59 protein-coding genes and 2 tRNA genes (1 of these 61 running past the window's edge) are annotated in these 57671 nt (G+C 43.1%); 42 read left to right on the top strand and 19 right to left on the bottom strand.

What is annotated here, in order from left to right; translation table 11 throughout:
• The 4 genes in view from DS742_RS00330 to DS742_RS00315 are tightly spaced (at most 27 nt apart) and all read left to right on the top strand, a layout consistent with a single transcriptional unit that may run on beyond the window.
• Positions 1-459 carry the end of a glycoside hydrolase family 5 protein gene (locus tag DS742_RS00330; protein ID WP_117415044.1) on the top strand. It extends 711 nt beyond the left edge of the window, so the window shows 459 of its 1170 coding nt (coding positions 712-1170); its start codon lies beyond the left edge, outside the window; it ends in the stop codon at positions 457-459.
• 27 nt (positions 460-486) lie between these two features.
• A complete protein-coding gene (locus tag DS742_RS00325; protein ID WP_117415043.1) occupies positions 487-1872 on the top strand; it encodes an MFS transporter in 1386 nt (461 codons plus the stop codon).
• Complete coding sequence (locus DS742_RS00320; RefSeq protein WP_117415042.1) at positions 1872-3896, top strand: beta-galactosidase; 2025 nt, start codon at positions 1872-1874, stop codon at positions 3894-3896. Before DS742_RS00325 ends, DS742_RS00320 begins: the two co-directional genes overlap by 1 nt.
• Positions 3893-5557 (top strand): glycoside hydrolase family 43 protein, encoded by a 1665-nt coding sequence (locus DS742_RS00315; RefSeq protein ID WP_341457579.1) that lies wholly within the window; start codon positions 3893-3895, stop codon positions 5555-5557. The genes DS742_RS00320 and DS742_RS00315 overlap by 4 nt, the downstream gene beginning before the upstream one ends.
• Here DS742_RS00315 and DS742_RS00310 read toward each other — a convergent pair.
• Positions 5554-5718: a DUF6132 family protein gene (locus DS742_RS00310; protein ID WP_242996343.1), complete on the bottom strand. Its 165-nt coding sequence runs from the start codon at positions 5716-5718 to the stop codon at positions 5554-5556. The genes DS742_RS00315 and DS742_RS00310 overlap by 4 nt on opposite strands.
• A 203-nt stretch (positions 5719-5921) precedes the next feature.
• Here DS742_RS00310 and DS742_RS00305 point away from each other — a divergent pair, with 203 nt between their 5' ends.
• The 6 genes from DS742_RS00305 to DS742_RS00280 all read left to right on the top strand — a co-directional run bounded on the left by DS742_RS00305 (position 5922) and on the right by DS742_RS00280 (position 12415).
• Complete coding sequence (locus DS742_RS00305) at positions 5922-7292, top strand: MFS transporter (RefSeq protein ID WP_117415041.1); 1371 nt, start codon at positions 5922-5924, stop codon at positions 7290-7292.
• Complete coding sequence (locus DS742_RS00300) at positions 7264-8193, top strand: alpha/beta hydrolase (protein WP_341457578.1); 930 nt, start codon at positions 7264-7266, stop codon at positions 8191-8193. Before DS742_RS00305 ends, DS742_RS00300 begins: the two co-directional genes overlap by 29 nt.
• Positions 8194-8195: 2 nt before the next feature.
• A complete protein-coding gene (locus tag DS742_RS00295; RefSeq protein ID WP_117415040.1) occupies positions 8196-9086 on the top strand; it encodes a helix-turn-helix transcriptional regulator in 891 nt (296 codons plus the stop codon).
• Positions 9087-9121: 35 nt separating this feature from the next.
• Positions 9122-9685, top strand: a complete 564-nt coding sequence (locus DS742_RS00290) for a TetR/AcrR family transcriptional regulator (RefSeq protein WP_117415039.1) — start codon at positions 9122-9124, stop codon at positions 9683-9685.
• Positions 9686-9793: 108 nt separating this feature from the next.
• Positions 9794-12211: an endopeptidase La gene (gene lon / locus DS742_RS00285; RefSeq protein WP_117415038.1), complete on the top strand. Its 2418-nt coding sequence runs from the start codon at positions 9794-9796 to the stop codon at positions 12209-12211.
• Positions 12212-12415: a DUF1858 domain-containing protein gene (locus DS742_RS00280; RefSeq protein ID WP_117415037.1), complete on the top strand. Its 204-nt coding sequence runs from the start codon at positions 12212-12214 to the stop codon at positions 12413-12415.
• A 63-nt stretch (positions 12416-12478) separates the two neighbouring features.
• Here DS742_RS00280 and DS742_RS00275 read toward each other — a convergent pair whose 3' ends face one another.
• Positions 12479-12868 carry a DUF6483 family protein gene (locus DS742_RS00275; protein WP_117415036.1) on the bottom strand — a complete coding sequence of 130 codons (390 nt, stop codon included), beginning with the start codon at positions 12866-12868 and terminating at the stop codon, positions 12479-12481.
• 175 nt (positions 12869-13043) lie between these two features.
• Between DS742_RS00275 and DS742_RS00270 the strand changes: the two genes are divergently transcribed.
• The 3 genes from DS742_RS00270 to DS742_RS00260 all read left to right on the top strand — a co-directional run bounded on the left by DS742_RS00270 (position 13044) and on the right by DS742_RS00260 (position 16862).
• Complete coding sequence (locus tag DS742_RS00270; RefSeq protein ID WP_117415035.1) at positions 13044-14168, top strand: CdaR family transcriptional regulator; 1125 nt, start codon at positions 13044-13046, stop codon at positions 14166-14168.
• Between the two features lie 129 nt (positions 14169-14297).
• Complete coding sequence (locus tag DS742_RS00265) at positions 14298-15689, top strand: GntP family permease (protein ID WP_117415034.1); 1392 nt, start codon at positions 14298-14300, stop codon at positions 15687-15689.
• Between the two features lie 36 nt (positions 15690-15725).
• Positions 15726-16862: a glycerate kinase family protein gene (locus DS742_RS00260; RefSeq protein ID WP_117415033.1), complete on the top strand. Its 1137-nt coding sequence runs from the start codon at positions 15726-15728 to the stop codon at positions 16860-16862.
• Positions 16863-16949: 87 nt separating this feature from the next.
• Here DS742_RS00260 and DS742_RS00255 read toward each other — a convergent pair whose 3' ends face one another.
• The 4 genes from DS742_RS00255 to DS742_RS00240 all read right to left on the bottom strand — a co-directional run bounded on the left by DS742_RS00255 (position 16950) and on the right by DS742_RS00240 (position 21168).
• On the bottom strand, positions 16950-19181 hold the full coding sequence (locus tag DS742_RS00255) for a methyl-accepting chemotaxis protein (protein ID WP_117415032.1): 2232 nt from the start codon (positions 19179-19181) through the stop codon (positions 16950-16952).
• Positions 19182-19510: 329 nt separating this feature from the next.
• Entirely contained in the window at positions 19511-20083 is a 573-nt protein-coding gene (locus tag DS742_RS00250; RefSeq protein WP_117415031.1) for a chromate transporter, read from the bottom strand.
• A gap of 2 nt (positions 20084-20085) precedes the next feature.
• The gene (locus tag DS742_RS00245) at positions 20086-20646 is read right to left on the bottom strand and encodes a chromate transporter (protein ID WP_117415030.1); all 561 of its coding nucleotides are present in this window, start codon (positions 20644-20646) and stop codon (positions 20086-20088) included.
• An 18-nt stretch (positions 20647-20664) separates the two neighbouring features.
• On the bottom strand, positions 20665-21168 hold the full coding sequence (locus DS742_RS00240; RefSeq protein WP_117415029.1) for a hypothetical protein: 504 nt from the start codon (positions 21166-21168) through the stop codon (positions 20665-20667).
• 146 nt (positions 21169-21314) lie between these two features.
• On the opposite strand from DS742_RS00240, the gene DS742_RS00235 reads away from it, so the two are divergent.
• The 4 genes from DS742_RS00235 to DS742_RS00220 all read left to right on the top strand — a co-directional run bounded on the left by DS742_RS00235 (position 21315) and on the right by DS742_RS00220 (position 25973).
• Positions 21315-22226: a LysR family transcriptional regulator gene (locus DS742_RS00235; RefSeq protein ID WP_170313315.1), complete on the top strand. Its 912-nt coding sequence runs from the start codon at positions 21315-21317 to the stop codon at positions 22224-22226.
• Between the two features lie 218 nt (positions 22227-22444).
• Positions 22445-23395: a dihydrodipicolinate synthase family protein gene (locus DS742_RS00230; RefSeq protein ID WP_117415028.1), complete on the top strand. Its 951-nt coding sequence runs from the start codon at positions 22445-22447 to the stop codon at positions 23393-23395.
• A 119-nt stretch (positions 23396-23514) separates the two neighbouring features.
• Positions 23515-24822, top strand: a complete 1308-nt coding sequence (locus tag DS742_RS00225; protein WP_117415027.1) for an Nramp family divalent metal transporter — start codon at positions 23515-23517, stop codon at positions 24820-24822.
• A gap of 152 nt (positions 24823-24974) precedes the next feature.
• Positions 24975-25973 carry a LacI family DNA-binding transcriptional regulator gene (locus DS742_RS00220; RefSeq protein WP_117415026.1) on the top strand — a complete coding sequence of 333 codons (999 nt, stop codon included), beginning with the start codon at positions 24975-24977 and terminating at the stop codon, positions 25971-25973.
• 26 nt (positions 25974-25999) lie between these two features.
• Here DS742_RS00220 and DS742_RS00215 read toward each other — a convergent pair whose 3' ends face one another.
• Complete coding sequence (locus tag DS742_RS00215) at positions 26000-26761, bottom strand: prolipoprotein diacylglyceryl transferase (RefSeq protein ID WP_117415025.1); 762 nt, start codon at positions 26759-26761, stop codon at positions 26000-26002.
• A gap of 95 nt (positions 26762-26856) precedes the next feature.
• On the bottom strand, positions 26857-27852 hold the full coding sequence (locus DS742_RS00210) for an SPL family radical SAM protein (protein WP_117415024.1): 996 nt from the start codon (positions 27850-27852) through the stop codon (positions 26857-26859).
• A 235-nt stretch (positions 27853-28087) separates the two neighbouring features.
• Here DS742_RS00210 and ulaG point away from each other — a divergent pair, with 235 nt between their 5' ends.
• The 10 genes from ulaG (at position 28088) to DS742_RS28670 (ending at position 37388) form a co-directional block, all read left to right on the top strand.
• Positions 28088-29191, top strand: coding sequence for an L-ascorbate 6-phosphate lactonase (gene ulaG, locus DS742_RS00205; protein WP_117415023.1), 1104 nt, complete (start codon positions 28088-28090; stop codon positions 29189-29191).
• Positions 29192-29211: 20 nt separating this feature from the next.
• Positions 29212-29670 carry a PTS sugar transporter subunit IIA gene (locus DS742_RS00200; RefSeq protein WP_242996342.1) on the top strand — a complete coding sequence of 153 codons (459 nt, stop codon included), beginning with the start codon at positions 29212-29214 and terminating at the stop codon, positions 29668-29670.
• 18 nt (positions 29671-29688) lie between these two features.
• A complete protein-coding gene (gene ulaA, locus DS742_RS00195) occupies positions 29689-31167 on the top strand; it encodes a PTS ascorbate transporter subunit IIC (RefSeq protein ID WP_117415022.1) in 1479 nt (492 codons plus the stop codon).
• A gap of 17 nt (positions 31168-31184) precedes the next feature.
• Positions 31185-31487 carry a PTS sugar transporter subunit IIB gene (locus DS742_RS00190; RefSeq protein WP_117415021.1) on the top strand — a complete coding sequence of 101 codons (303 nt, stop codon included), beginning with the start codon at positions 31185-31187 and terminating at the stop codon, positions 31485-31487.
• A gap of 97 nt (positions 31488-31584) precedes the next feature.
• Positions 31585-32346: a DeoR/GlpR family DNA-binding transcription regulator gene (locus DS742_RS00185; protein ID WP_117415020.1), complete on the top strand. Its 762-nt coding sequence runs from the start codon at positions 31585-31587 to the stop codon at positions 32344-32346.
• Positions 32347-32409: 63 nt separating this feature from the next.
• Positions 32410-33273, top strand: coding sequence for an L-ribulose-5-phosphate 3-epimerase (locus tag DS742_RS00180; protein ID WP_117415019.1), 864 nt, complete (start codon positions 32410-32412; stop codon positions 33271-33273).
• Positions 33270-34319, top strand: coding sequence for a hypothetical protein (locus DS742_RS00175; protein ID WP_117415018.1), 1050 nt, complete (start codon positions 33270-33272; stop codon positions 34317-34319). The genes DS742_RS00180 and DS742_RS00175 overlap by 4 nt, the downstream gene beginning before the upstream one ends.
• A 12-nt stretch (positions 34320-34331) precedes the next feature.
• The gene (locus DS742_RS00170; RefSeq protein ID WP_117415017.1) at positions 34332-35030 is read left to right on the top strand and encodes an L-ribulose-5-phosphate 4-epimerase; all 699 of its coding nucleotides are present in this window, start codon (positions 34332-34334) and stop codon (positions 35028-35030) included.
• Positions 35031-35182: 152 nt separating this feature from the next.
• A complete protein-coding gene (locus DS742_RS00165; protein WP_117415016.1) occupies positions 35183-37150 on the top strand; it encodes a methyl-accepting chemotaxis protein in 1968 nt (655 codons plus the stop codon).
• Positions 37151-37244: 94 nt separating this feature from the next.
• Positions 37245-37388, top strand: coding sequence for a hypothetical protein (locus tag DS742_RS28670; protein ID WP_170313314.1), 144 nt, complete (start codon positions 37245-37247; stop codon positions 37386-37388).
• 74 nt (positions 37389-37462) lie between these two features.
• Here the strand turns inward: DS742_RS28670 and DS742_RS00160 are convergent, their stop codons facing one another.
• The 10 genes from DS742_RS00160 to DS742_RS29715 all read right to left on the bottom strand — a co-directional run bounded on the left by DS742_RS00160 (position 37463) and on the right by DS742_RS29715 (position 47034).
• Positions 37463-39136, bottom strand: a complete 1674-nt coding sequence (locus tag DS742_RS00160; RefSeq protein WP_170313313.1) for a S8 family peptidase — start codon at positions 39134-39136, stop codon at positions 37463-37465.
• A 34-nt stretch (positions 39137-39170) separates the two neighbouring features.
• Positions 39171-40841, bottom strand: a complete 1671-nt coding sequence (locus DS742_RS00155; protein WP_170313312.1) for a S8 family peptidase — start codon at positions 40839-40841, stop codon at positions 39171-39173.
• Between the two features lie 26 nt (positions 40842-40867).
• A complete protein-coding gene (locus tag DS742_RS28665; protein WP_170313311.1) occupies positions 40868-41038 on the bottom strand; it encodes a hypothetical protein in 171 nt (56 codons plus the stop codon).
• A gap of 244 nt (positions 41039-41282) precedes the next feature.
• Positions 41283-42566 carry a LysM peptidoglycan-binding domain-containing protein gene (locus DS742_RS00150; RefSeq protein ID WP_117415015.1) on the bottom strand — a complete coding sequence of 428 codons (1284 nt, stop codon included), beginning with the start codon at positions 42564-42566 and terminating at the stop codon, positions 41283-41285.
• Positions 42567-42710: 144 nt separating this feature from the next.
• Positions 42711-42784: transfer RNA gene (locus tag DS742_RS00145), tRNA-Val, on the bottom strand.
• 6 nt (positions 42785-42790) lie between these two features.
• Positions 42791-42863: transfer RNA gene (locus DS742_RS00140), tRNA-Ala, on the bottom strand.
• Positions 42864-43019: 156 nt separating this feature from the next.
• Entirely contained in the window at positions 43020-43967 is a 948-nt protein-coding gene (locus DS742_RS00135) for an NAD(P)-dependent oxidoreductase (protein ID WP_117415014.1), read from the bottom strand.
• 97 nt (positions 43968-44064) lie between these two features.
• Positions 44065-45750, bottom strand: a complete 1686-nt coding sequence (locus DS742_RS00130; protein ID WP_117415013.1) for a flavin monoamine oxidase family protein — start codon at positions 45748-45750, stop codon at positions 44065-44067.
• A gap of 69 nt (positions 45751-45819) precedes the next feature.
• Positions 45820-46827 (bottom strand): ABC transporter substrate-binding protein, encoded by a 1008-nt coding sequence (locus DS742_RS00125; RefSeq protein WP_117415012.1) that lies wholly within the window; start codon positions 46825-46827, stop codon positions 45820-45822.
• Positions 46828-46902: 75 nt separating this feature from the next.
• Positions 46903-47034 carry a hypothetical protein gene (locus tag DS742_RS29715; protein ID WP_278335903.1) on the bottom strand — a complete coding sequence of 44 codons (132 nt, stop codon included), beginning with the start codon at positions 47032-47034 and terminating at the stop codon, positions 46903-46905.
• 153 nt (positions 47035-47187) lie between these two features.
• Between DS742_RS29715 and DS742_RS00120 the strand changes: the two genes are divergently transcribed.
• Together DS742_RS00120 and DS742_RS00115 are read left to right on the top strand one after the other, a co-directional pair.
• Entirely contained in the window at positions 47188-47997 is an 810-nt protein-coding gene (locus tag DS742_RS00120; RefSeq protein ID WP_117415011.1) for a Cof-type HAD-IIB family hydrolase, read from the top strand.
• Between the two features lie 81 nt (positions 47998-48078).
• The gene (locus DS742_RS00115) at positions 48079-48378 is read left to right on the top strand and encodes a YerC/YecD family TrpR-related protein (RefSeq protein ID WP_097005014.1); all 300 of its coding nucleotides are present in this window, start codon (positions 48079-48081) and stop codon (positions 48376-48378) included.
• Positions 48379-48424: 46 nt separating this feature from the next.
• On the opposite strand, the gene DS742_RS00110 is transcribed toward DS742_RS00115, so the two are convergent.
• A complete protein-coding gene (locus DS742_RS00110) occupies positions 48425-49039 on the bottom strand; it encodes a DUF1836 domain-containing protein (RefSeq protein WP_117415010.1) in 615 nt (204 codons plus the stop codon).
• A 205-nt stretch (positions 49040-49244) separates the two neighbouring features.
• On the opposite strand from DS742_RS00110, the gene DS742_RS00105 reads away from it, so the two are divergent.
• The 13 genes from DS742_RS00105 to spoVAE all read left to right on the top strand — a co-directional run bounded on the left by DS742_RS00105 (position 49245) and on the right by spoVAE (position 57447).
• Positions 49245-49628 carry a RidA family protein gene (locus DS742_RS00105; RefSeq protein WP_117415009.1) on the top strand — a complete coding sequence of 128 codons (384 nt, stop codon included), beginning with the start codon at positions 49245-49247 and terminating at the stop codon, positions 49626-49628.
• 215 nt (positions 49629-49843) lie between these two features.
• On the top strand, positions 49844-51169 hold the full coding sequence (locus DS742_RS00100; RefSeq protein WP_117415008.1) for a bifunctional folylpolyglutamate synthase/dihydrofolate synthase: 1326 nt from the start codon (positions 49844-49846) through the stop codon (positions 51167-51169).
• Positions 51162-51302: a hypothetical protein gene (locus DS742_RS28660; RefSeq protein ID WP_170072532.1), complete on the top strand. Its 141-nt coding sequence runs from the start codon at positions 51162-51164 to the stop codon at positions 51300-51302. Before DS742_RS00100 ends, DS742_RS28660 begins: the two co-directional genes overlap by 8 nt.
• Before the next feature lie 11 nt (positions 51303-51313).
• Entirely contained in the window at positions 51314-52630 is a 1317-nt protein-coding gene (locus tag DS742_RS00095; protein ID WP_117415007.1) for a tetratricopeptide repeat protein, read from the top strand.
• A gap of 141 nt (positions 52631-52771) precedes the next feature.
• On the top strand, positions 52772-53113 hold the full coding sequence (locus DS742_RS00090) for an STAS domain-containing protein (protein WP_117415006.1): 342 nt from the start codon (positions 52772-52774) through the stop codon (positions 53111-53113).
• Between the two features lie 10 nt (positions 53114-53123).
• On the top strand, positions 53124-53558 hold the full coding sequence (spoIIAB, locus tag DS742_RS00085; RefSeq protein WP_117415005.1) for an anti-sigma F factor: 435 nt from the start codon (positions 53124-53126) through the stop codon (positions 53556-53558).
• A gap of 5 nt (positions 53559-53563) precedes the next feature.
• Positions 53564-54277, top strand: a complete 714-nt coding sequence (gene sigF, locus DS742_RS00080; protein ID WP_117415004.1) for an RNA polymerase sporulation sigma factor SigF — start codon at positions 53564-53566, stop codon at positions 54275-54277.
• Positions 54278-54340: 63 nt separating this feature from the next.
• A complete protein-coding gene (locus DS742_RS28655; RefSeq protein ID WP_170313310.1) occupies positions 54341-54502 on the top strand; it encodes a hypothetical protein in 162 nt (53 codons plus the stop codon).
• Complete coding sequence (locus DS742_RS00075; RefSeq protein ID WP_117415099.1) at positions 54499-55125, top strand: stage V sporulation protein AA; 627 nt, start codon at positions 54499-54501, stop codon at positions 55123-55125. The genes DS742_RS28655 and DS742_RS00075 overlap by 4 nt, the downstream gene beginning before the upstream one ends.
• Positions 55112-55540 (top strand): stage V sporulation protein AB, encoded by a 429-nt coding sequence (locus tag DS742_RS00070; RefSeq protein WP_170313309.1) that lies wholly within the window; start codon positions 55112-55114, stop codon positions 55538-55540. The genes DS742_RS00075 and DS742_RS00070 overlap by 14 nt, the downstream gene beginning before the upstream one ends.
• Before the next feature lie 30 nt (positions 55541-55570).
• On the top strand, positions 55571-56023 hold the full coding sequence (locus tag DS742_RS00065; protein WP_117415002.1) for a SpoVA/SpoVAEb family sporulation membrane protein: 453 nt from the start codon (positions 55571-55573) through the stop codon (positions 56021-56023).
• Positions 56024-56055: 32 nt separating this feature from the next.
• Complete coding sequence (spoVAD, locus tag DS742_RS00060; protein WP_117415001.1) at positions 56056-57072, top strand: stage V sporulation protein AD; 1017 nt, start codon at positions 56056-56058, stop codon at positions 57070-57072.
• A gap of 18 nt (positions 57073-57090) precedes the next feature.
• On the top strand, positions 57091-57447 hold the full coding sequence (spoVAE, locus tag DS742_RS00055) for a stage V sporulation protein AE (protein WP_117415000.1): 357 nt from the start codon (positions 57091-57093) through the stop codon (positions 57445-57447).
• The last annotated feature ends 224 nt before the right edge of the window (positions 57448-57671 follow it).

Here is a 57671-nt window from a genome sequence, read left to right as displayed (position 1 = left end):
TTCGAAAAAGAAAAGTTTCAAAACATTGTTCTGGACACTCACCAGTATCTGATGATGGCAGAAATGATGGGGTGCGGTCAGAATCGAAAGGATTACTTAGATTACATTCAGACCCATTTTGCAAAAGAGATAGAGGAAGCACAGGCATATGTCCCTGTGGTGTGCGGCGAATGGTGTCTCTTTAATTCCCTGGCATGCGGCCGGGATACAAAAGGGGGACAAACGGTACTAAACGGTTTAGACGGTTCTGTTAAGGAACTGAAATCTGCAGAAGAGAAAAAAGAAATATATCAGGCCGTGGCAAAGGCTCAGCTGGAAGCCTGGAATAAGGGCTCCGGCCATTTTTACTGGAGCTATAAGCTATTAACGGATACGGTCAATACCAGCGGATGGAGCGGCTGGGACAGCTGGGATCTGGGAAGATGTGTGGATTTTGGCTGGTTTCCTGTAGAAAAGTAAAATATAATTCAGAAAAGAGGAGAAGATATGAAACAGACAAATGGGAATGGAAGGCTTTCTTTCGTCGAGCGTTTTGGATACGGTATGGGCGATTACGCAGGAAATCTGGTATATTCTGCAATCAGCGCATTTTTGCTGGTTTACTATACCAATGTAGTAGGGGCAAGTCCGGCTGCGGCAGCAGGAATTATTGCTGTATCCAAGTTTTTTGATGGGATTTCAGATCTGGTTATGGGATACATTGTAGACCATACCAGCAGCAAGTGGGGAAAGGCCCGTCCGTGGCTTGCCAGACTGTGCGTGCCTCTTGCAGTCTGCACAGTGCTGATGTTTACAGTGCCTCAAAGTATGGAGGGAAAGGCTCAGCTGGTATACATGTTCCTGACTTACAATCTGGTTTCTACCATTTTTTATACAGGAATCAATATCCCGTATGCGACTATGCACGGCCTGATGACAACCAATCAGTATGAGAGAGGACTACTGGGAAATTTCCGAAATCTTCTGGCAACTGCGGGTACGATGACCATTAATACAGTAGTCTTAAAAATGACCGGATACTTTGGCGGAGGCGACAAGTACAGCCAGAGAGGCTGGACTATCACCATGATCATTCTGATGATCGTATTTATTATTATCAATCTTTTTACATTTGCAGTATGCAAAGAACGTGTGGTGGATGAAAAATCAGAAGGAAATAAAGAACTTAAAGTATCCTTTGCTAAGGGCATAAGAGGATTATTGGTGAATAAATACTGGATTCTGCTTGTAATTGCAATCTTTTCCCTGTATTTTATGATGTCCTGTTTCTTCGGATCTGCGGTCTACTTTGCACAGTACCGATTGGGAGATGCCAACTATTTCACTCCAGTTTCCAATTTCCTGTCCATTTCTCAGATCATAACCTTATTCATTACGCCATTTCTAATGAAGAAGTTTACAAAGAAACAGCTGATGCTTACAGGTCTTACGGTTGCTGCACTTGGATTTGCTCTTACCGGAGTGTCCTATAACCTTACCTTTATCAGTGCCATGTCAGTGATCAAAGGAATCGGTTTTGGTTTATCCGGAGCGTGTATGTTCGGGCTTTTACAGGATGCCATTACATACGGGGAGTGGTATAACGGATATGGCACTGCAGGCATGGGAAATGCGGCATCTTCCTTCTGTATGAAAGTTGGTTCCGGGATCGGAACAGCAGCACTTGGCTGGATACTGGCAGCAGGCGGTTTTCATGCAGACAAGGCAGTGCAGAGTGCCTCATCTTTGGCGGCAATTGATTGGGCATTTATCTGGATTCCGGCTCTTACCATGGGAATTGGAGTTGCCTGTCTTTTATTATTTGATCTGGATAAAAAATATGATAAGATACTTTCAGATTTGTCAACAGGAAAACACAGATTGGAGAACTAATGAAAGATAACACTGGATATCAAAGAAAAAATCTTTTGTTTGGTACTGCGTATTATCCCGAATATATGCCTTATGACAGGGTGGAAACAGACTTGTCCATGATGTGTGAGGCAGGGATGAACGTGGTCCGGATTGCGGAATCCACATGGAGTACTCTGGAGCCTTCCGACGGATTTTATGATTTCAGCTTCATTGACCAGGTCCTTGAAGAGGCTGGGAAGAGGGGGATGGAGGTAATAATCGGTACGCCCACATACGCCATTCCCAGCTGGCTGGAAAAAAAAGATAAGAATATAATGGTAAAGACGAAAGCCGGGCAGGCTGTCTATGGACGAAGGCAGATCATGGATCTTATGAATCCTGCCTACCGCTTTTACGGAGAACGGGTGATCCGCAGACTGTTAGAACATACCGCGGGGCATCCATGCGTCACCGGCTTTCAGATTGACAACGAAACAAAGCATTACGGTACCTCTTCAGAGCTGGTGCAAAAGCTGTTTGTGGAATATCTGCAGCAGAAATTTGTAACAACTGACCGGTTAAATGAAACCTTCGGCCTTGCCTACTGGAGTAATTCCATTCATGACTGGAGCGATTTTCCGGATATGAATGGCTGTATCAATGCAGGTCTCTCCTGTGAGTTTGAACGTTTTCAGAGAAGCATTGCAGCTGAATTTCTCTTATGGCAGTCAGAAATAGTAAGGGAATATAAAAGAGAAGATCAGTTCATTACCCACAATTTTGATTTCCAGTGGAAAAAATTCGGTGCAGATATTGCCCAGGATGGATATTCCTATGGCGTTCAGCCGGATATCGACCACTACGAAGCTGCAAAAGCAGTGACGATAGCAGGTACCGATATTTATCATCACACGCAGGATCAGCTTACCGGAGCGGAGATCGCTTTTTGCGGAGATTCCATACGCTCTTTAAAAGAAAGAAACTATCTGGTACTGGAATGTCAGGCCCAGGCATTTAAATACTGGACACCTTATCCCGGACAGTTAAAGCTCCATGCTTACAGCCATCTGGCAAGCGGAGCAGACGGAATCATGTATTGGAACTGGCATTCCATTCACAATGGATACGAAACCTACTGGAAAGGACTTCTAAGCCATGATCTGTCAGTGAATCCGGCATATGAAGAAGCCTGTCAGATCGGAGACCAGTGGCAAAAGACGGGTAAAAATCTTCTGAATCTGAGAAAAGACAATAAGATTGCGCTGGTAGTTGACAATCAGTCCCTTCATGCACTGGAGTGGTTCCCCATAGACCGGGATTTAAGCTATAATGACGTAGTGAGATGGATGTATGACAGTCTCTATGAGTTAAATATGGAATGTGATGTAGTGGATATTAATGGTCTGGATCCGTTTAAATACCAGATGATTGTGACTCCTGCTCTGTACAGCATTACGGAAGATAAATTAAAGCAGTTAAAAGCATTTGTTTCAAATGGAGGAGTTTTGGTAAGTACCTTTAAATCCTTTGTTTCCAATGAATATTTAAGTGTTTATCCGGATACACAGCCTCATCTGCTTCATGAATGCTTCAAAGTTCACTACAATCAGTTCACGGATCCGGGAACAGCGAAAATCAAAGGACAGCCGGTTCAGTATTTTGCCGAACTGCTTATAACAGACGGCGCCGGAGCGCTTGCGACTTATGAGCATAAATACTGGGGAAACTATGCGGGAATTACCCGGTCGGATTATGAAAAAGGCAGCACCTATTATATTGGCTGTTATACAGACAAGAAGATCGTGAAAGAGATTTTAACAATGGCTGCAAAGGACGCAGGTCTTACCGATTGTATACCAGATGTCTGCTTCCCGGTGATCATCCGCAGCGGGGTCAATCAGGATAATAAAAAGCTTCATTATGTACTTCATTATTCAGAAGAGGAAACGGCCTTTGTCTGCCCGTATGACCGGGTAAATAACCTGTTGGACGGAATGAACTATAAGAAGGGAGACAGGATTCCCTTAAAAGACTGGGATACTGTCATATTGGAGGAAGAATGATGAGCGAACACGATAAAATGATAAAGAACCCCATTCTGCCTGGTTTTAATCCCGATCCATGCATTTGCAGAAAAGGTGATGATTATTATCTGGCAGTATCAACCTTTGAATGGTTTCCCGGAATTCCCATATACCATTCGAAGGATTTAAAAAACTGGGAATTGTACACCCATGTCCTGACAGATGATGAAAAAGTTGACTTAAAGAAGCTTCCTTCTGCAAAAGGAATCTGGGCCCCATGCCTCACATACTGCGAAGAGGAAGATATGTTTTATGTGATCTACGGAGTCATGAATTCCATGAACGCCCGGTATTTTGATGTAAACAATTATCTGATTACTGCCAGGGATATCAAAGGACCCTGGAGTGAGCCGGTATATCTTCATTCTTCCGGATTTGATGCCTCCATCATCCATGATAACGGGAAAAAATATATCGTATCTCTGGAATGGGAGACCAGAGAAGGCTATGAAAAGCCCGGTGCAATCTGTATGGTGGAATACGATCCGGAAAAAAAGGAGATTATCGGTTATCCCAAACGCATCTGGAACGGCGGAACCGACAGGGGCTGTATTGAAGCGCCCCATTTATACAGACGTGGGGATTATTATTATATCATGTGCGCAGAAGGCGGAACCGGCTATAATCACTGCGTAACTATGGGAAGATCCAAAGAAATCTGGGGACCATATGCGGCAGATCCAAAGAATCCCATCGTAACCTCAGTTCCGGGGGATTCGAATGAGCGTCACGATCCGGACCATTTAAAACCCAGATATTATAATCCGGATTCCATTCTTCAGAAATCCGGTCATGGCAGTATGGTGGATACCCAGAACGGGGAAACCTATCTGGTACATTTATGTGCACGCCCCTTTGTGCCGGAGCTGCGCTGTACCCTTGGAAGAGAAACGGCCATTCAGAAAATGATATGGACAGACGATCATTGGCTGCGTATGGCCAGCGGGGGGAATTTAGCAGAAGTTCTGGTTGAAGCAAGTGATTTGCCTGAAGTACCGGTGAAGCAAGTCCCTGATTTTGATGATTTTAATGAAGAAGAGCTGGGTCTGCAGTATTACGCGCCCAGAATCATGCCCCAGCGCTTTGCTGATTTAACAACCCGTCCCGGCTATGTACGGATTCGTGGTCAGGAATCACGGACTTCCTTAAATCAGGTGAGCATCCTGGCAAGAAAGCTGACCTCTGTCTATGTGACAGTGACCACAAAGATGGAATTTATTCCGGAGGTTCACCAGCACAGTGCCGGACTGATTTTATATTATGACAACATGAATTATATTAATTTGAGAAAATATTACAGCGAAACTCTGGGACAGAGTGCGCTTTCCATTATCCATCTGGAGAACGGGGAGAAGACCGAATTTTTAAATACCAGGATACCGGTAAGGGATGATCCTGTTTATCTGAGGCTTACAATTGAAGGCCGGCAGTCCTGGTTCTCCTGGTGTTTTGACGGAGTGAATTACCAGAAAATCGGACGGGTCTTTGACACCACCAGATTTTCTGATGAATACTGCAGGTACGGGGAATTTACCGGTACTATGGTTGGCATTACCTGTGCAGACAGAGTAAAGCACAGTCACTATGCAGACTTTGACTTTTTTGAATATTGTGCGGATGAGGACAGAGCAGTTAATTAGAAAGATGCCCCAATCATATATCCCAGTGCTGCTCCATATAGAATCGACAGGTAGCGGTTGGAAGTGATGGGGCATGCTCCGCTTGGGCACCCTATTTTTTTATAGTAGAGATATCCGGCAAAGCCGCCTATTGCGGTGCAAATTATTTCGCTCCAAATCATGGCAGGTTCCTCCTGTTTTTTGTAAATCATAGCGTTTTTAGATTCTGTTTTCAGTAATAATGTCACAGAAGAGTCAGGCAGTTAAAAGGTAAAAACTGGATAAAATGAGTCAAAAAACAGAAAGAATATCTTAAATACACCTGCTATACTCAGATCATACCGGATAAAAAAACGGAAAAATCATGAGGATATGGGAGGTGCTTATGGAAAAGAAGGTATTAAAGCAGTTATCCATGAAAGAGAAGGTTTCTTACGGTCTGGGTGACTGCGGTGCCAATGTTGCTGTTGCGATGTGCTCCACCTTTTTAACTGCATATTACACAGATACGGTTGGTATTGCGGCTGCTGCTATCGGAACCATGATGCTGTTGACACGTATATTTGATGGAATAACAGATATTTTCATGGGAGTGATAGTGGACAGAACCAGCACCAGATGGGGAAAGGCCAGACCCTGGCTGCTCTGGACCGCGCCCTTTATGGCTTTGGCCCTTATTTTGCTGTTTCATGTACCTGGTGATTTAAGCAGCGGAGGAAAACTGGTATATATCTATCTCACATACATATTTCAAAGCTGTATTGTGTATACAGCAAATAATCTTCCGTATAATGCACTGCTGTCCCGTATGACACTGAATGTCAATGATCGTGCTTCTGCAGCTTCCATCCGCTTTGTGATGACGCAGATTACCACTCTCATAATTAATGCGGTAACGGCAGGGTTACTTGCTACTGTCGGATGGTTTGCGTTAGCTTTCGTTTATGGTATTATAATAATGGTTTTACTGCTCATCTGCTTCTGGGGTGTAAAAGAGCATCTAGATGAAGACGCAGAAACCGGGCTGGTGAAAGTGGAGAGAGTACCGCTTCATATAGCTCTTCCCGCTTTGTTGAAAAACAGATATTTTTATATTCAGACTTTGCTCTTCCTTTTTTTATATATTGCAATTGTAAGTACCGGATCAACTACATTTTATTTTTGCAACATTGTTCTTGGAAATATAGGGATGATTACACTGATCAGCATGGCAGCTACGATTCCGGCGATGATTGTAAATCTCATTATGCCAAAATTAGTTAAGCTTTATGGAAAATGGAAACTGATGATATCAGGTGCAGTCCTGATGATCACAGGCTATTTAATAATAGGAGCAGCAGCTTCCAATGTGACGGTTGTTTTAATCGGTGTGGCAGTAAAAGGCTTTGGCATGGGACCTATTATGTCTGGTCTTTTCGCGATGACAGCAGATGTAGTTGATTATGGGGAATGGAAGACTGGAGTACGTTCTGAAGGACTTGTCAACAGCTGCACTTCATTTGGCATGAAGGTTGGCATTGGAGTTGGAGCTGCTGTCTGTACATGGATTATCGCAATTGGAGGTTATGATGGGACTTCAGCTGTCCAATCAGCTTCAGCAGTGAATATGATCCGCTTTGGATTTGGCTATAATGGTGCGATTATTTCGGGTATTTGTCTGATTCTTTGTGTTATGATGAATATAGACCGTTATATTGTCCAGATACAAACGGATCTTGAGAATAAGCGTGAAAATAATAGAAAAGCTGGTGAATGAAATGTCAGAAACAAGTGATTTAATACGCAAGATGTTCCGGGAAGGAGACCAAAAACGTGATGCGGGTCTGACAACGCCGGATTCCATTCAGAGATACGATGATATTGTGTATGGAACTGACGCAAAATGGCAGATTCTTGATGTGTACCGGCCAAAAGAGTCAGATGGAAAGAAGCTTCCTGTCATTGTAAGTGTACACGGAGGAGGCTGGGTCTATGGAGATAAGGATATCTATCAGTTTTATTGCATGGATCTGGCAGGGCGCGGCTTTGCAGTGGTGAATTTTACTTACCGGCTGGCGCCGGAAAACAAATTCCCGGCTTCCATAGAAGATACGAATCAGGTGTTTTCATGGGTTATAGAGAATGCTGAGACCTATGGTTTTAACAAAGAGCATATTTTTGCTGTAGGAGATTCTGCGGGAGCCCATATCCTCGGATTATATACGGCGATCTGCACCAATCCTGACTATGCTGGTCAATATCCGTTTCAGACACCAGACGGTTTTAAGCCGGAGGCGGTCGCGTTAAACTGCGGTGCATTTCATATGGAATATGGCAAAGAGAGTGAGGATAAGACGCAGTCCCTGATCGGGGAATATCTTCCCATGGGAGGTACTCCTGCGGAACTTGAGATGATAAGCGTGGAAAAATATGTGACCGCAGATTATCCCCCCGTATTTCTTATGACATCAGTGGGAGATTTTTTAAAAGATCAGGCGCCCATTATGGCTGAAAAACTGACAGAATGTAATGTTCCGTTTATCTTCCGCCTTTTTGGCAATGATAAAAACCGCCTTGGTCATGTTTTTCACTGTGATATAAAATCAGTGGATGCCCGTATTTGCAATGATGAAGAATGTTTCTTTTTTAATGAATTTATAAAAAAGGATAATGAGTAAAAATGAGTGAACCAATCGCAAAGCATCAGATGTTTGAATACGAAATAAACAATCCCTTCCAGATTATAAATCTGGAAGGGCCGTTAATTTGCGAAGAAAACTTATTAAACCACTGGCATACGGAGCTGGAAATGGCTTATATTTTTCAGGGGCATAGCGACCATTATGTAGATGGGAACTGCATTCATGCTGCCCCTGGAGATCTGGTGGTTGTAAATTCTGAAAGCATTCACAGCATTATTCCGGATCATACTGCCTGTCAAAGCAGGGGAATGATTGCCGTGGTCCTTATTATATCCAGGGATTTCGTAATGGAATGTTTTCCTGATCTGGATTGTCATTATTTTGTGATATCTGGCAAACTCAACCGCATAGAGGTGAGACGTATCATGGTCACCCTGTCTGAAAAAGCAAATTGCGCATGTAATCATGAAGAGAGTCTGCTGATAAAGGGCCTGATTCTGGAACTTTTTTATTATCTGTGCCAGGATGGATACCAAATGAAGGATTTTGTTATGAACATCAACCAGCAAAAGAATAATGAACGTTTAAAGGGAATCATTCAGCATGTAGAACGTCATTATATGGAACCAATTACTCAGTCCGATACTGCAAAGCGGTTTTATTTTACAAAAGAGTATTTTTCCCGCTTTTTTAAGAGAAATACAGGGGTTAATTTTAAACAATATCTGACAAATTACAGAATCCTGAAAGCAAGGAATGAACTTATAGGTACAGATCACAGTATTCTGGAGATCGCACTTAATAATGGATTCTCGGATGAAAGACGTCTGATTGAGTCATTTAAGAAAATATATCAGATTACACCGCTCCAGTACAGGAAGAAAAATTCCTCTGATTATAATCATAAAAAAATGATTGACAATAAGTGAATGATCGTTTATTATAAAACCATAGAGGTGATGGAATGAGAAGAAAAGACGACGAAAAGGTGAAGAATATCAAGGAAGCAGTAATAAAGCTGATCCTGCAGGAGGGCTTTCATGGCACTTCTGTCTCTAAAATAGCCAGATTGGCAGGGGTTTCGCCGGCAACGGTATACATCTACTATGAGAATAAAGATGAGATGCTGCATGACATTTACCTGGAATATTCAGAAGAGATTTATGACTACTTATTAGACAGTATGAAGCAGGAGATGGAGGGGCGCAGACAGATTGAGCTGCTCATCCGAAGCTATTATAACTACATTCTGGAGAATAAGGAAATTTTCAGTTTTGTGGAACAGTTTTCCAACTGCCCGTCTTTAGCCAACAGCTGCTCCGGTAAACAGGGGATCTGCAAGATTTACCATATGATGGCTGAGATGAAGCAGAATCATATCTTAAGAAATTACAGGGAAGATAATTTACTGGCAATTATTTTCCAGCCGGTGAAAGCCATAGCGGTTGATAACCGGAAGGATGAAGCTCAGAAAGAGGATTTGCTCACAGAGCTGATCATTATGATACAAAATGCAATTATGATGTAATGTTTATAAGCGGGATTCTTTTATTGATACTGTAAAAGATATCTCGCAAATAAAATCCTGATTGTTAAATGAACATTCACTTAAAATACGCACAGAAAGGATAAAACTATGAAAAATTATAATGATAAGAATCTCGGCATAATTGTTCCCATTTTTAATAAAGTTTTATTGCCTGGTGTAGCGACAATAATACATCTGGAACATTTAAATGAAAGACAGATCATGAGCCTGGAAGAGGAAGAAATCGTAAAGATTGTGCTGCCGTTAAAACAGGATCCGGGTCAGGAAGATAAGAAGGGAGATGATTTTCACCGGATCGGAGTTACCTTTTCCATAAACTCAGTGGAACAGACGGAAAAGGGGGTTCGCCTGTCAGTGGAACTTGGTGACAGAATCCTGGTGAACCAGATCAGTGAAGACAAAGGAGTTTTATACGCAGCATTTGAGGAAGCGCCGGATCTTGAAGATCTGGATGAGGGCAGCCTTAAGGAAATGCTGGGATATATAAAAAAGGTCAGCAATGATATCAGCAGTAAATTTACAGGCGGTGAGCAGTATCAGCGGATCGTAAACGGGTTTCATGATATCAATACACTCATGATGTATTTATCCCAGTTTATACAGATATCTCCGGAGGAACGCTATCAGCTGTTAGAAATCCAGTCCTTAAAGGAACGAAGCCTGCGTTTCATGGATCATATACTAAAGCAGAAGGAAATGATCGAGCTGCAGATGCAGGTAACTGAGAAGTTTTCTGAAAGAGCCAACAAAAGCTATCGGGAAGCAGTTTTAAGAGAACAGTTAAAGGCGATTCAGGAAGAATTAAACGAAGGCAGGGAAGGGGACGGTAAGAAGGACAACGATTACCGTACAAAGATTGAAGAAGCCGGCATGCCACAGGATATAAAGGAATCAGCCTTGGAAGAATATGAAAAAATGGAGGAACAGGGACCAAACCAGCCGGATTATAAGGTGATGCGCAATTATCTGGATTTGCTGGTTAAGCTGCCCTGGAAAAAACAGCCTGCAAAATCCGTAGATTTAGACGGAGCAAGGAAAATTCTTGATGAGAGGCATTACGGTCTTGATAAAGTAAAGGACAGAATCATACAGCATCTGGCTGTTATGGAGCTGAACAAAGAAAAGAAAGGCTCCATACTTTTACTGGTGGGTCCTCCCGGAACAGGAAAGACCAGTCTTGGCAAAAGCATTGCCGAGGCACTGGGCAGACCTTATACCAGATTAAGCCTTGGCGGGGTGAGAGACGAGTCGGAGATCAGAGGACACCGGAGAACCTATGTGGGAGCCATGCCTGGAAGAATCATTCAAAGCATGAAAAAAGCCGGCGCTACCAATCCGGTCATGGTACTGGATGAAGTGGATAAGCTGATGTCAGGAGGATACAGCGGTGATCCTGCCAGTGCACTCCTGGAAGTACTTGATCCGGAGCAGAACAACACCTTTACGGACCATTATCTGGATGTGCCCTACGACTTATCCGACGTATTTTTCATCGCTACAGCGAACTCCTTAGAGACCATACCGGGACCGCTGCTAGACAGAATGGAAGTAATCAGCATCACAAGCTACACAGCAGATGAAAAATTTCATATTGGAAAAGATCATCTGATCCCGGAAGTATTAAAAGAGCATGGACTGACTTCAAAAGAGCTTATAATAGCGGAGGAAGTGCTGAAAGCAGTCATTAACGATTACACCATGGAAGCCGGAGTCAGAGGCCTGAAAAAGCAGCTGTCATCCCTTGCCAGAACTGCTGCAGAAAGAATCGTATCCAAAAAGACCGATATTCCAGTTGTTGTAAAGGCCGGGGATCTGGAAGACCTCCTTGGAAGAAAAGTATCCCGTCATGAGAAGGCACAGCTGGACAACCCGCCCGGTGTGGTAACCGGACTGGCCTGGACACCGGTAGGAGGGGAGATTTTATTTATCGAAGCGGCGGATATGCCGGGAAGCGGCAATATCATATTAACCGGAAAGCTGGGAGATGTGATGAAGGAATCCGCCAGAATTTCCTTAAGCCTGTTAAAATCCAGACTGCCTCTTAATACCTTTAATTTCAAAGAAAGAGATCTTCATATTCACGTTCCGTCAGGTGCGGTACCAAAGGATGGTCCTTCCGCCGGAATCGCTCTCTTTACGGCTCTGGCATCCTTAGTAACAGGCTATAAAGTGGATTCAAGACTCGCCATGACTGGAGAGATTACGTTAAGAGGAGCCGTATTACCCATAGGCGGACTGAAAGAGAAGCTACTGGGGGCCCAGAGAGCAGGAATTAAGAAGGTTTTGATTCCTCAGGACAATGTGATTGATTTAAAGGAGGTGCCGGAAGAGACAAAACAGGGACTTACCATCATCGCGGTGGAGACCATTGAAGATGTTATAAGAGAAACCATAGGAATTGCGCTGCCCCGTATGGAGCAGATACTCCTGCCGAAAGAAGGAGCAGGGAGGTTCTTTGAAACCATTGAGCCAATGAAAAACAATATCAGAAGAGAGGTAATTTAAATGAACCTGACAGTGACAAAGGAAACATTAATCGGAGAAATCTTAGAAGCAGACCGTACCACAGCACCATACTTTTTTGAAATGGGAATGCATTGCCTCGGCTGCCCTTCCTCAACCATGGAAAGTCTGGAAGAAGCCTGTATGGTACACGGAGTTCCTGTTGAGGAACTGGTGGAAAAATTAAATGGACATATGTCCAGATAAATGATATTTATAAAATCCCCCGTTTTGCAGGATTGTGCTGCAGAACGGGGGATTGCAGTTTATTTAAATATCACTGTCTCCAAGCATTGCTTCCGCCATGCTCTCATATCCGTATATTCCTGATACATAACGCAGTCCATCTGATATTTCAGATTTGGAAAAATCGTGGTTTTCTAAAAATTCACCGTCTTTATCATTTAACGTGTAATAGAACATCAAAGCCAGTTTTAAGTATTCCATATCGTCTGAATCCAGTTCATCCAGAAGCGTATTCTCGGCTTCGTTGATGGAGCCGTCCTCAATGAGCTTTTTCAGTTCTTCAAATTTTTCTTCAATATCCCGGCTTTTAAAAGCTCTGTCGTCATTTTTTCCCAGCTCTATGTTAAAAATCAGTTTTAACAGCGTACTCACCATTCCATTATTGATCCGGGTAGCGTAATCATCTGTCAGCATAATATTCTCCTATTCTGATTCTGAATTAATATTTTTTATAATTTTCCGGCAAGAATTACTGTATCATAACAAATTAAAAAAGTAAAGAATATCATTGTTTCCGGGTTATTGTGGCCGATGGAAAAATATGTTAAGCTGTTATTTATATGCGGCAGAGAATGTCAGGAGGTACGGTATGATAGAAACAGATCTGGCTAAGAAATTTATTGAACAGGTAACCCAGTATACCCAGTACAATATAAATATTATGAATGAACAGGGGGTCATCATCGCAAGCAGGGATGAAAGCCGGGTAGGTACTTTTCATGAGGTAGCCTATTATATTGTAACAGGAACAGAAGACATGGTGGTAACATCTGGAGAAGAAGATTATCCGGGTGTCAGACCCGGTATTAACATGGTAATTAATATAGACGGAAGGAGGGAGGGCGTAGTTGGTATTACCGGAGAGCCAGCTGAAATTAAGCCTGTTGCACTGATTACAAAAATGGCTATTGAGGCGATGTTAAAATATGAAAAGCAGCAGGAGGAAATCCGGCGCAGAAGAGATAAAAAAGAACATTTTACCAATCTTCTGATTCATGTAGAACATTCCGATCCGGGAGAATTGCGGAGTATGGCGCATCAGCTTAATTATTCTGAAAACATAATCCGGATCCCGATCTTATGCAAAACAGAGGATGTAAAAGCTGAATTGATTCTGGACATGCTGAAACATGGGCCGCGTCATGGAAGAGAGGATATCAGCGCAGTTCTTAATGAAAGTCATGTACTGATATTTAAAACCATGAAAACAGACAGCAATAAGTTATTTTCTGATTATAAGTATTTGATCGGAGATTATCTCAGTACTGTATTAAAGTGGCTGCGTCAGCAGGAGAAGCACTGCAGATTTTTCATTGGTTCTTTTCAGGAGAATTTTACTCAGTATTACTATGCTTACAGGCATTGTGCATGGCTTGAGGAAAAGGCAGTGAGCAGTACAGCATCATTTTTCTATGATTACACGGGAAATTATGTTCGTTCCGTCGTTCCTTTCAATGAGCTTCAGTGGATGTTTCAGACTTATGAGAAGAAAATGAATGAAGATCTGAAGCGGTCATTTATTGAAATTGCCGGTGCTCTGATAAAAGCCAATTATAATCTGGTTACAGCCTCGAAAGAGCTCTTTGTTCATAAAAATACACTTTTGTACCGTTACGGCAAGATAAAAGATTACTTTAATATCAATCCTATTGAAGCTGCAAATGACCGTTTTTTTATGGAAACTTTTTATTCTTTTTTAACAAAAGAACATTAGTTTTGTGCTGATGATACAAAAATTGACCATGATATTGGGATCCCCGGCAGTGGTTTCCTGATTATGTTGATGATAATATTAGGACAAGAAGCTGGTCGCATTATAATTTCACTTAAAGGGGGTCATTTTATGACAGGTTTACCATTAATCTTTGTATTTATCCTGGCGATTGTTCTGATGATTATGGCTATTTCCAAATTCAAGATTCATCCGTTTATCGCCATCATGACCATCTCTTTACTGTTAGGTCTTGTAGCAGGAATTCCGCTGACAGACAAAACATTGGGAGATGGAACAAAAGTAAGCGGACTCGCATCTGTAATCGGAGCGGGCTTTTCCGGAACTTTTTCAAGCATTGGTATTGTAATTATTCTGGGTGCTTTAATTGGAACAGTCCTGGAGAAAACAGGGGCTGCACTGAAACTTGCGGATCTGGTCATTAAGCTGGTGGGGAAAAACAATCCCGTTCTGGCAATGGAAATGATGGGCTGGGTCGTCTCCATACCCGTGTTTTGCGATTCGGGATTTGTTATTTTGAATCCTATCAGAAAGGCACTGGTTAACAGGACAGCAGCATCATCTGTAGCAATGACTGTGGGGCTTTCCTCCGGGTTATATATTTCCCACGTATTTATTCCGCCGACACCTGGACCGATTGCTGCGGCCTCCACCCTTGGAATTGGTGAGAATCTGCTTCTCGTTATGGGAATGGGAGCTTTATGTTCCATTTTCCCCTTAATTGCAGGCTTCTTCTATGCCAGATACATTGGAAAAAAGGTGAAATCAGCAGACGAAGCAGATATGGGAGAGATCGGTAAAACATATGAAGAACTGGTGGCAGAATATGGAAAACTGCCCAGTGGTGCCAATGCTCTGGCTCCGATTGTGGTTCCAATTCTCCTGATGGCTCTCTCTTCGGCAGCATCCATGGCAGGCATGACCGGACTTGGCGGGGATATTATTAAATTTTTAGGAACTCCGATCATCGCCTTGGCTGTTGGTACGCTTTTTAGTATTATTCAGCTTAAAGCTGCTGGAAAAATTGGTGATTTTTATGAAATCACCAATGAAACCTTAAAAACAGTAGGCCCCATTCTTTTTGTTACAGCTGCGGGCGGAGTTCTTGGGAAAGTGATTTCATCGACTGACATGGTCAATTACATCAAGGATCATGCTTCTGTATTAAGTACCATGGGAATCTTCTTTCCGTTCCTTCTGGCAGCAATTTTAAAGAGTGCACAGGGTTCCTCAACAGTAGCCTTAACTACAACAGCTGGAATTGTGGCGCCTCTTCTTCCCATGCTGGGGCTGGAGAGTCCAGTGAGGATTACGTTAGCCTGCATGGCAATCGGTGCCGGAGCAATGACCGTTTCTCATGCCAATGACTCTTATTTCTGGGTAGTGACCAACTTTGGTGCAATGACACCGGAAAAAGGATATAAGACCCAGACTATTGCAACTTTGGTTCTTGGAATAGCAGGAATACTGGAAATATTTATTCTGTCACTGATTCTTCATTAGGAATCAGGGCATGAAGGGGGAAAGGAGAAACCTGATATGAAGCTGTTATTTGCATCCGATTCTTTTAAAGGAACTCTTTCCAGTGCGCAGACAATCGATCTGTTAGGTAAGGCTGCTAAGGAAATATTTGGACATTGTCAGTGGGAAGGGATTCCGGTTGCCGACGGAGGAGAAGGTACGGCAGACGCTGTAATCGCTGCTGTCAGGGGTGAAAAAGTGCATGTAACTGTACATGGACCTCTTATGGAGACGGTTCATGCGTATTATGGCAGTCTGGATGAGAAACGGGCCATCATCGAGATGGCGGCAGCTTCAGGTCTGACACTGATACCGGAGAATCAGAGAGATCCCAGGATCACTACCAGTTTTGGGACAGGAGAAATGATAAAGGATGCGCTAAAACGGGGGTTCACAGACATTTCCATTGCCATAGGAGGATCAGCAACAAATGATGGCGGAATGGGCTGTATGAGAGCGCTGGGTGTCCGTTTCTTAGATGATAAGGGAGAAGAACTAAATGGGACGGGTGAGGATCTAATCAGGGTTTCAGCAATTGATGTTTCCGGTCTGGATCCCAGACTCAGCCATGTGAAACTAACGGTTATGTGTGATGTAAATAATCCGTTATGCGGACCGGATGGTGCTGCGTATACGTTTGGAAAGCAGAAGGGAGGGACTCCCCCTGTTTTAGACCAGCTTGAGAAAGGCATGGAAAATTACAGGAATATAATCATGCAGAAATTTGGAACCAATCCGGATGAAATCCCAGGTTCTGGGGCCGCAGGCGGACTGGGTGCTGCACTTTGCGTGTTTCTGGGCGGACAACTAAAATCCGGTATTGAGACTGTGCTTGATTTAATTGATTTTGACTCCCGTCTGGAGGGTGTTTCTCTTGTAGTTACAGGAGAGGGGCGGGCAGACTGGCAGTCCTGTTTTGGCAAGGTGATGCAGGGAATCGGGCAAAGATGCAAAAAAAGAGGGGTAGCAGCTGTTGCCCTCACTGGTTCTATGGGTCCGGGAGCGGAGAAAATTTATGATTATGGAATCCGTTCCATTATGACTTCGGTTAATGGGGTTATGGATCTTAATGAAGCATTTGAACGCGCGGAAGACTTATATTATCAGGGAGCAATTCGTATGTTCCGGCTCATTTCCCTTGGGATGGAATTGTAAAAGAAATAACATTATATGAATAGATATGAAAAACGTACATGGTTTAGTAAACCGGACCATGTACGTTTCTTATTGCTGGTGAATGCATTAATATTTAATATCTGTGTTTGTTTCAAAGATCTCAGAAGACGGTCTGCCGCTGTGATTTGTCAGACCGGATACATCTGCAGACTGATCTTTCCCATACTCGTTCCCATTTGCCAGCTGGAACTTGCCGACCAGAGATTTTAAATTCACAGCCTGTGCAGATAATTCCTCTGAAGTAGCAGCACTTTCTTCCGAAGTAGCAGAGGTTGTCTGGACGACAGCGGAAATCTGGTCAATTCCGGTTGTGATCTGTGTAATGGCATCGGCCTGTACATTGGAGGCCTCTGCAATTTCAGCAATTTTACCGGTAGAGATTTCAGCTTTTTTAACAACCATCCGGAGAGCCTGCGCGGTTTCATCAGCTATTTTTGTACCGCTTCCAATTGCGGATATGGCATTTTCAATGAGAGCGGTGGTATTTTTAGCTGCTTCCGCTGATTTGCCTGCCAGGTTTCGCACTTCGTCAGCGACGACTGCAAATCCCTTGCCTGCAGATCCGGCCCTTGCTGCTTCCACGGCTGCGTTGAGAGCAAGAATATTAGTCTGAAAAGCAATATCATCAATGGTTTTTATAATTTTACCAATTTCATTTGATGTATTAGCAATCTCATTCATTGCCTCTGTCATTTCAGTCATTTTCTGATTGCTCTCGCTGATACCTATGCCTGCTTCCTGAGAAAGGGAATTCGCCTCAGCTGCGTTTGCTGCATTTTGTTTGATGCGTTCTGAAATTTCTGTAATTGTTGCGGACAGTTCTTCGATGGAAGAGGCCTGCTCGGTCGCTCCCTGACTGAGTGCCTGGGAAGCATCAGCTACCTGGGAGGCGCCTGTGGATACCTGTTCGGAAGCTTCGTCAATTTCCAGAAGAGTACTGCTTAAATTCAGGCGGATGTTATGCATTGCCTCATAAATATAACGGTATTCGCCGGTGTATTTATCCTGGCAGTCAGATTCGACTTGGAAATTTCCCTGGCTCATTTGGCCAAGCAGATAATTAATATCCTGAATGATCCGCTTTAAATTCTGACCCATTTCCACAAACGTTTTTGATAACAGGCCAATCTCATCATTGCTTTTGATTTCCATCTGAACATCTAAGTTACCGGCTGCAATGTTCTGAGCAGCTGCCACTACGCCATCAATCGGTTTCAATGTCCTGCGTAAAAATACGACAACTACCGAATTAATAAAAATAAGGGATAAAACAGCCAATACGATCATGACTATCACGTTTCTTACCACATCCTTATACAGATCACTTCTGTCAAGACTGCTTGAGGCCCACCAGGTCTGGGATCCGCAGGTGATGGGGTAGTAATGCCTGGTCTCCGGAGAACCGTCCGCTTTTCTTGTAGTAATGTGGAATTCCTTTTTGTTTTCCTGCATCTTCACGATCTTTGCATATTCTGATGGGGGAATTAAGTCTTCCAGCTTTTTCCCGATATTATCACTTGATTTGCTGTCAAAAGCAATCATATTTCCTTCCGTATAGATATCCACATACATGGAAGGGTACTTGGCATCCGTGGTTTTGATCCTGGAAAAATTAGATACGTTAATATCTGCCAGAATAACACCAATTACATCGTCTCCGTTCATAATTGGATATGCAATGGTACTCATCATCGTCCCTTTGTAATCAAAAGGGTCAGTCAGATAGGGAGCTTTTGTTTCCCGCGCTATCCGGTAATAATCCTGATTGGAGTATTCACTGTAAGCTCCAAGAGACTGGGCCGTGTTATTTTTTGCATTGTCACGGTCAACGTATACGGAGTAATCTTTGACTGCCGGATCGAATTGTCCAGGCTCAAAAAAAGCCCCTACACCATATAGGGAATCATTGTTATTAAGAGCTGCCCAGGCTGAATTCGTAATATAATTCTCCACTTCATAATTGACTTCTTTGAGCTGGGCATTGTATAGTCTGCTTTTGCGGTTGATGTTTTTCCAGTCACTGGTGGCTTCCCCGCCGTTATAAACGCGGTTTAAGTAATCCTGTAAATCTTTGGCAGTGCCAGATGCATCATCGATAATAGATTGAACCATGAGACCATTCTGAGCGGCAATTCCTGTAAACTCGCCATTGATGGCTTTGGAAATTGCATTGCTGGCAAGTATGGCGGAGATTGAAATCAGTAAGGTTAAACTCATAATCAGTATGATGCCTGTGGCAATGGATGTCTTTACCGCAAGCTTCATATCATTAAAATTAATTTTTTTCTTATTCTTCATCTAAATGCTCCCTCAAATTAAATAAATAGTAAAAAGACTTCCCTCCTGTGCACCGGTAATATAGTGATTGCTGACATGGAAAAATATACCAGTTAACGCATAAAAATAAACTGCATCAAATGCAGCCGATTTTTTACCTGTTAAAAAAACCTCCTTTCCTGCCATCAGTTTCATTTTAATTAACTATCAACTATTAATCGACACAATGTGATATTTTGTTAATAGAAAATTTATAAAAAAGATACTGTAATTATGAGGATTGAGGGAGAATAAAATATTTACAACGGTTAAATGCATAATTGTATCATGAATAGAAAGAATAAATGACTTTATACACCAGGTGCGATAAGCTGAACAGCCATCTCCGCAATCCCACACAAAACCATGACAAGAATGGGATCTTTCTTTTTCTTTTGAAGGAGAAATAATGCAGCGGCAAAATAGAGTAGCGGGCGAAGTTTTACCTGCTCAGGCAAAAAAGAGATGATACCGGATGGAAAAACAGCTGGAAGCAGAATATCAAATCCGGCGACCGCTATCATGGATACGACAGCCGGGCGCAGGCTTTCCAGAATATTCTGGAGAATGCTTAAATTCTTATATCGGTTATAGGCCCAGGATAAGAAGGTGACAAACAGACAGGAAGGAAGGATGCAGCCCAGAGTCGCTAAAAAAGCTCCGGATATTCCGGCGATCTGGTTTCCAACGAAGGTTGCAGAATTAATGGCAATTGGTCCAGGCGTCATCTGTGAAATAGTAATTAAATCGGTAAAATCTTTCATGGTAAGCCACTGATAATTGTAAATGATCTGTTGTTTGATTAACGGCATGGCGGCATAACCGCCTCCAAAGCTGAATGCACCAATTTGAAAAAATGCCCAGAACAGTTTTAAAGAAATCATGATTATGCCTCGTTTCTAAGTTTTCTGATAATAGTTCTGCATATGCCTGCCAGCGCTGCAGCCAGAATGATATAGATCACATTTACGTGATAAAAATAAGCCGCAACAAAGGACGCCGCCATAAGCAGGAGAAGAAGCGGATCCTTTTGTTTTACCACATCACTTCCCATATCGTAAACAACGGAAAGAATCACGGCACCAACGCCTGCTGTCATACCGTTTAACATAGCCTGTATCATATGATTATTTTTAAAAGCGTTGTAACAAAAGGAGATTACGGTGAGTATAATAAAAGGCGGGATTACTGCGCCCAGAACGGCGCAAAAAACGCCGGGGAGTCCGGCCAGTTTATATCCGACGACTATGGCACCATTGACAGCAATTGCTCCGGGTGAGGACTGTGCGATAGCTACCAGGTCAAGCATTTCCTGCTGGTCAATCCAGTGAAGTTCATCAACAAATTTCTTCTTCAGCAGGGTGACAATTACATAGCCGCCGCCAAAGGTAAAAGTACTTAAATAAATTGTAGATAAGAATATTTTACTTAATATTTTTCTGTTCATCTGTCTCATTTCCTTTTTCTAATCCGTTATAAATTCGTTCTCTTTGTCTAAGTATCTGCAGAAAATAAAGAGCCCCATTAAAATAAAAGGAGAAAAAACCGGATCTGCTTCCACAGACCACCCGCCCTCTGTGCAGTGTACCAGCCTGACCGCCACCCAGCTGTTTTCATCCATGATGCAGTATTCCCGGGTGCTTCTCATGAACAGATCAAAAAGCCTGTGTTCCATTGTAAGTCTGATCTGATTTACTGACATTCCGCTCAGTAAAGACAGATTATCGGAGTATATGGGAATGCCGGATAAAACAGTCTGATTGAGAGGATCAGAAAGTACGTAAATCCGCTCTCCGCTCACTTCTCCGCCCTGACAGCTTTTAATATCTGCATACAATTTAATTCTGCCGTCAGGAGAAAGAATGGCTTTTTTTATGGGATAATAGGGCGTTTTTAAGCAGGCCAGCTTTATACCGGGTCTTCCGTTGTCAATCTGATAAAGTTTTCCTGCTTTTATTAAATATTTCATAGGACTTTCCTTTCGTGCAGGCTGCAAATGCTGTTAACATGTTGTCATTTCTTCTTTCCAGTATAGCACTTGCCCGTTTATAATTAAAATAGTATAATTTTATTAATAACATATAAAATTAGCTATAATAAACCGGAGGTATTACAATGTCAATCCGTCATCTGCGTATATTCCTCACTGTATGCGAATGCAATAACAGTATAACCAGAGCAGCAAAAAAACTATATATGACCCAGCCATCGGTTTCTGTAGCCATACAGGAACTGGAAAAGTATTATGGAATAATATTGTTTGACCGCATATCCCGGAGGCTTTATCTAACTGAGGCAGGGAGACAGTTTCTGGAATATGCACAGCGCATATTTGCGCTGCTTGATGATATGGAAAAGGGAATCAGAAACTGGGACACCATCGGGGTTTTGCGTGTTGGGGCGAGCATTACCATTGGTTCCCAGTTTATGCCGAGCTATGTGGAGAAGTTTTCCGCCATATATCCGGAAGCAGAAGTGCAGGTGTTTATAGGAACCTCCCATCAGCTGGAGCAGAAGCTTTTAAACAACGAACTGGATTTTGCGCTGGTGGAGCGCCCGGTTCATGAAAGCTCTCTTGTTGCGGAACCTTATATGGAGGACTCACTGGCGGTGATTGCTCCTGGCCGTTCGCCCTATTACCCGGGTCAGGTGCTGAAAAAGGAGGAACTAAGCGGACAGAAATTTCTATTGCGTGAGCATGGAAGCGGGACCAGAGAGCTGTTTGAAGAGGTGATGGAAAAGGAAGATATTACGGTTAAGCCGGTATGGGAGGGGATGAGTACAACGGCACTGGTGAATGCAGTCATTCATGGGCTTGGAATCGCGGTGGTTCCAAGACGTATGGTATCCGGCCCATTGGAGAAAAAGCTGGTTTATCCGCTTAAGATAGAAGGGGCAGAGTTTAAAAGATGCTTCTATATCGTTCATCATAAGGACAAGCTTTTAACAAGAACGTTTCAGGAATTTATTAATTTATGCAGATGCTATGAGCTTGATTATCCCCTGCCGAAATACAATGGACTTTAAAAATAAACACTAATTTATGCAACTAATTGCAGGAGTATTTGGTTATATTTACAACGACATTTTTGGATGATATAATCTGTTTCACAATATACAAACGTTTGTATCATAATAAAATTGTATATTTTATCCAACCTGGGTAGGAAAAATCATTCATATGTATGGCGCAATGCATGTGAAAACCGATTCATTACATTCTTGCATAAAAAGGAGATAAAAAAATGTCTAAAGTAAAAAACTGGAAAACAATATTCCCTGCAATCTGCGTACCAATGAATGATGACTACAGCATTAATGAAGCTGAACTCAGAAAATATGTCAGCTGGCTTGCCGGCTTTGATGAAATTGAAGGTCTTGTCTGCAATGGACATACAGGAGAGATAACCGGGTTAAACAGACAGGAACGCAAAAGAGTTGTAGAAATTGTAGCCGATGAGGTAGGAGACAGACTGACAATTATTTCAGGAATCAACTGTGAAAATACGGTTGAGTCCATTGAGATGGCAAAGGAAGTAAAGGAAGCAGGCGCGGATGGCATTTTGCTCATGCCTCCCCATATGTGGCTGCGTTTTGGAATGCATCCGGACGCACCATTTAACTATATTAAAGACGTGGCAGACGGTGCAGATATAGATATTATTATCCATTTATATCCGGCGATCAGCAAGGCATTTTATCCGGTTGATACTCTGGTTAAGATGTGCAAAGAAATTGATCATGTAAAGGCAATCAAGATGGGAACCCGTGTAACTCCTTTATATGAAAATGATGTCCGGGTTCTTCGCAGGGAAGCCCCTCATGTCTCTCTCATTACATGCCATGATGAAAGCCTGATGTCTTCTCTTACATTCCCCGGCATGGATGGCGCATTAATTGGCTTTGCGGCATGTATTCCGGAACTGATCACAGAAGCATTTAAAGCTTATAAAGCCGGAGACTTCAAAAAAATCCATGAATACGATGATAAGATATTCCCGATCTCCAGAGCGATTTACGGCGGAGGACAGCCGTCAGGAGAAGCTCATGCACGTATGAAAGAAGCGCTCTTTCAGAGAGGAATCTTTTCTTCCGCTCTGATGCGCCGGCCGGTGCTTCCATTAACAGCGGAGGAGAAAGCACAGGTATCAGAAGGCTTAAAAGGAAGCGGATATACATCAAAAATTACTCTTTAAGTAATTGACATACGAAGAAGATAACAGTTTCTTATGACAGCGTAACTACATGTGTAAGAGTGAGGTTCCGTTTATAACGGGGTATTATAAACGGAACCTCTAAAGGTGGAGGTCAGTTCATGGAAAATAATATTAGTACAGCTGCTGCATCAGATGCGGCCTTTGACAGCTCAGCAATAAAAACTCTGCCGTTTCTGGAGCTAGTGAAAAGAATCGGTCCGGGGCTTGTACTTACCGGAATTGTTATTGGTCCGGGAGCCATCACAACTGCAGCCATGCTGGGAGCCAGATATGGCTATGCAACGATGTGGCTGTTTATTCCCATTCTGTTTATGGGGGTTACATTTTTACTCACTACTTATCGGATTGCACTGCTCACGGGTAAACCAATTATCCATGCAATCCGTCATTACTATGGAGGAACGGCAGCAGCCTTTGTAGGAGTTGCTTCATTTCTGTCATGCATGTTTTTCACAATGGGAAATATCTCCGGGTCAGGATCAGGCATGAATCTGATTTTTGGTATAGACTGGAAATTAGGTGCAATCATTATGATTGCCATTACTGTATTCTGCTACCTGACCAAAGGGGTTTATTCCAAGGTGGAAAAAGGCATAACAATCTGTATTATTGGTATGATAATTGCTTATTATGCCACGCTGGCCAAGGCAGGAGGGCCTTCCTTAGGAGAGCTTGGAAGTGGTCTCACTCATTGGACATTTCCAGCCGGAAGTCTGGCAACTGCACTGGGATTTATCAGCACCAATGCATCTGTAACCACAGGTCTGTATGGCACTTATCTTGGAAAAGAAAAGAAGTGGGATAAAGAAGATTTATTTAACGGTGCTATGCTTGTAGACTCTGTCACTCACATTGTGGGGGTTATTTTAATAAGCGGTGCAGTTATGCTTGTAGGCGCCATCGTGCTTCATCCGGCGGGTATTGTTATTAAAAACCCGGCTGAGTTAGGGAAAATGATGGTGCCGCTGCTGGGAAAAGCGGCTTATGTGGTTATGGGTATTGCACTACTTGCGGCAGCTTTTTCTTCTCTCCTTGGAAACACCCACCGAACCGTTGTTTTGCTCAATGCCGGTTTTGATAAGCCTACGAATCTGGATCATAAAAGTATAAAAATCGGATCGATGATTGTACTTGCAATTGCCGCTGTTATTTGTTTTTCCTATAATGGATCTCCGACCCAGCTGATTCTATTTGCCAATATCATGACAGCTGTTGCAACACCGGTATCGGGCCTTTTCGTATGTATGCTGATCTGGAATAAGGATGTAAATAAAGGTGTAAAACAGCCCAAAATTTTAAGAATCTGTATGGTAATCAGCTATTTGTTCTGTCTGGTACTGACTGTTTCAGCTCTTAAAACGGCTATTCCTAAATTTGCTGAATCTATAATGAAACTATTTTCCTGATAAAACAGTTTGGATAATAAAGTCTTCGGAGGTCTATACTGACGCTGGAGACTTTTTATTTGTTTCAACCATTTCATCTTATTGACAAGAAAATTTTGTGTGGTATAAAGAATTTAAGGCAAACAATTGTACTGTGAAAGGGGACCGGTAAAATGGCAACATTAAAAGACGTGGCAAGGCTGGCCAATGTTGATGTCAGCACTGTTTCAAGAGCTCTCAATCATACTTCCTATGTACACCCTGAGACAAAGAAAAAAATTTTTGCCGCAGTTGAACAGCTTAGCTACAAGCCCAATCTGCTGGCCAAGGGACTGAGACAGGGAAAGCGGCATACCATAGGTGTTGTTATTCCGGAAATCAATTTTTCCATCTTCGGGGAAATGGTACAGGGGATAGAAATTCAGGCTAGAAAGATGGGATACAGTATCATCATATGCAATACAAAAGATAAGCAGGATGCGGAAGAAGAGTGTCTGAACAGACTCCGGAACGGACTGGTAGACGGAATCTTAATTGCTGCAACCGGGCAGAACGGGAGGCTGTTACGGGACATAAAAAGCAGCGGTATTTCTGTGATGCAGATCGTAAGAAATCAGGACAGCATATTAAGCAGTGTTGTAGCGGATTATTATGCCTGCGGCTATCAGGCGGTTAAATATCTTTATGGGAAGGGCTGCCGGCATATTGGCTTTATTAATGGATCAATGGAAATTATTCCATATAAAGAAAGGTATAAAGGTTACCGGAAAGCAATTCGGGAACTGTCATCAACAGAACATGTGGCTGGTTCCGCATTTCCCCAAAGAGATTATTTTAAAGACGGATACAACGCAGTCCTGGAGCTTATGGAGAAAGACACAGCACTGGACGGACTTATGGTAGCTGTTGATATGCAGGGGCTTGGTGCAATCAGAGGGTTAAAGGAGCTGGGGATAAAGGTTCCGGAGGCGGTGAAGGTCATCAGTCTGACGGGACATTCCATTGGAGGAATGCTGGAAACTGCAATGACTTCCATGGAGGTTCCTGCAAAAGAGATGGGAGAAGAGGTTACCAGGATGATTATCTCTGATATTGAAGCAGGGGCGGATAAAAAAAACAGCCCGTTTCATAAGGTATTTGAAGCTTCTCTCGTTGAGAGGGAAACAACTTAGTCCTTGAAGCGGGCCAATGATCAGGTTTATGACAGTCCGTTCTTTTTCCTGCCGGATTTCCATAAAAGGATGAAACCGGCCAGAGCTACAAAAAGGGAGATAAACTGGGAGGTTGATAAGCTTCCCACGGATCCCCTTATTAAATCGCCCCGGTAAAATTCAATCACAAATCTCCCAAGGCTGTAAAAAATCAGATAGAAAGCGCTGATTCTTCCTGCAGGCGGATTTTTACGCGCCAGTGCCAGCAGAACAAAACAGTTGGCAAAATCAAAAACGCTGGATACAATCTGAGTGGGCAGCAGCGGAATCCCGTTAGGTGCGAACTGGGAACTTTGAAATGTGATGGAAAATGGGCCGGAGGTTTCCCGTCCATAACAGCATCCGGCAAGAAGACATCCGATTCTGCCAAATCCCTGTGCCAGTGCAATTGACGGTGCAACAAGATCCAGATAACGGATTGCGCTTATTTTCTTAATCCGGCAGTAAATAAATCCTGCACCGATTCCTCCGATGATACCTCCATAGACTACAAATCCGGCGGAGATATCTAGTAATAGCCTGGGATTATTTCTGATCTCATCAAATATTGTGATGTAGTATAGCAGTTTGGCACAGAAAAGGCCGCCGCCGGCTCCAAGGATCAGCAGGTAGAACAGATGATCCGGTTCCAGTCCGGCCTTATTGGCACGGTATTCTGCAGTAAAGTATGCGGCAGCGATTCCAATACCGATCATCAGACCGTATCCGTGTAACGTAAAGCCGCCGATGGAGAACAAATCGTTATGCATGATATTTTCCTTCTTTTATCTTTAGAATAAAAACGAATTCATTATATCATATCTTTTCCTGTATTGCAAAAAAAAGCTGCAAAGCCGCTGCCCTCTCAGACAATATACAAAATGGTCATTTCCTTTAATTTTTCATTCAGCTGCTGTCTTAAAAACAGCTCTCCGTCTTCTCTTAAATCATTCCTGTAACAGTATTTCCCCCGGCCTCTTCCAGTCATGATTTCTTTGTCATAAAGTTTGTCTGCATCGGGAAAAGCCTCGGTATTAATGGCATTGTGGACAAAGCTGTAAGTCATAAAAATAATTTCGATCAGGGCGGTTCTTTTTACCTTTTCGCTCAGCTGAAGGGACAGAGCTGTGATCAGTTCCGAATAAAGCGGTTTCCAGTCATCGGTTAATATAACAGGGGCAATGAGTATTCCAACCCGGTAACCGGCGTCGCACATTTTATTTAACGCGGTAATTCTTGCATTTAACCCGGAAGTACCAGGTTCAAACCTGGTTATGATGGACTGGGGATTGACGCTCATGCGCATGATAATACGCCCTCCATGGTTTAAATTAAGAAGAGTATCCACCTGATTGAATTTGGTTGGAAAGGTTAAAAAACCTTTGTTGGTTTTTCCAAACTGCTCAATGGTCCATGATAAATTGCCGGTAATGGTATTTTCCAGAATCAGGTCACTGTTGCTCCCAATCTCATAAGTGAAATCTCTTGTGGATTTTGCCTGGTGGCTGATTATTTTATTTAACATCTGTTCCCTGTTTACAAACAGGCGTAAATAAGCGCATTTGTTGTAGTTACAGACCAGATAGCAGTAGTGGCACATGGCGGTACAGCCGGAAGAGGTATAGGGAACAAGAAAATCCGATACTTTATGGTTTGGAACATAGTGATGGGTTTTTCTGACTCCAATTACCAATAGCCGCTTCAATGAAGGGAAATCTTTGTTGGGGCGGGTGCGCAGTTCGTCTATTTTGTTATGGCTCTCAATGGGGATCCATGGAATATCCTTATATTTCTCTTTTAATAGTCCTCCCAATTCATAGTCCAGGGAATCTGGTTCATAATAAATTCTATCCGGGAACATGCTGTTTACCTCCTGTTTCCATCTATTATGCGAAGAATTGATGGTGGTATCCCATGTAAAAGTGCACAAAAAAACGACGAAAATCTGTATGATATTACAAAATTTCAATAACGAACATATAAAAGTAAAACGAACATATAAAGGTATTGAAAATCAACATTAATCATGATAATATGACATTACAGAAACAAAACGAACATAAAAAACAGGCATTAAGATCAAAGGAGAAGGTAGTATGAGCAAGGTGAGCGAAACGACCAGAGAATCATGGATCATGAGCACATTTCCCGAGTGGGGGACCTGGCTGAATGAAGAGATTGAAAGCGAGGTAGTAAAACCCGGCACTGTGGCGATGTGGTGGTTAGGCTGTACCGGAATCTGGTTTAAAACACCGGGCGGCTGTAATTTAACCATCGATTTATGGTGCGGAAACGGAAAACGGACTCATGGAGACGGAATGATGGCAGCAGGACATCAGATGGCTAATATGTGCGGTGCCAGAAAGATGCAGCCCAATTTAAGAGCAGTGCCCTTTGTTATTGATCCATTTGCCATTCGAAAGGTGGATGGAGTGTTAGCAACTCATTATCATCAGGATCACATGAGCGCAGAATATGCAGCTCACGTAATCCAGAGCGGCATGACCACGACTGACGAAGAGGGGAATGAAATTCCGGTGCCGTTTATCGGTCCTTTAAAATCTGTGGAGACCTGGATCAAGTGGGGAGTACCAAAAGAACGGTGCAGAGTCGTGCGTCCCGGTGACACCATTAAGATAAAGGACGTAGAGATCGTAGTGCTTGATTCCTTTGACAGAACCTGCCTTGTGACAACAGACTCCACCGGAGCGGACAGAGAAGAACTGACCGGAATCTGTCCGACCGATATGGATGATAAGGCAGTTAATTACTTAATTAAAACTCCTGGAGGCAATATCTATCACAGCGGCGATTCCCATTATTCCATCTATTTTGCAAAGCATGGGAAAGATCATAAGGTAGATGTGGCATTTGGTTCCTATGGAGAAAACCCGGTAGGCATGGCGGATAAGATGACCTCCTGTGATGTGCTGCGTATGGCGGAAGCATTAAACTGCGATGTGGTTATTCCCATTCACTATGATGTCTGGACCAACTTTATGGCAGATGTCAATGAAATACGGGTGCTTTATGATATGAAAAAGGACCGCCTGGATTACCGGTTCCATCCGTTCTTCTGGGAAGTGGGCGGAAAATATGTCTACCCTGCAGACAGAGAGAAAAAGGCCTACCATCACCCAAGAGGGTTTGAAGATTGCTTTGAAGCTCCGCAGAATATACCATTTCGGTCCTGTCTGTAAACAATCGGGGAGGGTTAGTCATGCTGTTGAAAGAATTTGTAGAACTGGGGCATTATAAATTTGCTGAGGAAGCGGCTAGCTGGGAGGATGCGGTCCGGATGAGCTGCGAGACCTTAGAAGCTGACGGGACAGTGGATACAGGTTATAAGGAAGAAATCATTGAATGCATCAGGAAGTATGGGCCTTACATTATTATAATGCCCAATGTAGCCATGCCGCATTCGCAGGAAGGTGCAAAAGGGGTGCACAAAACTGCAATCGGATTTATGAAGTTAAATAAGCCGGTCAGCTTTGACCCGGGTGATGAGGAAAAGGATGCAAGGCTTTTCTTTACGCTGGCTTCCTGCAATCCGGACCAGCATCTGGTAAATATGACAAGGCTGTCGGAACTGTTGATGAATGAAGGGGCGGTGAAAGCACTTTTAAGTGCCAATACACCGGAGGATCTAATCAGAATTCAGAACGATTATCTGGATTAATAATGGGGAGGGTTTCTTATGGATATTTTATTAAAGATTTGGTCGTATTTTGCAGTCAATGTATTACAGCAGCCGGCTTTTATGATTGGTCTGATTGTTATGATCGGTTATGTGCTGCTTGGAAAACCCTGGTATGACGTTCTGGCAGGAGTTATTAAAGCAATTGTAGGATATTTAATTCTGACCGTTGGTTCGGGAGGTCTGGTCAGCAATTTCCGCCCTGTGCTTGTAGGCTTAAAAGACCGTTTCAATATGAACGCCATGGTAATTGACCCTTACTTTGGGCAGAATGCGGTAACGGCGGGGGTAGAAGAGGTGTTCGGCAAAGCGTTCGGCAATGCAATGATTCTGCTTTTAATCGCTTTCATCGTAAATATTATCCTGGTTCGTTTCAGCAGGGTGACAAAGTTAAGAGCCCTGTTTACCACAGGCCATGTCCAGGTGCAGCAGGCAGCAACTGCTTACTGGCTCATCCTCTTTGCCTGTCCGTTTTTATTAAATAATAATGCAGCTCTTTTGGTAGTGATGGCGCTGATTCTTGGAGCTTACTGGGCGGTTGGTTCAAACCTCACCATTAAGCCGTGCCAGGAACTGACCGATGGTGCAGGCTTCTGCCTGGCACATCAGCAGATGTTCGGTATCGCACTGAATACATGGCTGGCAGAAAAACTGTTTGGCAAAAAGAAAAACGGTAAAGAAGTAAAGAAGATTGATGAGATCGAACTTCCCGGATTCATGTCCATTTTCAATGAAAACATGGTATGTACTTCCATACTGATGATCGTTTTCTTCGGAGCCATTCTCTGCATTTTAGGAAGAGACTATCTGGTGGAACAAAAGTTCATGAAAGAGGGCGCCAGCATGTTCTTCTATGTAATTCAGACCTGCCTTTATTTCTCCGTTTACTTAGCGATTCTCCAGCTGGGCGTCAGAACTTTCGTGACTGAGCTGACCGCTTCCTTCCAGGGAATTGCAGATAAGCTTCTTCCAGGCTCTCTTCCCGGAGTTGACTGTGCAGTAGTATTCGGATTTGGTTCAGCCAATGCCGTACCCCTTGGTTTCCTCGCAGGCTTTGCAGGTCAGATTCTGGCGATTATCGGGCTGATTGTATTAAAGAGCCCTGTGCTGGTCATCTGCGGTTTCGTTCCTGTATTCTTTGACAACGCGACCATTGCCGTATTTGCCAATGAAAAAGGCGGAATTAAGGCAGCTCTCATCTTACCGTTCTTATCCGGTATCTGCCAGGTATTCGGATCGGCAATCATCGCAGGCTGGGTTGGAATGGCAGCTTACGGCGGATATTTAGGCATGTGGGACTGGGCCGTTGTGTGGCCGGTTATGACAGCAGTGATGAAGTTCTTAAGCTACGCCGGTGTGGCGATTGTGGTAGCTGTTTTACTGGCAATTCCCCAGATCCAGTACCGGAAGGACAAAAAAGGTTATTTCCTTATTACAGAGAATTACGAAGCCTATAAAGAATTAAAGGGAATCAAATAGAAGTCAGGAGAATGATTATGTCAAAAGAAAATATGAGTTTTATGGTATGCTGTGCCAATGGGGCTGGCTCCAGTCTGATGATGAAAATGACGATGCAGAAGGTACTTGATAAAGCGGGAATAAAGCCCTCCAAAGTTCACCACTGCGCTTTATCGGAAGGAAAAACGGCAGCCGCTCAGTATGATGTTGTCTTTTGCGCACAGAATTTCGTCAGTATGTTTAAGGGTGCACAGGAAAAAGGCACTCTGGTGATCGGTCTGAGAAATATCATGTCTCCCCAGGAGATGGAACAAAAAATGAAGGAAAATGGAATTCTTTAATTTCAATCAAAACGAACATAAAATAAGTGACACAGGCTTCTGAACAGGCTATAATGAGGATAAAGAATCATATCTTTATGAGTTGAGAGGGAAAATAATGAAAAAAGACAGAGCTTGTGTTGAAAACAGAAGGAGCCGCATCCTGGAATTGATGGAGAAAAATCCCAGGGTGCGGGTAGATGAACTGGCGGAAGCATTAGAGGTTTCTCTTATTACCATACGAAGGGATTTACAGTATCTGGAAGATAAGAAGCTTCTGGTACGTACCCATGGGGGGGCCATTGCTTCCGGCAGCCCTGCAGACGAGGTTTCCTTATACAGGAGGCTGATTGCCGAATTTGCTGCAAAATTTGTATCCGATAATGATACGCTGTTTATTAATACCAGCAGCAATGCATTAAAAATACTGGAATACATTACCTGCTCCAATGTAACTGTCATTACCAATAACGGAAAAGCCATTCACTGTGAGCACTCCCCGGAGGTAAACGTTGTGCTGACAGGCGGTGAACTGCGCTATCCCAAAGAAGCCATGGTGGGAGATTTTGCACTTCGCAATTTACAGACGATCTACGCAAAGAAGGCATTTATCGGCTGCTCCGGAATCAGCGGGGAAAATGGCATGACAACGGAGATCTTTAACGAGGTCAGTATCAACGAAATGATGGCTGGTCATGCAACCCAGGACGTTTATGTCCTGGCTGATCATACAAAGATCGGAAAAAACAGCAGCTTTGTGAGCTGCCCCATTGAAAAAATCAAGTATTTAATTACTGACGAAAAAGCATCTGCAGAAGCTCTGGATTTAATCAGGGAAAAAGGGGTGGAAGTTTTTGTGGTCCGCCGGTCAGATTTTTGAACCAATCATAGTGGAACAATGCCCGGGCTTCCATGTTGATTGCATCTTTTTGGAGGCAAATTTATGGAAAAGGCATATACCCTTGGATTATATGAAAAATCCATGCCTGCGTGGCTTGGATGGAAAGAAAAACTGGAAGCGGCAAAAACTGCCGGATATGATTTCGTGGAAATCAGCATTGATGAAACCGATGAGAAGTTAAGCCGTTTATCCATGTCACAGGCAGAACGGCTGGAGTTAATCAATACGATGAAGATTGTGGGACTGCCCATCCGCACCATGTGTTTAAGCGGGCACCGCAAATATCCCCTTGGCAGCCACGATCCCGCTGTACGGGAGAAGGGGATGGAGATTATGAAGAAAGCAATCCAGCTGGCAGATGATCTGGGTGTCAGGATCATCCAGCTGGCAGGCTATGATGTATATTATGAGGATTCAAACGAAGAGACGAAACAGTATTTTCTGGAAAACTTAAAAAAAGCTACGGAGATTGCAGCCTGCTCCGGAGTTATACTGGGATTTGAAACCATGGAAACCGAATTTATGAATACGGTGGAAAAATCCATGGAATACGTAAAGCTGATATCATCTATGTATTTAAACGTCTATCCGGATATCGGAAATATCACCAACGCCGCCAAAACATACGGGATCAATGCATTAGATGACTTACGCGCAGGGAAAGGTCATCTGGTTGCCATGCATCTGAAAGAAACGGTACCCGGAAAATTCCGGGAGATTCCGTTTGGTACGGGGCATGTGGATTTTGAAAGCGCCATTCAAACTGCCTGGGAACTGGGAATCAGAAAGTATGTAGCGGAGTTCTGGTACACAGGTAATACCCAGTGGATGAAAGATCTTTATGATGCCAATAAACGAATGACAGAGATTCTGGATAAACAATGCCGGGAGGAGTGTGTGAAATGAAAGCAGAAAAAAAGGTGTTGGAGCATTTGACAAAATGTTATTCGGTTGCTCCTCTTTTTTATAAAGGCAAAGAGCATTTTCTGGTAGCGGCGGAAAAAGAAGATCCCTGTCTGCTCTTTGATATGGATGGAAATAAAGTGGTTACGATCTGGGAGGGACCGGGCGGCACCATGTCCATGGTGCAGGTTCCGGGTACAGACGGACAGTTTCTTGCAACTCATAAATTTTATTCTCCCAATGATTCCAAAGAAGCAGTCATTGTCCTGGTAACTCCGGATGATCTGGGAAAATGGCAGGTAAGGACTGTCGCAGTGCTTCCTCATGTTCACCGTTTTGACATACTGAAAAGAGGGAAAACACGATATCTTCTGGCCTGTACCTTAAAATCCGGTCATGAGTTTAAGGAAGACTGGTCAAGTCCCGGCAAGGTTTACGGGGCAGTGCTCCCGGAGGATCTTTCCGGTCTTTGCGGGTCCGATCCTTTAAACTTTGAAGTGATACAGGAGGGGATGCTTAAAAATCACGGCTATTACCGGGTGGAAGAAAACGGGGTGGATACAGGGCTGGTGTCCTTTGAAGGAGGAATCTGTCAGTTTGTTCCGCCTGTACAGACAGGAGAGAGGTGGGAGGTACGAAGGCTTCTTGACACACCTGCCAGTGATGCGGTTTTAGTGGATTTTGATGAGGACGGGGAAAAAGAACTTGCGGTTTTGTCTCCTTTTCATGGTGACTGCATTTCCATTTACAAAAAAATGGAGGGCAGTTATCAGAAGGTCTATGAGTACGGGAAGCCGGCAGAATTCTCCCATGCAATTTACGGCGGCAGCCTGTGTGGAAAGCCTGTCCTGGTGGTGGGACACAGACAGGGGGAACGAAATCTGATCTGTTTTTCCTGGAGCAAGGAGAAACAGGAGTATCAATGGGAAATTCTTGACCGGAACTGCGGGCCGGCCAATGTTGTGCATATGATGAAAGACGGGGAAGATTTTTTAATCAGTGCAAACCGGGAAACCGATGAGATCGCCATGTACCGGATTACACCATAGGAGGAAGAAACTATGCTGGAGGAATTAAAACGTCAGGTTTATGAAGCTAATCTGGAGCTTCCCAGGTACGGCCTTGTGACATTTACCTGGGGGAATGTAAGTGCCATAGACAGAGACCGGGGTTATTTTGTAATTAAGCCAAGCGGTGTGGAATATGACAAGCTGCAGCCCGAGGATATGGTGGTTATGGATCTGGAGGGAAATCAGATAGAAGGCAGACTGAACCCGTCTTCCGACACACCTACCCACTTAGAACTTTATAAAGCATTCAAAGAGATCGGAGCAATCGCCCATACCCACTCATCCTGGGCCACAAGCTGGGCACAGGCAGGAAGGGGCATTCCCTGTTATGGGACCACACACGCGGATTATATGTATGGGGAGATTCCGTGTCTGCGCTGCCTGAATGAAGAAGAGATAAACGGTGCGTATGAAAAGAATACGGGGCTTCTGATCGTAGAGTATTTAAAAGATAAGGAATATATGGCAGTACCTGCCTGCCTCTGCAAGAATCATGGTCCTTTTGTATGGGGGAAGGATGCAAAGGAGGCAGTTCATAACAGCGTTGTTTTAGAAGAGGTGGCAAAGATGGCGGCGCGGTGCGAACAGATTAATCCTGATTGTAAGCCGGCACCTGCATCCCTTTTGGACAAGCACTATATGAGAAAGCATGGCGCCGGTGCATACTATGGGCAGAATTCTGCCGGATAGCGCAGATCAGGTGGATTCCTTAATGGCGTTGGGGGAATAGCTGCATTTCTAAAACAGAATGGACAATTATACCTTTGTGAAGTATACTGAAAGAAAGTTAAAAAGCAGATATTTCGACAGAATCTCTGCTAATGCACAAAGGAGGAATTGCTATGAAGAGCATAAAAGCTAAGATATTTCTTTATATGGCTTTAACAGTTTTTTTCTCTCTTACAGCAGTTGGCGGTATCAGTATTTATTTAAATTATTACAGCATGATCGGAACCATGAACCAGTCCATGACGGAGCTGGCGGTGACTGCGTCTGAGCGGGTTGCAAAGGAACTGGATATCTATAAGAACCTTGCTTATGAAGCGGGAAGCATTGCCAGACTGGCTAATCCGGAGACAAGTATAGAAGAAAAAAAGTCCATTATTGACCAGAGATCCAAGACCCACGGGTTCCAAAGGGGTAATATTATAGGAGTGGACGGAATCAGTATCTTCGATGGAAAAGACTATTCTGACAGGGATTATTTTAAACGCTCCATCAAAGGGGAGATGGCGGTATCGGAACCACTAATCAGTAAGGTCACGGGACAGATGACCATTATCATATCAGCTCCTCTGTGGGAGAAAGGAATTCCCGGAACGAAAGTGGTGGGAGTGGTTTATTTTGTTCCTAAGGAGACTTTTTTAAATGATATTACTGCCTCCATTCAGATCAGTAAGGGTTCAAACTCTTATCTTCTTAACCAGTCCGGAAAGGTGATTGCGGATCCGGATATGGAAAAGGTTTCAGGCAACATTAACGTGCAGGAAAGTGCTGCAAAGGACTCCGGACTGGCAGAATTGGCATCATTAGAATCGAAAATGACACAGGGAAAGAGTGGATTTGACCGTTATGAAAGAGATGGCCGGAAGATGTTTCTGTCTTATGCTCCGGTTGCGGGAACGGATGGCTGGAGCATTGGAATCAGTGCTCCTATGTCAGATTTTATGGGATCAACCAAAACAGCCAGCACGGTTACTCTGATACTGATAGCCCTGTTTCTGGTAATTGCAGCTGCAGTATCAGCAGCGCTGGCAGGTAAGATTGCAAGGCCCATTACCGCATGTGCAGGCAGACTGAAGCTTCTTTCGGAAGGTGATCTTGATACCCCGGTAGCGGATATAAAAAACAGAGACGAAACAGGTATTCTGGCCGATGCAACCCGGGATCTGGTTCAGAGACTTGGGCTGATTATCGGAGACGTGGATTGCCTTCTTCATGAGATGGCAGCAGGGAATCTGACTGTCAGCAGCACCTGTGATACGGCATACTCAGGCGGTTTTAAGGGGATACATGAGGCGATGCACCAGTTAAAGGTACAGCTTTCAGATACTCTTTTAAGCATCAGCCGTTCTTCCGGGGAAGTGGCAGCAGGAGCGGACCAGGTTTCTGCAGGAGCCCAGGCACTGTCCCAGGGAACCACACAACAGGCAGGCTCCATAGAGGAGCTGGCAGCCACCATAGGTGACATAGCAAAGCAGGTGGAAGGGAATGCAAAGAGTGCCCGCAAAGCAAGTCTCCAGGCAAAGGAAACAGCAAAAGAGCTGAAAAGCGGTAAAGAGCAGATGCAGAAGATGACGGAAGCCATGGCTGAGATTTCCCAGACGTCCGGAGAAATCGGAAAAATAATAAAGACAATTGAAGACATTGCGTTCCAGACGAATATATTGGCACTGAATGCGGCAGTTGAGGCTGCACGGGCAGGAGAAGCGGGAAAAGGCTTCGCAGTCGTTGCAGATGAAGTGAGAAACTTAGCTTCCAAGAGTGCGGAGGCATCGAAGAGTACATCGGTGCTGATTGAAAATTCCTACCAGTCTGTACAGCATGGCACAGTTATTGCTTCGGAAACAAAAGAATCACTGGACCGGATTGCTGCTGCTTCTGAAAGAACCTTAACTCTCATCAATGCGATATCCGAAGCATCAGGGGAACAGGCTGTTTCCATCAGTCAGGTAAATCAGGGCATTGACCAGATATCAAGCGTAGTCCAGACAAACTCGGCAACAGCGGAAGAAAGTGCGGCTACCAGCGAAGAACTTTCCGGCCAGGCTCAGATATTAAAGGATTTAATCGACAGATTTCGACTATAATCGATTTCATTAAAATAGCGTTAAGATTCCTCCCAATCTCTTTCTTTTTATGGAAGATATTACTAAAATAGAAGGGTAGAAGGAGGGATGATTTATGGGGTTCATTATAGTTTTGCTTATGGCAGTTTATGCAGTCATTGGTGGACTGACTACGCTTTATCTGTTTTTTAGTTTCCCGGCAGTGATCGTCTGGAAATTTTACAGAAAATTTAAATATGGAATTTCTGTTTTTTACTGAAACTGCGGTCAAAAATAACAGGCACCGGATTATCCCTATATCAGGAAGTCCGGTGCCTGTCGCAATAAGTAAGGTCAGATATTGGTGAGCCGTTCAAATAAGTTGTTAACATTGATGCGTCCATAGCCCCAGATATTATTGGGGTAAACTTCAGAGGGGTTTCTCATGGCTCCTCTTATGATCAGACGATTGACATTATATCCGGTCAGAGTAGTATAATTTCCTCTTGAAATCCCCCATTCAAACACCATGGCGATAATTCCGGCTGCGTGGGCGCTGGCAGCTCCGGTGCCTGTTGCAGTTGTGTACTGATTGCCTGGAACTGCACATGGAATCTGGTAGCCGGGAGCTGCTATATCAGGCTTAACCAGTCCGTTTCTGGTATAACCTCTGCTGGATTCAGGAAGGATACCGTCGGTAAACTGATTATAGGCCGTGACTGTCAGCTGATAGGCTCCATTACCCGGAGACGTGATAGTAGTATCCGGATTGGGGATCAGAAAAAATGTATTATCTGAAATGATCGTTCCGTTGGGGAGCCAGCAGTGAAAGAAGAATGCCTCATTTTCCAGGCTTTGGGCACGTAAGTACCACACTCCGGGCTGGGGATTCTGAAACCGGATTAATATAAGCTGATCACCTGTTTCTTCTTCAAAAATGATATTGTTTACCCATACAATACTTTGCGTAAAGATAAAGTTGAATTTCCGGCAGTCTGCGATTGCAGGATAAATACGCTGGGTTGATTCTCTGTTTGGAGTTGAAATATCAATGGAAATCCGTTCTGGTGCATAAGGCCAGATTTCCATCCAGAATTCTTTGTCATTTTCCCCGATTCTCAGTTCGAAATCATTGTAAAAGGGTACAACTGTAGTGCTGTTAAAATAGTGCCTCTGCTTATTTCCTTCATTTCCCGCTGAAACGCAGACACCAATTCCCGGGAGCTGTACGAGATAAGTTAAGTAACTGCTTAATACTCCCTTACCGTCATGACTTCCCTGGCTTGTGCCTATGGCAATACAAATCACAAGTGGAAGATTAAGTTTCTGTGCGGTTAAAACAAGATATCTGATGCCAAGCAGGATATCAGACTCCTGAAAGCAGTAAGTATCCGCAGGTATTGAAAAAACGTTTTTTAAGTTTTCTTTGGCATCTTTCAGCTTTACAATGACAAGCTGTGAATTGGGAACCACTCCGGAGAATGTCTGATCGGAACTGAAGCTCCCGGCTGCAATGCTTGCCATAGCGGTTCCATGCCCATTGGTATCTGCAGACGGAACAGAGGAAAGGGGATCTTCCGAGGCTAAAGCCAGATTAATGGCTTCGCTGTTATACTCACTGCCGAAGGTAAATCCTTGGGGGATTGTTCCGGTCTGTATCGTCTGATCCCATATGGAAACAATACGGGTTGTTCCGTCGTTATTTCTAAAAGCGGTATGCTGGTAATCGATACCGGTATCCACGAACCCCATTAAGACGCCCTGACCCGTCAGGTTTAAAAACGGATTTCTCTGGACTGTACCAATACCTGATTTTTCTATACTAATGGTGGATTCGATGGTATAGAGAGAGGGAAACGTGTTATAGGGATGTGTTCCTAAATCACAGGGATCGGTTCCTGTTGTGGGAATATGAAGCAGTGAGCTTCGCTCTGTCAGCGGAGTGATATTGTCTCCTGTATCATAAGAGGGGACTGAGATATTGTTAATAATTAAGTCGTAATAATTATTATCCAGTATTTTAATCAAAATTAGCCTCCTATCCCCTTTCATTTGAGCCGGATCAGATGTTGGTCAGTCTACGGAACAGGTTATTTACGTCAAGTCTGCCGTATCCCCAGATATTGTTTGGATAGATGATAGAGCTATCCCGTGCTGCACCCCGGATGAGAAGCCGGTTCACATCATTACCGGTCATAGAGGTATAATTTCCTCTGCGAATTGCCCATTCCAGAATCATGGCGATTGCTCCGGCGGTATGAGCGGCTGCCGCTCCGGTTCCGGTCATGGTTCCATAGAGATTGCCGGGTACTGCACAGGGAATCTGATATCCCGGAGCTGCAATGTCCGGTTTCACTAATCCGTTTCTTGTATACCCTCTGCTGGATTCAATGAGGATGCTGTCATTGAACTGATTATAGGCAGTGACTGTCAGCTGGTTTGTTGCATTCCCCGGAGAGGTAATGGTAGTGTCAGGATTCGGGTTTAAAAAAAAGGTATCGTTTGAGATGATGTCACCGGAAGGCAGCCAGGAATGAAATGACATGGGTTCATTTTCCATGCTTTCCACCCGGATATTCCAAACACCTGGCAGGGGATCCTGAAAACGGAGCAGAATCAGCTGATCTCCGGTTTCCTCTTCAAATATGAAGTTATTTACCCATAATGTACTGTCAGTAAAAATAAAATCAAACCTTCTGCATGAACCAATTGTAGGGAAAATTGGCTGTGTGGATTCCCTGTTTGGGGTGGAAACATCAATGGATACACGGCCAAGAGCATAAGGCCATATTTCCATAAAAAACATGGGATCGTTTTCCCCGATCCTCAGTTCAAAATTATTATAATATGGAGGTGCCATTGTATTGTTAAAATAATGACGGCGGTTATTTCCTTCATTTCCTGCAGAAACGGATACTCCGATTCCAGGCAGTATGGCCAGATAATTTAAATAGCCGCTTAATGCGTCTGTTCCGTCATGACCGCCCTGGCTGCTTCCAAGAGCAATGCAGATCACCAGCGGACGGCTGGCATTCTGGGCATATGTTTCCAGATAGCGGACACCCAGCATAATATCAGATTCCTGATAACAGATAACGTCCGGCCGTACAAAATTGATATCTCTTAAATTCTGCTTTGGATCTTTTAATTTCACAACTACCAGTTCTGCTTCCGGTACGATACCCGTGAAAGAGTTTTCCGGATTGTACCTGCCGGCAATGATGCTTGCGACAGAGGTTCCGTGTCCGATTGTATCCGTGGTAGGGACGATAGATAAGGGATCATCCGATCTTAAAGCGATGTTGATGGATTCTCTGTTATATTCTGATCCGAAAGTAAAGCCTGCTGGCGGATTATTGCTCTGGATGGATTGATCCCAGATGGAAAGAATCCTGGAAGTATTATCATTGTAAAGAAACGCCTGGTGTCTGTAATCAATTCCTGTATCAATGATTCCAATAATAACTCCCCGGCCTGTCAGATTCAGAAAAGGATTTCTCTGCACAGGACCAATCCCTGACTTTTCTATGCTGATGGTAGAGTTTAGCGTATACAGAGTCGGAAAGGTGTGATATGGATATTCTCCCAGCAGGCAGGGGGTTGAACCAGCTGCCGGTATATGGAGCAGGGAATGCCTGAAATTAATCATGGTTATATCTTCTGAACCATAAGTGGGAATCGAAACATTATTAATTATCAGATCATAATAATCGTTATCCAGAATCTTTTCCAAAAGACAGTCCTCCGGTCTGTTTTGCCTTATTTTGCTGGGTGGGTTCCTAAGTTACAGGGATCTGGGGACACTACGGGTATATGCAGCAGGGAGAAAGGCTCACTTACCGGGGGTATATTATCCCCGGTATTATAATTTGATATGATTGTATTACCTATAATCAGGTCGTAGTAATTATTGTCCAGTATTTTGTTCAACTGAGATCCTCCCATCTTATACTGAGGGCATATATGATATGTTTATGCAGCAGGAATTGTATTATGAAAGAGGGAGCGGGAATGAAAAAAAGTTACATGGTCAGATATTGGTAACTCGCTGAAAAAGTTCGTTAACATCTGACATACCGAATTCCAAGATCCGGTGGCATAAGCAGCAGCGCCTGTGCCGGTCAGCGTTCTGCAGCGGTTCCGGGCAGTGCACAGGGGATCGTCTGATTTTAATCTAAAGTTTTTTTATGTAGTATTGAGTATTAATAACAAACCACATCTGAGCATCGAATTTCATAATTGTCCAAAAAGACAGACCCTGGAGATTGAATTCAGGTACCAGCATTGTTCGGGCATCAAAGCTTCTTGCGTCTTTAAACCATATGACATGTAAAACTTCATCACTATCCACATAGTAGAAATAAGGAGATTGTGCCGGTTTATTATATTGTATTGCAATATTGTTTTCTGCAGCTATTTGAACTGCGTCATTATTGGTTAAGACGGTAGCCCCTGAGGCTCCTGGAATATAAGGAAGTGTCCAGTCATAGCCAGCTGTGGTGATCCCCAGAAATATTTTTTCAGGAGGTATAATAGTTACCACAAATTTTAATAAATCTATGAGTAAATTAACGGGAAAAATTGAGCTTGGATATCCAAAAGTCCTGGCCCATTCATATGAGGCAAATATAATTCCGTCGACATATTCAGATAATCTTGAATAGTCCAGTTGATCAAAACTCATGCCAGTATTATTAACATTTGTAACGGGTGTAATGGTAATCAGTATTGTATAGCCTTCTGAATGAAAAACCTGATATGCTCTCTTCAAATACTGTGAGAGGTTGTCAATGTTGTCATAATTAATGTCATCAATATATATGTTTATACCATGATATCCTTTTTCTTTTATAACTTGAAGAGAGTTTTGAATAAGCATATCCTGTATTGGTGGATTATTTAAAATATAATAGTTCGCTTCCCGGTTAACCATTCCGTCTTCCGTAAGGGTCGAAACAAACATAATCGGCGAAACACCATAAGATACTGCCAGCTGAATAAGCTCCGCATCGTCAGCAGCAGGAATTATTTCCCCCCCGGCTGTAGCCTTGTAATTGAAGATGGTCAGATAGGATAAAAAAGGAAGTGTTTTTATTAAAACGGATCTGTCTATATAAGAAAAAGTATATCCGCTGGTGATTATGGATTGAGTTCTGCTTGTTTGATATTGTATTACAATGGTTTCACCTGCATAGAGCTGTTTCTGGTCAGAGAGGAATGGGTTGTTTCTTAATAGTTCCATAGGTGAAACATTATGCTGCTTAGCAATACTCTCCAAAGAATCACCAGGACGGATTTTGTAGGTGGTTTCAGGCTGTACAATCACAATGGTTTGGCCAATTGCTAAATTATCCGGGTTTGTAATTCCGTTTTCCATTATCAATCTGTCAGCAGAGATCTTATAATATTCTGATATTGAATAGATGGTTTCACCGGATTGAACAATGTGTATGATCATGAATTCCCTCAAATAATACTTTTCATATAATTATATGCTGATCATATAAATCCATAACATGGCACTATCCCTAAAAATGTACAAAAACACCGGAATCCCCTGTATTTACAAGTGATTCCGGTGTTTTGGCTGTTTATAGAAAAATGGAAGTAATGGGGCTCGAACCCATGACCTTTCGCGTGTGAGGCGAACGCTCATCCCGGCTGAGCTATACTTCCATTTCATGGAGATAGCGAGACTCGAACTCGTGGCCTATGCGTTGCGAACGCATCGCTCTCCCAGCTGAGCTATATCCCCTTGTCTAAATTATAGCATGAAGATTCTGAATTACAAGTATTATTTGCACAAATAGAAAAATATTTTTCTGACTTTTATGTGGATTTTGTTGCATGAAATTTCCATTTTTGAAAGAATAAGAGGCATCCCAATGCATGATGCCCCTCTGTTTTATTCTTATAGAATTTTATTAATCTGGTCGCCTTCCATCCACTTTTTCAGATTCTCAAATACGATTTCTGCTCTTAACTTCATGGATTCTGCAGATGCAAAAGCGATATGAGGAGTGACGATGGTATTCTTGCAGTTTAAAAGGGGGTGGGCAGTATCTATGGGCGGTTCATTCTCAAAAACATCGATTCCTGCACCTGCCAGATAGCCGCTGTTTAAAGCCTCGGCAAGGGCCTCTGAATCCACTACCGGACCTCTTGCAGCATTAATGATATAAGCTCCCTGTTTCATCCCGGCGATCGTATTCCTGTTGATCAAATGACGGGAATCCTCATTTAACGGACAGTGGAGACTTACGATATCGGAGCTGGAAAGCAATTCTTCCAGAGATACAAATTCCATGAAGTCCGGTTCGTTTCCGGTAATGGTACGTTTGTATCCGAGAACGCGGCATCCAAAGGCTTTGCAAAGTTCTGCGGTCCTTGTTCCGATTGCGCCGGCTCCCACAATTCCCACGGTTTTACCCTTCAGCTCGCAGCCTACCAGACCCTCTTTTGTCTTTCCTTCCCGGCAGCGGATATCAGTCTTTATAACATTACGCAGAAGTGAGAGCATAAGACCTAAGGTCAGCTCTGCCACAGCTTCCGTTGAGTAACCGGCTGCATTGCTGACAGCAATATTATTATTTTTCGCAGCTTCCAGATTCACATGATCAACACCTGTAAAAGCAACATCTATAAATTTTAAGTTCCTGCAGGCAGTTATTACTTCTCCGCTTAGAGGCATATTGGCAATCATAATGACATCAGCATCCTGAGCTTCTTCGATCTGAACTTTCGCATCAGTATTTTTTTCAAAAGCCGTAAAACTGTGGCCTGCATCGGTCAATGGCTTTGCATATTCATTAAGCAGACTGTCCGGTATCCCAAGAGATTCTAATAGTACGATATTCATATGTATCACTCCGATCATTGATTATATTACAGGGTTTGATAAAAATGATCCTGTAAAAATAATTATAGCACCAGATGATAAAATTAAAAAGGAATAATTAGGTATTTCCATTGCTGTGAAAAGAATAGGCCAGCTGATTGGCGGCTGCCATACCTGTATATAACGCTCCCTGCATCCAGCCGTGTTTCGTAGACAAGTGTTCGCCGGCAAAGAAAATTCTTTGATTAAATTCGGGCTTTTGCATTTCATAAGCAAACAATTGCTTCTGACCTGGAAGTGACAAAGCAAAAGCTCCCCTGATGTAAGGCTCATTATCCCAAACCACTGTCTTATGATCTTCCACAATGGAATCTAAAAATCCTTCCGGCAATCCGTGAACTTCCTCCACGCTTTCTTTTATAAATTCAAATCGAAGCGGTTTTTGCATATTTCCTACTCTTGTTGCATTTAAATGATAATTATAGGAAGCGATCAGTACACCTGGTTCATTTGGAGAACAGGAAGAAGGCTCCGGACATAGAAGATGGTCTCCCGGATAGAAGATGTACTGAATCGGCAGGTCTGTCCGGGAAAATCCTCCCACCATTCGTCCGTAGCCGGTATCCTGTTCCCAAAATCGTTCCTTGCATAAAAAGAAGGTTTTCTGCGAATTCGTATAATTATATTCTAAAATAGCCTGCATTTTTAAATTACTGAAACGTGGTTTGATTTCCACTTCCCGCAGAGTGGAGTAAGGGATTGCACAGATAACGTAATCAAAAGCGTCCACAGTTCTGCTTAAATCCCGCACATTGCGGTGGGCCAGTATAATCTGACTGTTGTTTTGCAGCTGATAAATTCCTGTAACCGTCTGGCCTGGCAGGTAAGTTACAGTGCCTAGCCTGGAGGCTGGAATATTTTGATATTGGGGTAAATTGTCTGTGAAGAAGGACTGGATAAATGCATAGGGCAGGTTTACCATTCCGCCTTCTATGGTATAGGTGTTGCGGTAGTCGATGGTATACTCTTCCTGGACGGCTTCCGCATAACTGATATCAAGCAGAGCTCCGGTTCCTGGATCGACTCCTGAGATCAGGCTGATTGCTCCCTGGCTGAAACCCAGATTTTCCAGAGTCTGCCGGACGGAATAGTTCATCAAAGGCAGAATTTCCGGGGAATATTCCGGCATAATCTGTATCAGCTCTGACCGGATATCAGGCGGAAGCTGCATCATCAGATACAAAAAAGCATAGTCATTAAGCTCTGGCCAGGGAGTGCTTCGTTCCTGAGGAGTTAAATTGTATAAGGGATAAAGCATCTGCTCGATGGAATCTGTCGTTCTCAAACGGGTATTATGTACGTATAAAAAATTGTTTCGCCGCATTACAGACAGAGGACGGGTATTTAAGCCAAACAGATTGATATAGTGCCAGGTGGTTTCATGGGTGACCGGTATTCTATGTGCGCCGAATTCGTTATAGTACTTACCTTCCGAATCAAAATACCAGGTATAAACCCTTCCGCCGATTCTGCTGTCATTTGCCTCCAGAACTGTAATATCTGCTCCAAGCTTTCGAAGCTCGAACGCAGCGGACAAACCGGCCAGGCCTCCTCCTATGACACCGATTTTTATACCTTTTAGTTCTCCGAGCTGCGCATAATTTGTAATATCCGGGGGAGGACTCAGTAAACGGACAATATATTCGTAATCTTCTGGACGGCCATCCGTTTCCAATGAATTTCTGATCATTTCCCGCCGCTGTTCATTTGTGGGATTCAATACCTGATTTAATGGAACACTCATAGATTATACCTCATAATGTGACTTACAAGGGGACAATTGACTGCCGCAATGTCCCCTTTGTTTTTTTGATTATTTTGCTGCCTTCTCAGAAAACTCAGTTGTAACCAGTTCCGCATAAGGAACCCGGTCTTTCAGCTGGCCAGCCTCCTCCAGAATATTCTCTAAAAGTTCAAAGCTGTCTTTGTTAAATACAGTATCTTTTTTCCAGGTATCCTGTGCTTTGTAACGGTCTACGATTGCTGCGATGGTTTTTACATCGGTTTCCTTGAACTGGGGCTGTATTACCTTTGCGATTTCTTCGGAAGAATGGGAATTTACATATTCCAGACCCTTTTGAATGGCATTGGTAAAGTTCTGTACTGTTTCCGGGTTCTTTTCCAGATAACTTTTCTTTGCACTGTAGGCAGTATATGGGATATAGCCGGAGTCGACGCCTAAAGAAGCGACTACGAAACCGTTGCCCTCTTTTTCCAGTCCGGTAGCAAAGGGTTCAAATTCAACCGTATAATCCGCATCATTGCTGGTGAAGGCTGCTGCAGTCAGACCGAAGTTAATGCTTTGATCGATTTTCAGGTCAGCAGCAGGATCAATCCCGTTCTTTTTCAGAATGTATTCAAATACCATTTCCGGCATACCGCCGGCTCTGCCGCCCAGTACTTTTTTCCCTTTTAAATCCGACCATTTAAAATCAGGCTGTTTGCTTCTTCCAACAAGGAAATTACCTGCCCGCTGAGTCAGCTGGGCGAAATTGACTGCGTAATCCTGGGAACCGTTTGCATAAGTATAGACCGAGGCCTCAGAGCCCATAAAACCAATATCTGCATCACCGGATATGAGAGCAGTCATAACCTTGTCGGCACCGGCACCGTTGACTAAGGTTAAATCGATACCCTCGTCTTCGAAGTATCCCAGTTCAATGGCTGCATATTGAGGGGCATAAAAGATGGAATGGGCAACTTCATTTAATTTGACCGGGGTCAGTTCTGATGCTTTTGCTTTTGAACCGCAGGCGGTTAAGCTGAGTAAAGACACTCCGGTGAGAATGGCCATTATAACAGAAAAACAGGCTTTTCTCATAAAATCCTCCTTTTTTAAATCTTAATACTACATTGTATTGTTAGAATATGGGAAGGTACCTTGTCTTGAAAAATTTTAAACCAGAAAGGTCTGGGCGGATACATGGGAAAAAAGAGGCCTGATCTGTTTTCTGGACGTTGTTCTGCAGCCGGTTAAGCAGCAGATAACCATAATTGCAGTCAGAAAGATTGTAATTGTTTTTTTCATCTGGTTCTCCTCCATTCATCCTCCTGTTAAAATTCTATGTAGTCTGACAGGCAGAGTTTACGAACTATTCCATATTTTCTTATTTAAAGATGGTATATGCAGGTAAACTGTGATATACTGCTATAGTAAAATTTACAAAAGCAGGAGAAAGCAATGAAATATCGTATGATAGTGCTTGATTTGGATGGGACGCTGACGAACCGGAATAAAGAGATCACGCCCAGAACAAAAGAAGCACTTTTTGAGTTGCAACGTATGGGCGGAGTGATTGTTCTGGCTTCCGGGCGCCCCACTTATGGGATCATGCCTGTTGCAAAAGAATTAAAGCTTCATGAGACAGGCGGCTACATCTTATCCTTTAACGGAGGACGCATCATAGACTGTAAAACAGGAGAAACAATCTTTGCAAAGGAACTGCCGGTATCTTCCAACCAGAAGATTATCCGTATGGCGAAGGAATATGGAGTTAATATCTTAACTTATGAAGATGACATAATCATAACCGGGAATGCCAAAGATGAGTATGTGGGCAAGGAATCTGCTATTAATAAACTGGCTGTGAGGGAAGTGGAAGATATGGAAAGCTACGTACAGTTTCCGGTAGTGAAATATCTGATGCTGGAAGAGGGAGACTATCTTGCCATGGTAGAACCAAAAGTTAAGGCAGCCCTTGGACGGGATTACAGCGTTTACCGTTCAGAACCATATTTCCTCGAAATCCTGCCGAAAGGAATTGATAAGGCAGAAAGCCTTAAGCGGCTTCTTGCACATCTTACTATGAGCCGGGAGGAGATGATTGCCTGCGGCGACGGTTATAATGATTTATCGATGATTGAGTACGCCGGACTGGGTGTGGCCATGGAAAATGCAGTTCTGCCTGTAAGAAAGGCGGCTGATTATGTGACTGCTTCCAATAATGACGATGGTATCGCTTTGGTAGTGGAAAAATTTATGCTTTCCTGATGTCTCAGGGGGTGGATTTTATAACGTTAATATGTTAAAATACAGTTAGACCATAAGGAATAAAAAGGGGATAGATCTCATATGAATAAAAAAATTAAGACAGATGCAGTTGACCATCTGTTTGAAGCAATTTTAACCTTAAAAACACCGGAGGAGTGCTATACGTTTTTTGAGGATGTATGTACAGTCAATGAACTGCTGAGCCTGTCTCAGAGATATGAGGTAGCTAAAATGCTCCGTGAAGGCAGAACCTATCTGGAAATCGCAGAGAAGACGGGGGCATCTACTGCTACCATCAGCCGTGTAAACCGTTCTTTAAATTACGGGAATGACGGTTATGATATGGTATTTAAGCGTCTGGAAGAGAAAAAAGAGATATAACAAAACAGGGGACAAGCCCGTTTACCGGTTCTTGTTCCCTGTTCGTTTATTTTTTCTTCTTTAATGAAGGTTCCTCTCTTAAATCATCGATAAGCTGTTCAATCACCTGCTTCTTTACATATACATCAAAAGACAGTTCGCAGATCCAGGAAAAGAGACGCAGATACTCTAAGTCTTCCCCCTCAATCCCTCTGTCTTCGTAGGTCTTGCAGGAATGCTGATACTTCTCAAGTATGTCGGATTTGATACGTTCTAAGTCTGCTTCCTCCTGTGAGAATATCTCTTTATAGACTTCTTCCAGGGGCATGCCGTCAGCTGGATTAAAATGTTTATCGGTAATTGGTCTGAAAAGCTGCTCTATATCATTAAAAGATAATAAATTCTTAAAATAGTAGATAAAAATAAGCAGAAGTATATGTTCTTTTGTATATTTCTTTTTGCTGGGAGCCGGCAGAAGATTATTCTTTGCGTAATTGTTGATCATCGTTTTTGTCAAGACCTTGTCTTCCGGATAGCGTTTTGTATCGCTTAAATGCTTATCCATGAAAGTAGTGACCTGATCCATATATAAATCAATATTTGGAATGGTTTCCGGTGTGATATACCGTAATCCATCCAGATGCTCTATAATTTTTTGCAATCGTTCCTCGTTGGTTTTCATATGTCCTCCGTTCTGCACGGGAAAGCTCCGCACATGTGATAATCCCATTAGTCATATTATATAGTATTCAATACCAGATGACAAGAGGTAAAAACAACCCGCAAGCTAAATATTTTTGAGTATACCAAAAACATTTTCTTGACTTTTGAGGAATGTGTGTTAATCTAGAAATATCATTGTAATGAACGAAAGGAGATACATCATTATGAAAAAAGTTTTGGCGACAGAAAAGGCTCCGGCAGCAATTGGTCCTTATTCTCAGGGAGTCCGCGGGGGCGATTATGTGTTCGTGTCCGGTCAGCTTCCCATTGACCCGGGTACCGGTACATTTGCAGGTGAGGATATTGCATCTCAGACGAGACAGTCTTTAACTAATATAAAGGCCATATTGGAAAGCGGCGGTTTATCCATGGATCAGGTGGTTAAAACAACCGTATTATTAAAGAATATCAATGATTTTGCGGCTATGAATGAAGTATATGCAACCTTTTTCCAGGGAGAATGTCCTGCCAGAGCGGCATTCGCAGTGGCAGCTCTTCCCAAAGATGCGCTGGTGGAGATTGAAGCCATCGCTTATTGCGGAGAATAAAAAGTAATATGGAATAGTAAGAAAGGGGATGCCGGCAAACGGGTATTCCCTCTTTTATTTCCCTCCAGAAAGGTGCGTTTACGGGCAACATGTAGAAATAAAGGGCTTTTTGCGAAAGAAATGGGTTGCATATTGGCAGACTTATATTATAATTAATTGAGGAAGCTGGATTATTCCGTTTTTATGAATTTAGACAGGAAGTTGGTACTTAAAGGATGAGATTTGAAGAAACGGCAGAGGAGTATTTAAGCCGTATCCCGATGTGGACGAAAAAGAAGAATTCACTGGAAGTGATCAGGAAGTTTTTGGAAGAGATGGGCAATCCTGATGAAACCATGAGAATCATTCATGTTGCCGGGACCAATGGGAAAGGTTCTGTATGTGCCTTTTTGCAATCTGTATTCTTAAGTGCAGGATATAAAGTGGGTACATTTACCTCCCCCCATCTGATCCAGATCAGAGAACGGTTTTGTGTAAATGGTGAGATGGCATCGGAATCAGCTTTTTTAAACAGTTTCCGGACGGTGAAAGCACTGTCTGAACGGATGCTGGAACTGGGATACAGCCATCCGTCCTATTTTGAATTTTTATTTTATATGGCCATGGACTTATTTCAAAAGTCAGACGTTGATCTTGTTATATTGGAAGTCGGGTTAGGAGGAAGACTTGATACAACCAATGTCATCCGCAGGCCGCTGGTATCTGTCATCACTTCCGTCAGTCTGGACCACACGGAATATTTAGGTGATACAGTGGAAAAGATCGCTTTGGAGAAGGCAGGAATCATTAAGAACAAAATTCCGGTGGTTTTTGACGGAAACCGGCAGAATGTTTCGGAAGTGATCCGGAAAAGGGCTGTGGAACAGGAAGCTCCTTATTATGAGACGGACAGGCGGTGTTACCGGATTGCCGGATCGGAAAACAATTGCTTCCATGCAGAGTTTACCGGTATAAAAGGAGATGTGTACAAAGCAGTGATTCCTTCACCTGCAGAATATCAGGTCATGAATGCACTTCTCGCTTTACGGGCAGCGGAAGTATCCGGTCTGTTAGATGATATGGAACCGGAAAGAGCAAAAGCAAAGATCCGGGAAGGTTTTCTTGGAATGCGGTGGCCTGCAAGGATGGAGGAGGTACAGCCCGGAGTCTTCCTTGATGGGGCACATAATCCGGGAGGAATTGAGGAGTTTGTAAAGGCTGCCTCCAACTTGTGTGCTGTCAGGAAAAAAAGAGCAAATCTCTTGTTTTCTGCTGTATCCGATAAGAATTATCATGATATGATAAGGATCATTGCAGCCGGTCTGCCGCTTCATGAAGTGGCAGTAACCCATATAGATTCTGACAGAGGGACAGAAACAGAAGCAGTTTTTCATGAGTTTGAAGAGATGGTTAACTGTAAGATAACAGGATTTCAGAACGCAGAGGATGCATTATTTTATATGCTTCATAATCAGGATGAGGATCATCTGCTGTTTTGTGCAGGCTCCCTGTATTTGATGGGTGAGATAAAAGCGGTTTTAAGGAGGAATGGATATGATTGATTTTGATTCTGAGATAAAAGACTACAGGCCCAGCCTGGAGGTCGACGCAGTTGAAGATGCCATTGTAAGAAGTGATTTAACGGATATGAATGATCTTATGATGAATCTTATAAAAGAAGTCAGCAAGGAATAGGCGGATAAAATATGGATTATGAAAGAAAAATCCGGGTGATTGCAAACAGCTATTATAATATGGGATTGGAGAAGGCTAAGTTAAGAGATTTAACCGGATCAGCCGATTGTTTAAAAAAGTGTCTTCATTTTAATAAATATATGACAGACGCAAGGAATCTTCTTGGCCTCATCTACTATGAGGCAGGAGAGGTCGGTGACGCACTGGTTCAATGGGTTATCAGCAAGAATTTACAGCATGAAGATAACCGTGCCGACTATTACCTGGAAGCAATTCAGAAGAAAAAAGGCACCATGGATCTGGAACGGAAGGCAGTGCGCCGGTTTAATCAGGCTCTGGCTTACGTCAAAAGCGGCAGTGAGGATCTTGCCATTCTGCAGCTGAATAAAGCGGTTGAGGACAAGCCTAATTATGTAAAAGCCCAGCTTTTAACTGCTCTTTTGTGCATCGTCAGGGAGGATTACCAGAAGGCGGGAAAAGCGGTAAATAAAGTGCTTTCAATTGACCATAATCATCCGAAAGCGCTTTATTATAAATCAATTGTTAAAGAGTCCGGTCCCAAGGCAAAACCAGAGCGGGAACCGGAAAAAAGAAAATTTAAGAATGTATCATCCCACAGGCAGATGCAGGATGATGATGTTATTATCCCGCCAAGCTATAAAGAAAACACCAGGGATCAGGCGGTTTTAAATATTCTGGCAGGCCTTTTGCTTGGAGCTGCAGTGGTGTTCTTCATGGTTATGCCGGCGAACACGAAAGCCATTAACGATAACCATAACAAAGAGATGTTAAAATACAGCGAGCAGTTAAGCCAGGCCAATCAAAAGGCGGATCTTTTAACCCAGCAGCTGAATACTCTGGAATCAGATAAAAAGACAGCGGAGGAATCACTGGCATCCTTAACCAATAATTCTGACAGCGTTCTGGCCCAGTATCAGGCTGTGATCGGAATTTTGCAGGCGTATAAAAAGGATGATTTTCCATCTGCAGTTAAGATCTATGCAGGACTTAATCCGGAGCTGATTGCTTCCGCAGATGTTCAGGCAATTATTGTTGAGATAAAAAAGGATATGGCGCAGAAAGGCTGTCCCATTTTGGAAAGCCTGGGTGATAAAGCCATGGAAGCGGGGGACAGTCAGTCTGCCCTTAACAATTATTTAAAATGTATTGAGTTAAAACCAGACAGCTGGCAGGCGAAATTTAAGACTGCCGTTATATACAAGGGAATGGATCAGAAGGAACAGGCCAATGCATTGTTCTCTGATATCATAAATAACAGCAAAGACGAAACGTTATCTGCTAAGGCAAAAACAGAACGAGGTTTTTAATGGCAGAATTCGAAAAGACACTACAGAAGAAACATATTTTTGTGGTGCCTTTTTTTATTCTCCCGGATTATTTTTCGGCATATAAAAAACACTCTTCTCTGGTATTACGGACAGACAATAAGAAATGGAGGAGTATTGCATATGAATCAGTCACACTTTACGTACGAGGCAGACGGTCATACTTTAATTGTTCATCTGCCGGAGGAACTGGATCATCATAACTGTTCCGGGTTAAAATATGAAACAGATTTAATCCTTTCCGAGAATTATATCCGCCGCATTATATTTGATTTTTCCAAAACGGGATTTATGGATTCCTCCGGGATCGGGATCCTGCTTAACCGTTATAAGCAGATGGCATTAAGCGGAGGAAGTGTTGCCATTTACGGTGCAGGAACCCAGGCTCTTCGGATTCTTAAAATGGGAGGAATTTTAAAATTAATGAAATTATATGACTCTAAGGAAGCAGCAGTCACAGGTTGAGGAGGAACATATGTCTGAACAGAACAAACCAGAAATTCTGAAAATGGAATTGGAAGCCCTGTCCCAAAATGAAGAATTTGCCAGAGTAGCAGTTGCCGTTTTTATGGCAAGGCTGGATCCTACTCTGGAGGAAGTGGATGATGTGAAAACGGCTGTCTCAGAGGCAGTCACCAATGCGGTCATCCATGGATATCAGGGGAAGGGAGGGATCATCTACATAGAAGTAACCGTTGAAGGGCAGGAACTGACCGTTTCGATTCGGGATACAGGGATAGGAATTGCAGATATTAAACAGGCGATGGAGCCGATGTTTACCACGGATCCTGACGGGGTGCGGTCCGGTATGGGATTTTCTTTTATGGAAGCATTTATGGATCAGGTGGAAGTGAAATCAGAGCCGGATAAGGGAACTGCGGTGATCATGAAAAAGAAGATTAGCAGGTGAGCCCTATGGATGAGACCATGAGATTGATACAAATGGCTCACGAAGGAGATAAAGCGGCAAGAGACCGGCTTGTGACCGAAAATTTCGGTTTGATCTGGAGCATTGTACGCAGATTTACAGGGCGTGGTTATGAGCCTGAGGATTTATTTCAGATTGGAAGCATTGGCTTAATGAAAGCCATAGATAAATTTGATTTATCCTATGAAGTCAAATTTTCCACTTATGCAGTTCCCATGATTACCGGAGAGATCAAGCGGTTTTTACGCGATGACGGAATCATAAAAGTCAGCCGGTCCATTAAGGAAATGGGACTGAAAGTGAAAAATGTGAGGGAGGAGCTGGTTTACCGCTTTGGAAGAGAGCCCACCGTAGAAGAGATAGCGGGAGAAATCGGGGCCAGCAAAGAAGAAGTGGCAGCTTCCATAGAAGCCGGAGCCGAGGTGGAATCCTTATACCGGTCTGTCAATAAAAATGACGAAAACAGTCTTCTTCTCATTGATAAAATAGAAGAAGAAAGCTCTGCACAGGAAGAACTGTTAAACCGTATGGTACTTCGGGAATTATTAACCGATTTATCAGATAAGGACAGGGAAATTATAATACGGCGGTACTATTACAATGAGACTCAGAGCCAGATCGCGGATAAGCTTGGAATTTCCCAGGTTCAGGTATCAAGGCTGGAGAAAAAGATTTTAAAACAGATGCGTGAAAAATTATAGAATAAAAAATTTTATACGGCTCATACTAATTTTGAAAAACCAGAGAAAAGGATGTGAGCATGTATGGAATCCATGAAACATAAGCTTGTCATGACGCTTCTGGTCATATGCCTGATTGCAATCGCAGCTGCAATCTGGTATATGATAGCTGTTATGCCGGATGGCACTCAGAAGGAGGGAACACTTGTTGAGGCTGTCCCGGGATGGGAGATGATGGTTTCGTGAGCAAAACCGTATATTTAAATATCAGCGAGATAACAGAAGTGCATCACAAGGAAGTACAGCTGAAAGATGTGGCTGATGTTTACTGTGATGATTCTGCCGTTATGAATAAGTGCAATGCATTGAGGATTAAAACCATTCATTCGGACCGCAACAAGCGTTATATTGAAAGTACACTTGATGTAATTAAAAAACTGGTGGAAATGGATCCGGCTATTTCTGTCAATAACGTTGGTAAGGTGGATTATATTATAGATTACCATAAGCCGAAATCACCAAACTGGGTCTGGCAGTGGATGAAGACAATTTTTGTCTGTATTATCTGCTTCTGCGGCGCTGCCTTTGCGATTATGACATTTAACAACGATGTAAGTGTTGCGGACGTATTTAAGGAAATTTACCGAATTATTATGAGGGAGGAGTCCGGAGGGTTTACGATTCTGGAAGTGAGTTATTCGGTAGGGCTGGCTCTTGGGATTATCGGATTTTTTAATCATTTTGCGAAAATTAAGATTAATACCGATCCGACACCTCTGGAGGTGGAGATGCGTCTTTATGAAGACAATGTCAGCAAAACTTTGATCCAGAATGAAGGAAGAAAGGAGTCTGATATTGATGCTTCTTAAAGTAGTATTGCTTTGCTTTATCGGATTAAGCGCTGGCGGCATCATAGCAGCCGGCGTTTTTGCCTTTTTGGCAATTATCGGTGTATTTCCCCGCCTGATTGGATTTACTCATACGAAGAAACACATTATGCTTTATGAAACATGTATTATACTTGGAGGTGTGCTGGGAAATATCTATGATATCTATGAATTTCCAATCGGATTCGGAGGAAATATATTTCTTGGAATTTACGGATTAGCAGTGGGGATATTTGTGGGCTGTCTGGTAATGTCTCTCGCTGAAACATTAAAAGCGCTTCCGGTCATCAGCAGGAGAATTAATCTTGGAGTAGGACTGCAATATATTATTCTATCCATTGCCCTTGGAAAGCTGACCGGTTCCCTTGTATTTTTTGCTGAACGTTTCGGTCAGTAACATCATGAATTTACAAAATGGAGGAAAAGAATGGAAGTAAATAAAAAAGCCTATGAAGCCTATGTAAAGGAAGTAACACCCGTTAATAAAAAAATACCAAACATTATAAAAGCTTTTCTGGTAGGAGGAATTATCTGCACAATAGGCCAGATCTGCACCACATTAATTATGAATTATGGAGTGGAAAAAGAAACTGCATCAGCCTGGACCACGCTGATTTTAATTGCAGCCAGCGTGATTCTCACAGGACTTAATATTTATCCTAAAATAACCAAGTTCGGCGGAGCCGGAGCCCTTGTTCCCATAACCGGCTTTGCAAACTCTGTAGTGGCACCTGCTGTGGAGTTTAAAGCAGAAGGGCAGGTATTTGGCATTGGCTGTAAAATCTTTACGATTGCCGGTCCGGTAATTCTTTACGGAATATTAAGCTCCTGGATACTGGGGGTGATTGCCTATGTCCTGAAAGCGTTCGGCATTGTCTAGAACAAACTTGAAAGAGAAAAGGAGTGAGAAACATGCAGGTTGGAAAAGCAAGCATTAAATTTGAAGAACCTCCGGTGATTGAAAGCATGGCTTCCATAGTCGGAAAAAAAGAAGGAGAAGGGCCGCTTGGCAAACTTTTTGATGTAGTGGAACAGGATGATATGTTCGGAGCAGATACCTGGGAGAAAGCGGAGAGTGCCCTTCAGAAACAGACAGCAGATCTTGCAATTGAAAAAGGGGATATCCGGAAAAAAGATATCAGGTATCTCTTTGCCGGAGACTTACTGGGACAGCTGATTGCCACGTCATTTGGAACTGTGGATTTAGAAATACCTTTGTTTGGCCTTTTCGGTGCATGCTCCACCATGGGAGAAGCCTTAAATCTTGGATCCATGACAGTTGCAGGGGGTTATGCAGACAAAGTTATGGCAATGGCTTCCAGCCATTTCGCAACAGCCGAAAAACAGTTTCGTTTTCCGCTGAGTTACGGAAACCAGCGTCCTTTTTCCGCCTCCTGGACAGTGACCGGCTGCGGGGCAGTCATTCTCTCAAAAAACAAAAAAGAAGGAATTGCAGCTATTACCGGTATTACAACCGGCCGAATGATTGATATGGGGATCAAAGATTCCATGAATATGGGAGCAGCCATGGCACCGGCAGCGTTTCATACCATTCAGCAGAATTTTGATGATTTCAATGTGGATGAGAATTATTATGATAAAATCATAACAGGAGATCTTGGACAGGTTGGCCGCGCCATTCTCCTGGATTTCATGAAAAACAAAGGGCATGATCTGGAAACCATTCATACAGACTGCGGGATTGAGATTTTTGATCCGGATTCCCAGGATACACATGCGGGCGGAAGCGGCTGCGGATGTGCAGCATCAACGCTCTGTTCTTATATATTGCCGAAAATTAAGGATGGAACGTGGAAGCGGGTTTTATTTGTGCCCACAGGAGCACTGCTGTCCACTGTCAGCTTCAATGAAGGAGAAACCATTCCCGGCATCGCTCATGGAGTTGTTATTGAGCATATTGGTAATTAATTCGGAAAGGAGACAGCTATGGAATATGTAAAAGCATTTTTAGTTGGTGGAGCAATCTGTGCAGTGGTTCAGGTTGTGATGGATAATACCAAGCTTATGCCCGGGCGGATTATGGTGCTTTTAGTGGTAATCGGAAGCATTCTTGGAGCCTTTGGGATTTATCAGCCTTTTAGTGAATGGGCTGGAGCAGGAGCAACAGTTCCTTTGCTGGGATTTGGAAATTCCCTGTGGAAAGGTGTCTTAAAAAGCATGGGAGAGGACGGCTTTCTGGGAGTTTTTAAAGGCGGATTCACTGCGAGTGCAGTGGGAATATCCGGCGCTCTGATTTTTGGATATCTTGGATCAATTATATTCAAGCCCAAAATGAAAAGTTGAGTTAATTCTATAAATATAATAAAAAAAGGGCATCGAACCTGTGCAGGTTTGATGCCCTTATGTGTGTGCGCCTTGCGGCGCACGTTTCTAATGGGTGAAAGTCCCTAATCCGCCCTAGTAGTGGGAAGGATACAGCCAAGACCAACACTCTAATCCAAGAGATAAGGACAGGTAAATATAAACCCAATCCAGTTCGACGGGTAGAAATACCCAAAGAAACAAAA

It is taken from the genome of Lacrimispora amygdalina (assembly GCF_003432035.1).
GTDB classification, from domain to species: Bacteria; Bacillota; Clostridia; order Lachnospirales; family Lachnospiraceae; genus Lacrimispora; species Lacrimispora amygdalina.
The sequence above is the reverse complement of the archived record's forward strand: the minus strand, read 5'-3'. Positions and strand labels throughout refer to the sequence as shown.

Bases quoted from the DNA above. Each gene is read 5' to 3' on its own strand.
- DS742_RS00325 (WP_117415043.1), top strand. From the start codon at position 487: ATGAAACAGACAAATGGGAATGGAAGGCTTTCTTTCGTCGAGCGTTTT.
- DS742_RS00320 (WP_117415042.1), top strand. From the start codon at position 1,872: ATGAAAGATAACACTGGATATCAAAGAAAAAATCTTTTGTTTGGTACT.
- DS742_RS00315 (WP_341457579.1), top strand. From the start codon at position 3,893: ATGATGAGCGAACACGATAAAATGATAAAGAACCCCATTCTGCCTGGT.
- DS742_RS00310 (WP_242996343.1), bottom strand. From the start codon at position 5,718: ATGATTTGGAGCGAAATAATTTGCACCGCAATAGGCGGCTTTGCCGGA.
- DS742_RS00305 (WP_117415041.1), top strand. From the start codon at position 5,922: ATGGAAAAGAAGGTATTAAAGCAGTTATCCATGAAAGAGAAGGTTTCT.
- DS742_RS00295 (WP_117415040.1), top strand. From the start codon at position 8,196: ATGAGTGAACCAATCGCAAAGCATCAGATGTTTGAATACGAAATAAAC.
- DS742_RS00290 (WP_117415039.1), top strand. From the start codon at position 9,122: ATGAGAAGAAAAGACGACGAAAAGGTGAAGAATATCAAGGAAGCAGTA.
- lon (WP_117415038.1), top strand. From the start codon at position 9,794: ATGAAAAATTATAATGATAAGAATCTCGGCATAATTGTTCCCATTTTT.
- DS742_RS00280 (WP_117415037.1), top strand. From the start codon at position 12,212: ATGAACCTGACAGTGACAAAGGAAACATTAATCGGAGAAATCTTAGAA.
- DS742_RS00275 (WP_117415036.1), bottom strand. From the start codon at position 12,868: ATGCTGACAGATGATTACGCTACCCGGATCAATAATGGAATGGTGAGT.
- DS742_RS00270 (WP_117415035.1), top strand. From the start codon at position 13,044: ATGATAGAAACAGATCTGGCTAAGAAATTTATTGAACAGGTAACCCAG.
- DS742_RS00265 (WP_117415034.1), top strand. From the start codon at position 14,298: ATGACAGGTTTACCATTAATCTTTGTATTTATCCTGGCGATTGTTCTG.
- DS742_RS00260 (WP_117415033.1), top strand. From the start codon at position 15,726: ATGAAGCTGTTATTTGCATCCGATTCTTTTAAAGGAACTCTTTCCAGT.
- DS742_RS00255 (WP_117415032.1), bottom strand. From the start codon at position 19,181: ATGAAGAATAAGAAAAAAATTAATTTTAATGATATGAAGCTTGCGGTA.
- DS742_RS00250 (WP_117415031.1), bottom strand. From the start codon at position 20,083: ATGATTTCTTTAAAACTGTTCTGGGCATTTTTTCAAATTGGTGCATTC.
- DS742_RS00245 (WP_117415030.1), bottom strand. From the start codon at position 20,646: ATGAACAGAAAAATATTAAGTAAAATATTCTTATCTACAATTTATTTA.
- DS742_RS00240 (WP_117415029.1), bottom strand. From the start codon at position 21,168: ATGAAATATTTAATAAAAGCAGGAAAACTTTATCAGATTGACAACGGA.
- DS742_RS00235 (WP_170313315.1), top strand. From the start codon at position 21,315: ATGTCAATCCGTCATCTGCGTATATTCCTCACTGTATGCGAATGCAAT.
- DS742_RS00230 (WP_117415028.1), top strand. From the start codon at position 22,445: ATGTCTAAAGTAAAAAACTGGAAAACAATATTCCCTGCAATCTGCGTA.
- DS742_RS00225 (WP_117415027.1), top strand. From the start codon at position 23,515: ATGGAAAATAATATTAGTACAGCTGCTGCATCAGATGCGGCCTTTGAC.
- DS742_RS00220 (WP_117415026.1), top strand. From the start codon at position 24,975: ATGGCAACATTAAAAGACGTGGCAAGGCTGGCCAATGTTGATGTCAGC.
- DS742_RS00215 (WP_117415025.1), bottom strand. From the start codon at position 26,761: ATGCATAACGATTTGTTCTCCATCGGCGGCTTTACGTTACACGGATAC.
- DS742_RS00210 (WP_117415024.1), bottom strand. From the start codon at position 27,852: ATGTTCCCGGATAGAATTTATTATGAACCAGATTCCCTGGACTATGAA.
- ulaG (WP_117415023.1), top strand. From the start codon at position 28,088: ATGAGCAAGGTGAGCGAAACGACCAGAGAATCATGGATCATGAGCACA.
- DS742_RS00200 (WP_242996342.1), top strand. From the start codon at position 29,212: ATGCTGTTGAAAGAATTTGTAGAACTGGGGCATTATAAATTTGCTGAG.
- ulaA (WP_117415022.1), top strand. From the start codon at position 29,689: ATGGATATTTTATTAAAGATTTGGTCGTATTTTGCAGTCAATGTATTA.
- DS742_RS00190 (WP_117415021.1), top strand. From the start codon at position 31,185: ATGTCAAAAGAAAATATGAGTTTTATGGTATGCTGTGCCAATGGGGCT.
- DS742_RS00185 (WP_117415020.1), top strand. From the start codon at position 31,585: ATGAAAAAAGACAGAGCTTGTGTTGAAAACAGAAGGAGCCGCATCCTG.
- DS742_RS00180 (WP_117415019.1), top strand. From the start codon at position 32,410: ATGGAAAAGGCATATACCCTTGGATTATATGAAAAATCCATGCCTGCG.
- DS742_RS00175 (WP_117415018.1), top strand. From the start codon at position 33,270: ATGAAAGCAGAAAAAAAGGTGTTGGAGCATTTGACAAAATGTTATTCG.
- DS742_RS00170 (WP_117415017.1), top strand. From the start codon at position 34,332: ATGCTGGAGGAATTAAAACGTCAGGTTTATGAAGCTAATCTGGAGCTT.
- DS742_RS00165 (WP_117415016.1), top strand. From the start codon at position 35,183: ATGAAGAGCATAAAAGCTAAGATATTTCTTTATATGGCTTTAACAGTT.
- DS742_RS28670 (WP_170313314.1), top strand. From the start codon at position 37,245: ATGGGGTTCATTATAGTTTTGCTTATGGCAGTTTATGCAGTCATTGGT.
- DS742_RS00150 (WP_117415015.1), bottom strand. From the start codon at position 42,566: ATGATCATACACATTGTTCAATCCGGTGAAACCATCTATTCAATATCA.
- DS742_RS00135 (WP_117415014.1), bottom strand. From the start codon at position 43,967: ATGAATATCGTACTATTAGAATCTCTTGGGATACCGGACAGTCTGCTT.
- DS742_RS00130 (WP_117415013.1), bottom strand. From the start codon at position 45,750: ATGAGTGTTCCATTAAATCAGGTATTGAATCCCACAAATGAACAGCGG.
- DS742_RS00125 (WP_117415012.1), bottom strand. From the start codon at position 46,827: ATGAGAAAAGCCTGTTTTTCTGTTATAATGGCCATTCTCACCGGAGTG.
- DS742_RS29715 (WP_278335903.1), bottom strand. From the start codon at position 47,034: ATGAAAAAAACAATTACAATCTTTCTGACTGCAATTATGGTTATCTGC.
- DS742_RS00120 (WP_117415011.1), top strand. From the start codon at position 47,188: ATGAAATATCGTATGATAGTGCTTGATTTGGATGGGACGCTGACGAAC.
- DS742_RS00115 (WP_097005014.1), top strand. From the start codon at position 48,079: ATGAATAAAAAAATTAAGACAGATGCAGTTGACCATCTGTTTGAAGCA.
- DS742_RS00110 (WP_117415010.1), bottom strand. From the start codon at position 49,039: ATGAAAACCAACGAGGAACGATTGCAAAAAATTATAGAGCATCTGGAT.
- DS742_RS00105 (WP_117415009.1), top strand. From the start codon at position 49,245: ATGAAAAAAGTTTTGGCGACAGAAAAGGCTCCGGCAGCAATTGGTCCT.
- DS742_RS00100 (WP_117415008.1), top strand. From the start codon at position 49,844: ATGAGATTTGAAGAAACGGCAGAGGAGTATTTAAGCCGTATCCCGATG.
- DS742_RS28660 (WP_170072532.1), top strand. From the start codon at position 51,162: ATGATTGATTTTGATTCTGAGATAAAAGACTACAGGCCCAGCCTGGAG.
- DS742_RS00095 (WP_117415007.1), top strand. From the start codon at position 51,314: ATGGATTATGAAAGAAAAATCCGGGTGATTGCAAACAGCTATTATAAT.
- DS742_RS00090 (WP_117415006.1), top strand. From the start codon at position 52,772: ATGAATCAGTCACACTTTACGTACGAGGCAGACGGTCATACTTTAATT.
- spoIIAB (WP_117415005.1), top strand. From the start codon at position 53,124: ATGTCTGAACAGAACAAACCAGAAATTCTGAAAATGGAATTGGAAGCC.
- sigF (WP_117415004.1), top strand. From the start codon at position 53,564: ATGGATGAGACCATGAGATTGATACAAATGGCTCACGAAGGAGATAAA.
- DS742_RS28655 (WP_170313310.1), top strand. From the start codon at position 54,341: ATGGAATCCATGAAACATAAGCTTGTCATGACGCTTCTGGTCATATGC.
- DS742_RS00065 (WP_117415002.1), top strand. From the start codon at position 55,571: ATGGAAGTAAATAAAAAAGCCTATGAAGCCTATGTAAAGGAAGTAACA.
- spoVAD (WP_117415001.1), top strand. From the start codon at position 56,056: ATGCAGGTTGGAAAAGCAAGCATTAAATTTGAAGAACCTCCGGTGATT.
- spoVAE (WP_117415000.1), top strand. From the start codon at position 57,091: ATGGAATATGTAAAAGCATTTTTAGTTGGTGGAGCAATCTGTGCAGTG.